The following is a 57,671-nucleotide window of genomic DNA, read 5'->3' on the forward strand; positions in this document are numbered from 1 at the left end:
AATCAAAGCCCGCTGGATTTCCAGCGGGCTTTTTCTATTTCTCCTTCACTTTCCTCAGCCACCCGGATACGGACAAACGGCCATTGCCTGAGCGGGCGCGTTATCGTAGCGTTGTCGGAACTTTCGAATTTCGGCGTTTCGCCGCGTTGCCTGCCATGTTCGCACCGAACGACATCCCGTCGCGTTTCCAGCTACGTCACGCCACCATGGCCGATTTCGAGTTCGCCGAGTCGCTGACGCGCCGGAACATGGGGGGCTATTACCAGCGGCATCATCTGATCTGGCGCGGTGACCTCTTTCTCGCCAGCTATCGCGAATCGGAGAATTTCATTCTCGAGCTCGATGGTGAGGCCATCGGCGTGCTGCGCGTGACGCAGGAGGGCGATTCGCTGCACATCCGCGACGTGCAGATCGCCGAGGGCTATCGCGGCAACGGCGCGGGGACCTTCCTGCTCGACATGTCGCATCGCTGGGCGCGCGAGCGTGGCCTGCGCGAGCTGCAGCTGCGCGTGTTCGTCGACAACCCCGCGGCGCGGCTCTATTTGCGCATGGGCTATCGGGTAGCGGGGCCGCGCCTCGCGCGGCTTGGCTCGATCCGGCATATGACGCGGCTGGTCTGACGCACTCGCACGGTTCATCGGCCCTGAGGGCTGCCGTAGCGCTCAGCGAGCGTATCTGGTGCCTCCTCAGGCGTCGCGGCGCGCGGTCCCGGATCCAGTCGGCGTTGCGGCATTCGGCGCGTCGGTTGCTCCTTCGGTCGCGGCGCCTTCCTCATGCGGATCGGATTCGCGCTCGCCCGTTCCCCGCGCAATGAACGCGCGCGGGCTCTCACCAAACGCGCGCCGGAACATGGCTGAAAACGCGCTCTGGCTCTGATAGCCGAGCTCTTGCGCCACGATGGCCATGGGCTTGCCCTGGTTCAACAGCGGAATCGCCCGCGCGAGGATCGCCTGCTGGCGCCACTGCGAAAAACTCACACCGAGCTCCTGCCGGAACAACCGCGCGATCGTGCGCGTGCTCGCGCCTACGTGCTCGGCCCAGTATTCGAGCGAACCCGGAGCAGCGGGATCGGCGAGCAGCGCCTCGCACAGCGAGCGCAAGCGCTTTTCCTCGGGCATCGGCACGGAGAGCGGCAGCGGCGCCGAGCGCGTGATCTCGTCGAGCGCGATGGCGCCCAGCAGGCGCTCGCGCGCCGGGCCGATAGCGCGTTCGTCGAACGCGGCGATCGCCTCGCGCAGCAGGCCTGACACTTCCACCACGCGGCAGGCGTCGAGCCCGGGCGGGATGACCGATGCGTCGACATAGAGCGTGCGCAGAAACGCATCCTCGACGATCGCCACCTCATGCGTGATGAACGGCGGCACCCAGATCGCCCGCGAAGGCGGAACCATCCACGTCGTGCCCGGCGTCGCCATGCGCAAGACCCCACGCGACGCATAGGCGAGCTGTGCCCACGCGTGCGTATGCAGCGCGATGCGCACGCCGGCAGCCATGGGCCGGGAGCGCACGAGGATGGGGTGCGCAGGCGTCGGCGCGAATTCGGGCGGAATGTCGGCGAGCTCGGCAGGAAGCGTGGTGGCGAGCGAGGAGAAAGGCATGGCGGGTCCGGGCGTTTCTGTCCGCACCATTGTAGGCGTGTGTCGGTGCCTTCGTGAGCGTGTGCCCAGATGCATCGGCGGGGGCGCATAATGCTGCGGCAACAGGCAATCAGATCAGGAGCGAGGAACACAGGCAATGAAGTACGTATTCATCTACGGCACGCTGCGCGCGGGCGAGATCAACGACATCAATCTCGCCGCGGCGCGCAATGGGATCGGGCAGCCGCGCCTCGTCGGCCGCACGGCAGTGGCGGGCCACCTGTTCGACTTCGGAGCCTACCCGGGCATGATTGCCGATCCGCAGGCCGCGGCGGTGATCGGTGAAGTCTACGAGGTCGACGATGCGCTCGTAGCCGTGCTCGATGAAATCGAGCAGGTGTATCCCGGCGTCGACGGGATGTTCGCCGCGCAAAAGGTGAACGTGGAAGTGCAGGGTGAGCAGCTCGAGTGCCTGTTCTATCCGGTCGCGCGTCATGCGGTGAAGGGGCGTCCGCAGATTCACGGCGGCGACTGGGTGGCGCACCGTCTCGGGCGCTAGCCACCATCAGAGACACCACGCGCGCAAACGCGCTGCGCAGAAGCACGAAGGCCCGGCGGACTTGCATCCGCCGGGCCTTTTTCATCGACTAATCGTCAAGCAGCGCGAACGATCAGATTTCTTCGTAGAGCGGCAGCGTCAGGAAGTCGACGAAGTTCTCCGACGTCGACATCTCTTCGAAGATCTGCCCAGCGCGTTCGTACGGCTTCGTGTCGCCGCCGACCGAGGCCTTCACCTTGTCGAGCTCCTGCGGGATCAGTTCGCGCACGAGCTCGGCCGTGACCTTGCGGCCGTCGTCGAGCTTGCCCTTGGGCGAGCGGATCCACTGCCAGACCTGCGCACGCGAGATTTCCGCGGTCGCCGCGTCTTCCATCAGGTTGTGGATCGGCACGCAGCCATTGCCTGCGAGCCACGAGCCCAGGTAGTGAATGCCCACGTTGATGTTGTTGCGCAGGCCCGCTTCGGTGATCGGCGCTTCGGGACGGAAGTCGAGCAGGTCCTTGCTTGTCACATTGACGTCGGGGCGCTGCTTGCCGATCTGGTTCGGCTTGTCGCCGAGCACCTTCACGAACTCTTCCATCGCGATGGGCACGAGGCCCGGGTGGGCCACCCAGCCGCCGTCGTAGCCGTCGCCTGCGTCGCGTGCCTTGTCCGAACGCACGCCGCCCATGGCCTTGTCGTTCGCCGCGGGGTCGTTCTTGATCGGGATCAGCGCGCTCATGCCGCCGATGGCCGGTGCGTTGCGGCGATGGCAGGTCTTGAGCAGTTCGAGCGCGTAGGCGCGCATGAACGGCACCGTCATGGTGATCTGCGAGCGCTCCGCAAGGCAGAAGTCCTTGTCGTTCTTGAACTTCTTGATCGCCGAGAAGATGTAGTCCCAGCGGCCGGCGTTCAGGCCCGAGCTGTGCTCGCGCAGTTCATAGAGGATTTCGTCCATCTCGAACGTCGCGAGGATCGTCTCGATCAGCACCGTGGCGCGGATCGTGCCGCGCGGGATGCCCACGCTTTCCTGCGCCGCGATGAAGATGTCGTTCCACAGGCGCGCTTCGAGGTGGCTCTCCATCTTCGGCAGATAGAAGTAGGGGCCCGTGCCGCGCGCGAGCAGTTCCTTCGCGTTGTGGAACAGATAGAGCGCGAGGTCGAAAATGCCGCCCGAGACGCGCTGGCCGTCGACCGTGACATGCTTCTCGTCGAGGTGCCAGCCGCGCGGACGCACGATCAGCGTGGCGGTCTTCTCGTTGAGCTTGTAGGTCTTGCCGTTCTGCTCGAGCGAGATGGTGCGGCGCACGGCGTCCTTGAGGTTGATCTGACCGGTGATCTGGTTGTCCCAGCCCGGCGCGTTCGAGTCCTCGAAGTCGGTCATGTAGGAGTCCGCACCGGAATTCAGCGCGTTGATGATCATCTTGCGCTCGACCGGACCCGTGATTTCGACGCGACGGCATTCGAGATCCTTCGGCAGCGGGGCGATCTTCCAGTCGCCTTCGCGGATCGACTTCGTTTCGGCCAGGAAGTCGGGGCGCTCGCCGGCGTCGAGGCGCCTGGTGCGCTCGGCGCGCGCCTTGAGCCGTTCCTGCCGGCGCGGCTCGAATGCGCGGTGCAACTGCGCGACGAGCTCGAGCGCTTCGGGCGTGAGGATCGTTTCGAAGCCGGGCTTGATTTCGCCCGTGATCTGCATGCCTTGCGGCAGGTTCAACGTGTTCGCCATGATTGCTTGCTCCTTGGTCGGTCAGACTCTAATGCGGTGGTTGTAATGGCTGTGCGGGTCAGGACGGTTTCGTCGCGCGCCCGGGCTGGGGCGCGGGGCGGCTTCGCTCTGCGGGCACAGCGGTTTCGAGAAAGGCGGCGAGTTCTGCCATGCCGCCGCCGGTGCCATGCGGCGGCACGCCGAGTTCTTCGGCGGGCAGTCGCTGGCGGTTGATCCAGAAGGTGGTGTAGCCGAACCAGCCGGCGCCCGCAGCGTCCCAGCCGTTCGACGAGACGAACACGAGCTCGCGCGCCGCGGCGTCGAACGCGGCGGTGCCGAGCGCGTACGCTGCTGCGGCCGGCTTGTAGGCACGCACGGCATCGACCGAGAGAACGTGGTCGAACAGGCCGTTCATGCCGGCGCTCTTCACCGCGATGTCGAGCATCTGCGGATTGCCGTTCGAGAGGATGGCGAGGCCCATGCGCGTGCCGTCCTCGCGCGGCTCGCGCAGGCGGCGCAGCACGGGCAGCACGTCGGGGAAGGCCGAGAGGCAGGCGTATTCGTCCATCAGACGCTTCTCGCCCGCGCCGGAGAGCGACAGGTTCAGGCGGCGCGCGGCGTAGCGCAGCGCATCGAGCGTGACGTCCCAGAAGGGGCGGTAGCGCGCGCCAGCGGGGTCCGAGAGCGTGCGCAACTGCGTGTATTCGATCTGCTTCGCGCGCCAGAGCTGCGAGAGCGCATCGCCGTGGCCGGGGAACATCTGCTCGGCTGCGGCGACGACCGAGTGCACGTCGAAGAGCGTGCCGTACGCGTCGAAGATCACAGCCTTGGGGAATCGGGGTGTCGTTGTGGCCGACATAGCCTTGCACTCCATCATCAGAGGTCGGGATGAATTGTATTCATGAGCCCTGGCACTGAAAAAGACGGGAATGATCACTTGATCTTTTACTTTTACCCACCTAATCTGGTGGCCGGGCAGATCTTTGCCATCAAGCACGTTCTGTAATTCCGTTTTCTTCGTTTTCCGATGGATCGCTTCAAACAAATCGAGACCTTCGCCAACGTCGCCGCGAAGGGCAGTCTTTCCGCGGCCGCGCAGGCCGAGGGCGTCGCGCCCGCGATCATCGGCCGTCGTATCGACGCGCTCGAAGAGCGGCTGGGCGTGAAGCTCTTCGTGCGCACCACCCGGCGCATTACGCTGACGTTCGAGGGCTCGGCGTTCCTCGAAGACTGCCAGCGCATCATTCACGACATGCAGAACGCGGAGGCCAGCGTCTCCGCGGGCGGCGTGAAGGCGAGCGGGCACCTGCGCGTCTCGGCGCCGGCGGGCTTCGGCAGGCGCCACGTGGCGCCGCTCGTGCCCGATTTCACGTCGGCGCATCCCGACGTGACGACCACGCTCGACCTCTCGGACCGCCTCGTCGACCTCGTCAACGAGGGTTTCGACTGCGCGGTGCGGCTGGGCGAGCTGCCCGATTCGTCGCTCGTCTCGCTCAAGCTCGGCGAAAACCGGCGCGTCTGCGTGGCCTCGCCCGCGTACCTGTCGCGGCGCGGCGCACCCGAGACGCTGGCCGATCTCGCGCGCCACAACTGTCTCGCGCTCGGCGCGAGCAGCGCGAACCAGCAGCGCGGCTGGACCTTTCAGCAGGACGACAAGGTGGTGTCGATCCGCGTCTCCGGCACGATGGAATGCTCGGACGGCGCGGTGCTCCACGAATGGTGTCTCGAAGGCTATGGCCTCGCCTGGCGCTCGTGGTGGGAAGTCGGGGAGGACATCGCGGCGGGCCGGCTCGCGAGCGTGCTCGACGCGTACGCGGCGCCGCCCATCGGCATTCATGCCGTTTTTCCGCAGCGCCGGCACCTGCCGTTGCGCGTGCGCCTCTTTCTCGACTTTCTCAAGCATACCTACGGTCAGCCGGGTTACTGGGGCCAGGACTGAGTCCCTGGTGCAGGGTGTTCGCGCTTCTTCTTGCTGCTCCCGTGCGGGAAGATCCATCCGCGTTTCCGATATGGGGAGATGCCCGCATGTGCGCCGTGCACCGTTTATTCGCGCACTACAATCGATTTCAGGGCTTCCCGGCGCGGGGCTTCCCGGCGCGGGGCTTCCCGGCGCGCGTAGCACGAAGCCGTGGCGCGTGCCAGGCCGACCGGAGCCGCAGATGAACACGGAGGGCGCCATGTTCAAGCACATCCTCGTGCCGACCGACGGCACCGACCTGTCGAAGAAGGCGATCGACGGCGCGATCGACCTTGCGAGGACCGTGGGCGCCCGCGTGACGGCCTACGCGTGTCTGCCGCAATATCCGTACTCGCCTTACGCCGACGTCGTGATCGAGCTGCCCGGCGACTTCCAGTCCCGCAGCGAGCGCGAGGCGCGCATCCATCTACAGGAAGTGGAGGAGGCGGCGCACAGCGTGGGCGTCACCTGCGATACCTGCACCAGCGTGCATCCTTCGCCGTACCTCGGCATTATCGAAGCCGCCGAAAACTGCGGCTGCGACGTGATATTCATGGCTTCGCACGGGCGGCGCGGTCTGGGCAGCCTGTTGATCGGCAGCGAGACGCAGCGCGTGCTCACGCATACGAAGATTCCGGTGATCGTTTATCGATAGCGCGCGGCCGCTTGCCGGCTGCTTGCGATTTGCATCTGCGGCGCTCGTGCTCGTGCCTGCCGCAGTCGGCGCATGGACATGCACGGCCGATGTCCATGCGCCTTCCTTGGCTTGCTTCGTCGCGCCAGGTCGCGCTTGCGAGACCTGGTGCGCGACGACTGGCGCTCGTGCGGCGGTGGCGGCGTCCGGCACGCCCCCGCCAAGGACATGCGAGCCGGCCGCCGCGCCGTGCGTCCGGCGCCAGAAACGAGCGGGGGGCGTGCCCCCGTCATGGGGTCTTACGCCACTTTCTTGTCGAAGAACTGCTCGTCTTCCGTCGAGCCGTGCAGCGCCGTGGTCGACGCTTCGCGCTCGACCGTCTGCGTCACGGCGTCGAAGTAGCCCGTGCCCACCTCGCGCTGGTGCTTCACGGCCGTGAAGCCCTTTTCGGCGGCGGCGAACTCGGCCTGCTGCAGCTCGACGAACGCGCTCATGTTCTGGCGCGCATAGCCGTGCGCGAGGTTGAACATCGAATAGTTCAGCGAGTGGAAGCCCGCCAGCGTGATGAACTGGAACTTGTAGCCCATCGCGCCCAGCTCGCGCTGGAACTTCGCGATCGTCGCGTCGTCGAGGTTCTTCTTCCAGTTGAACGACGGCGAGCAGTTGTAGGCGAGCATCTTGCCGGGGTATTCCTTCTGGATCGCTTCCGCGAACTGCTTCGCGAACTCGAGATCCGGCTTGCCCGTTTCGCACCAGATCATGTCGGCGTACGGCGCGTAGGCGAGGCCGCGCGAGATCGACTGCTCGAGACCGTTGCGCGTGCGGAAGAAGCCTTCGACAGTGCGCTCGCCGGTGAGGAACGGCTTGTCGTTATCGTCGATGTCCGAGGTGACGAGGTCGGCGGCTTCGGCGTCGGTGCGCGCGAGCAGCACGGTCGGCACGCCGCAGACGTCGGCGGCCAGACGCGCGGCCGTCAGCTTGGCGATGTTCTCGCGCGTCGGCACGAGCACCTTGCCGCCCATGTGGCCGCACTTCTTCACCGAGGCGAGCTGGTCTTCGAAGTGCACGCCGGCGGCGCCCGCTTCGATCATCGCCTTCATCAACTCGAACGCGTTCAGCACGCCGCCGAAGCCCGCTTCAGCGTCGGCCACGATCGGCTGGAAGAAGTCGGTGTAGCCTTCGTCGCCCGGGTTCTTGCCTTCGGACCACTGGATCTGGTCGGCGCGCGTGAGCGTGTTGTTGATACGCTTGACTACCTGCGGCACCGAGTTGGCCGGGTAGAGCGACTGGTCGGGATACATTTCGCCCGCGAGATTGGCGTCGCCCGCGACTTGCCAGCCCGAGAGGTAGATGGCCTTCAGGCCCGCCTTCACCTGCTGCATGGCCTGGTTGCCCGTGAGCGCGCCGAGCGCGTTGATGAAGGGCTCCGTGTTCACGCCTTTCCAGAGCTTTTCGGCGCCGTTCTTCGCGAGCGTGTGCTCAGGCTGGATCGAACCGCGCAGGCGCACCACGTCTTCAGCCGTGTAGTTGCGCTTGACGCCCTTCCAGCGCGGATCCGTTTCCCATTGCTGTTGGAGTTGCTGTGCTTGCTCTTGACGAGTCGACATGATGTGCTCCTTCATTGACCTGATAAATGCGCTGATAGGTGAACTGCTGAAACGGAACTGCTGAGCCGCTGAGCTTCGCGAAGGGGACGCTTTGGGGACTGCGCCGGGGCGTTTCGATTCGTGAACTCTTATATAAGAGTCTAGGCAAATCGATCGCCCCGCAACAGGCAGGCAATGGGGAATTTTCAGGGTTTTTTAATCAATAAAATCAATTGCTTATGGAATTCATTTCGCGATAAGAAACGGAATTTTCCATCTTGCAATGAGGGTCATTGTGCCGCGCAGCACGATTTTTTACGAAGCAAAAAAATTTTTCACATCATGAAATATTGACTGCGGACAAAAAAAGACCGGTGACGAAGCACCGGTCTTTCATTTTGACGCTGGCGGCAAGTGGAAGCCGTGTTCCACCTGCGCCGCTGGAGCGCGCTTAGCTGTCGCGACGCGCGCCACGCGGGCCGTCGTTGCGGCGCGCGCTGTAGCCTTCACGCGAGCGGCCATAGCCGTCGCCGCGCGGCTGGCCGTAGCCGCCGCGGTTGTTGCCGTTGCCTTCGCCGCGCGAGGCGCCGTAGCCGCCTTCACGCTGGCCGTAGCCGCCACGCGAGCCTTCCGAGCGGTTGCCCCAGCTATTGCCGTTGCGCTCGCCGTTGGAACGGTCGCCAAAGCTGCGCTCGCCTTGCGGACGGTCGCCGTAGCTGCGCTCGCCGCCGTTGCCGCCGCGGTTGCCATAGCCACCGGGCTTGCCGTTACCGTTGCCGCCGAAGCGGCGGCCGCCGCCATTGCCGCCGCCCGGACGGCCGCGGCCGCCAAAGCCGCGGTTCGAGGGCGGCGCCTTGCGCGGCTCGAAGCCTTCGATCACGTTGACCGGCAGCGGTGCGCGCACGAAGCGCTCGATGCGCTTGAGCGCGCCTTGCTCGGCGTGATGCACGAGGCTCACCGCGACGCCCGAACGGCCCGCGCGGCCCGTACGGCCGATACGGTGCACGTAGTCTTCCGCGAACTTCGGCAGGTCGTAGTTGAAGACGTGCGTGATGCCCGGGATGTCGATGCCGCGCGCCGCGACGTCGGTCGCGACGAGCACGCGCACGCGGCGCTCGCGCAGCGCACGGATCGTGCGGTTACGCGCGCCTTGCGGCAGGTCGCCGTGCAGCGCGGCGGATTCGAAGCCGGCGTCGGCGAGCTTGCCTGCGAGCTGGTCGGCGTCCATCTTGGTCGCCGTAAACACGACGGCCTGATCGAGGCTCTCATCGCGCAGCAGGTGGTCGAGCAGGCGATCCTTGTGGTCGCGGTCGTCGACGTAGTGCACGGTCTGAGCGATGTTCGAGTTCGCCTCGACCTTGCGCACGATCTCGATGCGCTCGGGATCCTTCAGCAGGCGGCCCGTGATCGACGCGATCTTGCCGTCGAGCGTGGCCGAGAACAGCATCGTCTGACGCGACTCGGGCGTGGCGGCCACGATCGTGTCGATATCGTCGATGAAGCCCATGTCGAGCATGCGGTCGGCTTCGTCGAGCACGAGCATCTTCAGCTCGGACAGGTCGATACGGCCGCGCTCGAGGTGATCGAGCAGACGGCCCGGCGTCGCCACGAGAATCTCGGGGTTCTTCGCGAGCAGCATGAGCTGCTGGCCGTAGGCCACGCCGCCGAGAATGCTGACCGTGCGCAGACGGCGCAGATGCTGGCCGTACGTCGACGCGGCGGTGGTCACCTGCATGGCGAGCTCGCGCGTGGGCGTGAGCACGAGCAGGCCGGGGCGCGCGACCGGTTGCGGACGGCGCTGGCGGCGGTCGGCCTGGCCTTGCTGGCCTTGCGGGCGCGGTTCGCGCGGTTGAGCGGCTTGCGCCTTTTGCATCTGCGCGAAACGTTCGATCGCGGGCAGCATGAAGGCAGCGGTCTTGCCCGAACCGGTCGGGCTGGAGACCAGCAGGTCGCGGCCGGCGATGGCGGCAGGAATGGCGCGTTCCTGCACGGGCGTCGGGGCCTTGTAACCCGCCGCGGTCAGCGCGGAGACGATCTCCGGCGACAGACCGAGCGATGCGAACGTCGGACCCGTGGGGGTCTCGTCGGCTTGCACGGCGGCTTCAGGGGAAGCGGCGGCGGCGTCGAGACCGAGGGCGTCGTTGGCAATCGCGTCGAGGGGGCTTTGGGTATTGCTCGAAGTCATGAAAATCCTTGGTACACAGGAAATAGAACGTCGGCGCCAATCGGCATACCCAAGTCGTCGGATTTTGCAATCAAATCGAAAAACGGGGGCAATCCGCACACTGGGGCGGATTTTCGTTAGAAGCTGTTTTGGGTGCGGCTTAGCCGGGATTGGCCAACCGCCAGCCTGATACTTGACGGCCCGAAAACAGGGCCACGGCAGGAGGGGACAGGTTCTAAACTGGATTGGAGCTTAACGCTACGTGGCGTTTTGCTGATCGCAGAGGCGACCGGAGCGCAACGCAGCGCGTATTGTATCTCGTTTTGTTGCAGCGCGCCAGCGATTGTGACAACCATACGTAAAGATGTGGCCGGGCGGATCGAAAGGCGCGATGAGAAAAGGGCGCGATCGCTAAATATTCAGGGCGCAATCAGCGCGAAGCCGGTGCGCAGCGAGGATGCAGTGGGCCCGGCCCAGCCCGGCCCAGCCCGGCCCAGCGCGGCGTGGCCCTGTCCCGCCCGGCGTATTGCGAGCGCACGGGCGCGGCAGGGTGGCGCTCGGCGGTTTTAGCTCGCGTCGCCGCTCTTGAGCGATTCGACGAGCTCGACGTATTGCGTCTTCGCGGTGTCCTGCGCGGTGCCTTGCAGCGCGGCCCACGCCTCGTACTTGTACTTGCCGACGATGTCGGTGAAGCCCGGCTTGTCGCCGTGCACATCGCCTTCGGTGGCCTGCTTGAAGAGCGCGTACAGGCGCAGCAGCGTCAGGTTGCCCGGGCGCTCCGGCAACGCTTGCACGTCTTGCTGGGCCTGGTCGAATCGGGCGTTCACATCGCTCATTGTTTTTTCCTCCACTGGATGATCGGGACAGCCCGGCGATGGTAGCAGCGCCATTCGATACGGGGCTGGAACCATTGCTCCATTCTAGTGGGGCCGATGGAGCCGGTGCATGGGGCATGCCTGGCCGGCGACTGCGTGAAGGCGGCGCATTACAATAGCGGTCATGACTGAAACTGTGCTGCTTGCCCTCGATACCTCGACCGAATACTGCTCGGTCGCCTTGCTTCGCGCCGCCGCGCCTGTCAGCGGCGCGGCCGGTTCCGCCGGCGGCGCCGGCGCCGGGCGCGAGGCGCCGCCCGAGTTGAGCGTCTGGATGCGCCACGAAGCGACCGGCGCCGTCTCGAGCACCCGGCTCTTGCCCGCCATCGGCGAGTTGCTGGCCGAGGCGGGGCTCACGCTCGCCGAGTGCGACGCGATCGCCTTTGGATCGGGCCCGGGCTCCTTCACCGGCCTGCGCACCGCCACGGGAGTCGCCCAGGGTCTCGCGTTTGGCCTCGACATTCCGGTGGTCCCTGTGAGCACGCTGCTCGTCTGTGCCGAGGCCGCGCGCATGCGCGATCCGGCGGCGACGCGCGTGCTCGCGGCGCTCGACGCGCGCATGGATGAAGCGTACTGGGCCGACTACGCCTGGGATGCGGCCGCGCACGACTGGCGCACGCTGCGGCCGGCATCGCTCGACGCGCCCGAGGCCATCGTCGCGCCCGACGAGCCGTTCACGCTCGCGGGCAACGCCGCGGCGGCGTTCGGCGCGCGCCTCGTCGCCTCGACGATGGCCCGCAGCATCGACGCCGAGGCCCTGCCGCACGCGCTGCCGCTCGCCCACGCCGCGCTGCGCGCGTTCCGGGCGGGCCGCACGCTGCGCGCCGACGAGGCCGCGCCCGAATACGTGCGCAACAAGGTCGCGCAGACCACGGCCGAGCGCATGGCCGCAAAGGCGGCGCAGGGCGCGGCACCGGACACGAGCCGCGAGGGCGGACGATGAGCGGCGTGTTGATGACGGACCGCTACCTCTCGCAGATGACCGAGAGCGACCTCGACGAGGTCGTGATCATCGAAAGATCCGCCTACGAATTCCCGTGGTCGCGCGGCAACTTCGAGGACTCGCTGCGCAACGGCTACTTTGGCCTGTGCATGCGTCATGTGACGGGGACGCTGATCGGCTATTGCGTGCTGATGCCGGTCGTCGACGAGATGCATCTGCTGAACCTGTGCGTCGCGCCGCAGGCGCAGGGCGCCGGCGCGGGCCTGGCGCTGCTGCGCGAAGGCGTGCGCATCGCGCGTGCACAGCAGCTCGAAGGGCTGTTGCTCGAGGTGCGGCCGTCAAATCACCGGGCGATCCGGCTCTACGAGCAGTTCGGCTTCGTCACCATCGGGCGGCGCAAGAACTACTATCCGGCTCGCCATCACACGCGTGAAGACGCGATCGTGATGCGTTTCACTTTTGCACTGGAGGGCGCGGATGCCGCTCGATGAGATCGCGCTGGAAGAACTCGGCCTCGCGCCGCGCTGGGTGCGCAAGGGCATGCCGGCGGCACAATCCGCCGCGCCGAACGCTGAGCGCGCCGCGGATGCGGCGCCCGAGGCGGCTGCCGCGGTGGCAGCAGTGGCAGCGGTGCCGCGACCAGCGGCTCAATCCGTGAGCGCGGCCAGCGATAGCTTTTCCGATCGCGCTGTCGCGCAAGCGCAGCAGCGGACAGATGCGCCGCTACAGCCCGTCGCGCCGCGCGTCGCGGCGCAAGCACCCGAACCGGACGCCTTCGCGCAAGCGGCCGAGCCGCAGGCGCCGTCCGGGCGTGCAGCCTCCGAGCCCATGCAGGCCGGGCCGGAGGAACCCCCGCCGCTGACCGAAGACGATTTCGCCTGGTTCGATGCCGTGCCCGAGCCGTCGCTGCCGCATGAACCGGTGCCTGTGCGCGCGCCGCGCGACGACGTCGCGACGCTCGACTGGGATGCGCTCGCCGAGCGCGTCGCATCCTGCACGCGTTGCCGCCTGTGCGAAAAGCGCACCAACACCGTGTTCGGCGTGGGCGATCGCTCGGCGGAATGGATGCTGATCGGCGAGGCGCCGGGCGAGAACGAAGACCGTCTCGGCGAGCCCTTTGTCGGCCAGGCGGGCAAGCTGCTCGACAACATGCTGCGCTCGCTGTCGCTCGCACGCGGCGAGAACGTCTATATCGCGAACGTCATCAAATGCCGTCCGCCCGGCAACCGCAATCCGGAGCCGGACGAGGTCGCGCGCTGCGAGCCTTATCTGCAGCGCCAGGTGGCGCTCGTGAAGCCGAAGATCATCGTCGCCCTCGGGCGCTTTGCCGCGCAAAGCCTGCTCAAGACCGAGGGCAGCATCGCCTCGCTGCGCGGGCGCGTGCACGAGTACGAAGGCGTGCCCGTGATCGTCTCGTATCACCCGGCGTATTTGCTGCGCAGCCTGCACGACAAGTCGAAGGCCTGGGCCGACCTGTGCCTCGCCCGCGACACCTGGCGCGCGGCCGGAGGCGGCGAGCGATGAGGGCGAGGCGGCCTGCGGACGCCCCGGGCGGCCAGTCCGCCGCAGGCTGCGGCCGGCCGCCATTCGACGCGCTCTACGAGCGGTTCGGCGATCCAGCCGTGCGCGATCTCGCATGGCTGCTGTTTAGTGCCGATTTGTTGCGCGCGCAACCCGAGGCGCCGCTTGCCGACCCGTGGGCTGGCGATGAGGAGGCCTGTGCCGCAGCCGCCTGGCTCACGCAACTCGACCGCGATCCCGCACCTTTGCACGCCGCGCTGGACGCGACGCGCGTCACGCGCCTCGGCCGTTACGCCGAAACACTGCTCGGCTGGTATCTCGCCCATGGGCCGGCGCCCCGGCTCGTTGCGGCGAACGTCGCGCTGCGCCGTGCGGGTCTCACGCTTGGCGAGTGCGATTTCCTCGTGCAGACGAGCGATGCGCAACGTCTGCATTGGGAGCTGGCGGTGAAGTGCTACTTGCACGCCGGCCTGGAGGAGGGCGCGGCGCCAAGGCTCGCCGATTTCGTCGGGCCGAACCTGCGCGACCGCTTTGATCTGAAGCTTGCGCATCTGGTCGATCACCAACTGCGCTTGAGCGCGCGCGACGAGTTTGCGTGGCTGGGCTATGAGGGACCGTGGCTCGCGCAGATGTTCGTGAAGGGATGGCTTTTCTATCGCGCGGGGAAGGGCGCGGGTGCGACGCCGGGCGATCCGCCGGAACTTGCCGCAAGGCATGGGCGCGGCTGGTGGGTCACGCACGCCGACTGGGCCGATTTTGCGGAGCGCGAGGGCGTGGACGGCTGGAGCGCACTGCCGCGGCTCGCCTGGCTTGCGCCACGGCGCATCCGGTCTGAGCCACCGCGCGCGGAGGGGTTTGACGAGCGCGCTGCGTTTGCAACTAACAGCCAAGTCGGCGATCCGCAAGGGAACGGCCGCAATGCGGGCAGTCACGCGCCCGGGGAGCGCCGCGGCGCGGAAGAAGACACCCTCGCAGCCCGTACAGCCGTGGCCGCGCCCGTGCCGGCCGCGACGTTATGCGCCAGCCTCACGCGACCCCACGAGCCGGCGATGGTCGCCGCCTTTAACGCCGATGGCGCAGGTGGCTACGTCGAGCGCTCGCGCGGTTTCATCGTCCCCGACGACTGGCCGGCGCGCGCACGGGCGTTCGCGCGTCCGTGACGCCACAAAGGTCTCACCACCAGCGCCAGAAGTGATGCACCGGGCCAACGCCGTGGCCCACGTCGAGCCGCTCGCTCGCTTCGAGCGCACCCGTCAGATACACCTTCGCCTGGGTGACCGCATCCGCGAGCGTCGCCTGTTGTGGCCACAGCGCGGCGATCGCCGAGGAGAGCGTGCAGCCCGTGCCATGCGTGTTCGTCACAGGAATGCGCGCGCCGCCCAGACGCAGCGTGCCAGCGGCTTCGATCAGCCAGTCGGGGCTGTCGGCGCCGCCCAGGTGGCCGCCCTTCATCAGCACGGCTTGCGCGCCGAGCGCGCGCAGCGCTTCGCCTTGCTCGACCATCGCGGCTTCGTCGGCTGCCGGCGCCACGCCGAGCAGGGCGGCGGCCTCGGGCAAGTTCGGCGTGACGACGCCGGCGAGCGGCAGTAATTCCTCACGCAGCGCCGCCACGGCCTCGGGCGCGAGCAGCGCGTGATTGCTCTTCGAAATCATGACCGTGTCGAGCACGATGCGCGGCGGCTGGTGGTGGCGCAGCGCATCGGCGACGGCGCGCACGATCGACGCGTTGGCGAGCATGCCGATCTTCACGGCATCGATGCGGATGTCCTCGAACACGGCGTCGAGCTGCGCTGTGACGAAGCCCGCGTCGGGCGCGTGGATCGCGCTCACGCCGCGGGTGTTCTGCGCCGTGAGCGCGGTGATGACGCTCGCGCCATAGGCGCCGAGCGCGGAGAAGGCCTTGAGGTCGGCCTGGATGCCTGCGCCGCCGCCCGAATCGGAGCCGGCGATCGTGAGGACGTTGGAAATCGGTGAGGTCATGGCAGCGTCGCAAATGCGCCGCGCTGCGGGCCGGCAGGCCACGGCCGCGCAGGCGCTGGAAAGAGTCGATTACGGGGGAGAGCCGCTGCGGCCGGAGCCTTCGGGCCGCGCGCCTGGCGGACACATCCACGAGGCCTGGCCGGGCCGCCGCGATTCACCATCCGCCATTCATTGACGATGATTTTCGCCGATCAGCGCGACCGAGTCGAACGAGCGCTGATTGGCCTGGTGGCGGCGCATCACGAGCCACATCATCAGGCAGACGAAGGTGCCGAACAGCACGATCACGATGGTCACCGGCACGTCGAGCCAGACGAGCACGGCGTAGAGGCACAGCATCACGAGCACCGAGAGGTTCTCGTTGAAGTTCTGCACGGCGATCGAATGGCCGGCGGAGAGCAGCACGTGGCCGCGATGCTGGAGCAGCGCATTCATCGGCACGACGAAGAAGCCCGAGAGCCCGCCGACCACCATCAGGAAGATATAGGCGAACACGAGATACCCGGGAATGCGCATGTGGCCGATATGCAGCCCCCAGTGCGGCGGAAACAGATTGCGCGTGTAAAACGCCATCAGCATGACGGCGATGCCCATCATGATGCCCACCGGCAGCACCGAGAGCGACTTCTTCAGCGGGATGCGGGCGGCCGCGATCATCGCGCCGGCGGCGACGCCCACGGCCACCACGGCCTGCAGCACCGCGCCTTCCGAGAGCGACATGCCGAGCGACACTTCGGCCCACTTGAGGACGATGAATTGCAGCGTGGCGCCCGCGCCCCAGAACAGCGTGGTGACCGCGAGCGAGATCTGGCCGAGCTTGTCGCGCCAGAGCGTGTTGAAGCAGTCGGCGAAGTCGGTGATCAGTTTGATCGGCCCATGCTGCTGGCGCGGGTAGCGCGCGCCGGTGTCGGGGATGCGCAGATTGAAGAGCGCGGCGATCACGTAGATGACCATGATCACGAGCATTGCGGCTTCGGCGGGGGTGTTGATCGAGGCGGGCGTGTGGCGGATCACGTGGGCGGCGATATGCGGGCTGATGAGCGCGCCGCCGAGCACCGTGCCGAGGATGATCGAGCCGACCGTGGTGCCCTCGATCCAGCCATTGGCGGCGACGAGGCGCTCAGGCGGCAGCAGTTCCGTCAAAATCCCGTATTTGGCCGGCGAATAGGCCGCCGCGCCGAAACCCACCACCCCATAGGCGAACAGCGGATGCGTGCCGGCCAGCATGATGGCGCAGCCTACCACCTTGATCGAGTTCGTAATGAACATGACCTGGCCTTTGGGGCGCGAATCCGCGAAGGCACCGACGAATGCGGCAAGAACGACATAGGACAGGACGAAGAACAGCTTGAGCAGCGGCGTCATCCAGTTTGGGGCGTGGAGGTCTTTCAGCAGTGCAATTGCAGCGATCAGGAGCGCATTGTCGGCCAACGACGAAAAAAACTGCGCGGCCATGATGGTGTAAAAGCCTTTTTTCATCTGATGCGATGCTTTCCTCGCTGCGGTCCGTCCGCCCCGGACGGGTGGGAGGCATCCGGGCTTATTACGTTCGAAATGGGTTGTGCGCAGGGCTTTATATCACGAAAATAGCTGGATTCGGACTAGCACATTCCTTGACCGCCCATCCGGCGGACCTGCCGGGCGCTGAAAACACCCTGTAAGCTCCTGATTCGAAAGCGTCTTTGCGAAAAAATCTCATGCCTCGCCCCCTTTCTGCCACGATCCACACCGCCGCACTCGCCAATAATCTCGCCGTCGTCCGCAAATACGCGCCGCAGTCGAAAATCTGGGCTGTCGTCAAAGCCAATGCCTACGGGCACGGGCTTGCGCGCGCCTTTCCCGGCTTGCGCGCAACGGACGGCTTCGGCCTGCTCGACCTCGAGGAGGCCGTAAAATTGCGCGAACTCGGCTGGGCCGGGCCGATCCTGCTGCTCGAGGGCTTCTTCCGGCCGACCGACATCGACGTCATCGACCGCTACAGCCTCACCACCGTCGTCCATTGCGACGAGCAGTTGCGCATGCTCGAAATGGCGCGCCTTTCGAAGCCGGTCAATATCCAGCTCAAGATGAACAGCGGTATGAACCGGCTCGGCTACACGCCGGAGAAGTACCGCGCGGCGTGGGAGCGCACGCGCGCCTGTGCAGGCATTGGCCAGATCACGTTGATGACGCACTTTTCGGACGCCGACACGCCGCGCGGGATCGGCGAGCAGATGGCCGTGTTCGAGCGCGGCGCGCAGGGCATCGCGGGCGCGCGCAGTCTCGCCAATTCGGCGGCCACGCTCTGGCATCCCGAATCGCACTTCGACTGGGTGCGCCCCGGCATCATTCTGTATGGCGCCTCGCCTTCGGGCGTGGCCTCTGCGCTCGACGGCACCGGCCTGCAGCCGGCCATGACGCTCGCCTCCGAGCTGATCGGCACGCAGACGATCGCCGAAGGCCAGAGCGTCGGCTACGGCTCGATCTTCACGGCGCGCCAGCCGATGCGCATCGGCGTGGTGGCTTGCGGCTACGCGGACGGCTATCCACGCGTGGCGCCCGAGGGCACGCCCGTGATCGTCGATGGCGTGCGCACGCGCGTAGTGGGGCGCGTCTCCATGGACATGCTCACCGTCGACCTCACGCCGGTGCCGGGCTCGGGCGTGGGCACGCGCGTCGAGCTGTGGGGCGCGAACCTGCCGATCGACGAGGTCGCGCAGGCGTGCGGCACGATCGGCTACGAGCTGATGTGCGCCGTCGCGCCGCGCGTGCCGGTGCGGGCGGAATAAGCAGGCGTAAGCGGGCATAACTAGAAACAGGCACCATGGCAAAAAGCATGGCGAAAGCAAAGACGCTCTATATCTGTAGCGAATGCGGCGGACAGGCGCCGAAGTGGCAAGGGCAGTGCCCCGCATGCGGGGCGTGGAACACGCTGGTGGAAAGCGTCGCGGAACCGGCGGGCAATCACCGCTTTCAGGCGCTCGCGAAGAGTGCGCCGGTGCGGCGTCTGGCCGACATCGAGGCGTCCGACGTGCCGCGCTTCACCACGGGCGTCGGCGAGTTCGACCGCGTGCTGGGCGGCGGGCTGGTCGCGGGTGGCGTCGTGCTGATCGGCGGCGATCCCGGTATCGGCAAGTCCACGCTGCTGTTGCAATCGCTCGCGCAGATCGCGGCCGAGCGGCGCGCGCTTTACGTGAGCGGCGAAGAGTCGGCGGCGCAGATTGCGTTGCGTGCGCAGCGGCTTGCGCTGCTCGATCCGGATTCGAAGGCGAGCGAGCTGCAACTGCTCGCCGAAATCCAGCTCGAAAAGATCCAGGCGACCATCGAGGCCGAAAAACCCGACGTCGCCGTGATCGACTCCATCCAGACGATCTATTCCGAGGCGCTCACGTCCGCGCCCGGTTCCGTCGCGCAGGTGCGCGAGTGCGCCGCGCAACTCACGCGCATCGCCAAGCAGTCGGGGACGGCCATCATCATGGTCGGTCACGTGACGAAAGAGGGCAACCTCGCGGGCCCGCGCGTGCTCGAGCACATCGTCGATACAGTGCTGTACTTCGAGGGCGACACGCATTCGTCGTTCCGGCTCGTGCGCGCGTTCAAGAACCGCTTCGGCGCGGTCAACGAGCTGGGCGTGTTCGCGATGACCGAGCGCGGACTGCGCGGCGTGGCGAATCCGTCGGCGCTGTTTCTCTCGCAGCACGAGCAAAGCGTGCCAGGCTCCTGTGTGCTGGTGACGCAAGAAGGCTCCCGGCCGTTGCTCGTGGAGGTGCAGGCGCTCGTCGATACGGCCCAGGTGCCCAACCCTCGGCGCCTCGCGGTCGGGCTGGAGCAGAACCGCCTCGCGCTGCTGCTGGCGGTGCTGCATCGTCACGCCGGCATCGGCTGCTTCGATCAGGACGTGTTTCTGAATGCCGTGGGCGGCGTGAAGATCACCGAGCCGGCCGCCGACCTCGCCGTGCTGCTCGCCATCCATTCATCGATGCGTAACAAGGCGTTGCCTAAGGGTCTGATCGTTTTCGGCGAAGTGGGGCTCGCCGGCGAGATCCGACCCTCGCCGCGCGGCCAGGATCGTCTGAAGGAAGCGGCCAAGCTCGGTTTTACCTGCGCGCTGATTCCCCGCGCCAATGCGCCGAAGCAGCCGATCGAAGGATTGAACGTGCTCGCCGTGGAGCGGATCGAGGAGGCCATCGACCGCGTGCGCGAGCTGGAGTAGGCCGGGCGCGACGGCGCGGTCTGTCGCGTAATGATTAGTAACAACCCTGGTACGTACTGTAACCTTTTCGTTTCGCGATTTCCCTATCCTTGCGCGGATGTTCAACTCCGTATCCAGCGGAAAGGATAGCGACTTGAAACAGATTGAATCGTCCATCGGCGGCAACCCGGTCGTCGTGCGCGGCTGCCGCGTCTCCGAGCCGCTCTTGCAGCCTTGGGGCAGCAGCTGCCGCATCGTCGAGTGGATCGACAGCGACGGCCGCATCTCGCGTCAGGTGGTGGCCGGCAACGTCACGGCGGCGCAGGTGCGCAGCACCATTGCGCATCATGTGGAAGGCCGCAAGCACGTGCTCTACGACGACGAACGCGCACCGCGTCAGACGCTGCCGCGCCGCTAGGCCGGCGTCCTCACCTCATCCCGCCATCGAGAAAATGGGCGCTTGAAGCTCCGTTTCGGAGTGCCATCAGGCGCCCATTTTCGTCTTCCCGCAGTTCGCTCAACCCCAGGGACCATAGTTGAACGGCTTCTTGCCGGGCGGCTGGCCGGCCTGTGCCGGGTTGCTCCCGGGCGCGCCGGCGGGCGCAGTGGCGGGGAAAGCGGCGCCCTGACCGGCTGCGCGGCGCGCCGCGGCTTCGCGCTGGGCGGCGGCCTCGTCCAGCAGCGCCTGCAGGACTTCGGGGTTGAAAAGCGGGTGGTTGGCGGCCTCGCCGGGCGTGAGGACGGGCGAAACGCAGCAGTCGATCACTTCGAGCCGGTCTATCCACGTCTGCAGCGTTTCGCTGGCGATGAGCGCGGCGAGTTCGCGCGTGAGCGCTACCGCGTCCGACCCGCCTGGCGCCTGGCCGAGACTCCAGTGCCGCTGGGCCCAATCCTCGCGGCCGATGGCCGTGCACAACGCCTGCCAGAACTTGAGTTCGAGCGCGCCGACGGCGAGCCAGCGCTCGTCCTGGGTGCGGTACAGGTTGTAGCAGGGCACGCCGCCGTTGAGCAGGCCACCGCCGGGCTGGAGCGCCGCTGCGTCGTCGTTGGCGAGCGCGACTTGGGCCATCACGTTGTGCGCATGTGCCTGGTGTGCCATGGAGATGTCGATGAAACGGCCCTCGCCGCCGCGCGCCACGTGCCAGAGCGCGGCGAGGATCTGTGTGAGCGCCGCCTGCGCGCCGCCGAGCAGATCGGCGATCTGGAAGTTCGGCAGCACGGGTTCGCCCTCGCGCGTGGCGATCTGGTCGAGCACGCCCGCGTAAGCGATGTAGTTCAGGTCGTGGCCCGCCCGGTCGGAGAACGGCCCCTTCGTGCCATAGCCCGTGATCGCGCAGTAGACGAGCTTGGGGTTGTTCGCGCGCAATGTTTCGTAGCCGAGGCCGAGCCGCTCCATCACGCCGGGGCGAAAGCTTTCCACCAGCACGTCGGCGTCGCGCGCGAGCGCGAGCAGCACGGCGCGGCCGCCTTCGGACTTGAGGTCGAGGCGCGTCTCGCGCTTGCCGCGGTTGACGAGCCGGTAGAACGCGCCTGGGCGGCCTGCGACTTCGTCTTCGGCGCTTTGCATCATGTTGCGCGCCGCGTCGCCGGTGCCCGGCGGTTCGATCTTCAGCACGTCGGCGCCCATTTCCGCGAGGCGCAGCGTGGCCACGGGCCCGGGCAGGAGCCGGGTCAGATCGAGAACGCGCAGGCCCTGCAGTGCGGGGGGTATCGACACTCGTTTGGCTCCTGAAAATGACGCTGGCCGGGGCGCCGTGCCCGCCAGCAGGGCGTCAGCCGATCTGTTCGAGCTCCTCGTGGGCTTCGAGCCATGCGGCTTCGAGCGTTTCGAGGCGCCCCTGGACTTCGGCCTGACGGCGGATGGCTTCGGTCAGCCGCGTTTTTTGCGCCGGCTCGTAGCTGGCGGGGTCGGCGACGAAGGTGTCCAGCGTGCCTTTTTCGGCATTGAGCGCATCCATTTCCTTTTCGATCTTGCCGATCTTCGCCTGCAGCGGCTTTTTCAGGTGCGCGAGCCGCTGACGCGTCTCGGCTTCCTGGCGACGCTGCTCCTTGCGGTTCACGCCGGCGTCGCCATCGAGCGCATTTGCCGTGCCGGGCGCCGCGCTCTTGAGCGCCGCGCGCTGCTCGGCGGCGTGCTGGAGCAGCCAGTCGCGGTAATCGTCGAGATCGCCGTCGAACGGCTGCAGGCGGTGCTTCGCCACCAGCATGAACTGGTCGGTCGTGGCGCGCAGCAGATGCCGGTCGTGCGAGACGAGGATCAGCGTGCCTTCGAACTGCGCGAGCGCCATGGTGAGCGCGTGACGCGTTTCGAGGTCGAGGTGGTTGGTCGGCTCGTCGAGCAGCAGCAGGTTCGGCTTCTGCCAGATGATGAGCGCGAGCGCGAGGCGCGCCTTCTCGCCGCCCGAGAAGGGGGCGATGGGCGCCGTGGCCATCTCGCCTGGAAAGTTGAAGCCGCCCAGGAAGTCGCGCAACTCCTGCTCGCGCGTATCGGGCGCGAGGCGCGCGAGATGCTGCAGCGGGGTGTCGTCGGGGCGCAGCGTTTCCAACTGGTGCTGCGCGAAATAGCCGATCTGCAGACCCTTGCCGGTGCGCAACTCGCCCGAGAGCGGCTCGAGCGTCGCCGCGAGCGTCTTGATGAGCGTGGACTTGCCCTGGCCGTTCGCGCCGAGCAGGCCGATGCGCTGTCCGTTCTGAATCGACAGTGAGACTCCCTCGACGATGGGCGTCTCGACACCGTCGTCGGCGCGGTAGCCGCAGCGCACGCCGTCCATCACGAGCATGGGGTTGGGCGCGGAGTCGGGCGCGCGAAACTCGAACGTGAACGGCGAGCTGGCATGCGCGGGCGCGATCAGCTCCATCTTCTCGAGCGCCTTGACGCGGCTTTGCGCCTGGCGCGCCTTGGTGGCCTTTGCCTTGAAGCGGTCGATGAAGCTCTGCAGATGCGCGACGGTTCGCTGCTGCTTTTCGTAGGCGCTTTGCTGGAGCGCGAGTTGTTGCGCGCGCAGGATCTCGAACTGCGAGTAGTTGCCGCCATAGCGCTTGATCTGCTGGTTCTCCAGATGGAGCGTGACGTTGCAGACCGAATCGAGAAACTCGCGGTCGTGCGAGATCACGATGAGCGTGCCGGGATAGCGGTGCAGCCAGTCTTCGAGCCAGACGATCGCGTCGAGGTCCAGGTGGTTCGTGGGTTCGTCGAGCAGCAGCAGGTCCGAACGGCACATCAGCGCCTGGGCGAGGTTCAGGCGCATGCGCCAGCCGCCCGAAAAGCTCGCCACGGGCTGCTGCGTTTGCTCCATGGTGAAGCCGAGGCCGAGCAGCAGCGCCTCGGCGCGCGCGGGCGCGGTGTAGCCGTCGGCGTCGGCGAAGGCCGCGTGCGCCTCGGCCTCGGCCGCGCCGTCGTGGGCCGCCGAGGCCGAGGTGATGCGCGCCTCGATTTCGCGCAGCGCGGCGTCGCCGTCGAGCGCGTATTCGAGTGCGGTCCGCTCCACAGCCGGCGTTTCCTGGGCGACGTGGGCGATCCGCCACGAGGGCGGCATCGAAAAGTCGCCGGCATCCGCATGCAGCTCGCCGCGCAGCACGGCGAACAGTGTGGACTTGCCCGCGCCGTTGGCGCCGATGAGGCCGACCTTCTCACCGGGATTCAGGGTGAACGAGGTCTGGTCGAAAAGCGGCTTGGTGCCACGGGCAAGGCTGAATTGATTGAAGCGGATCACGAGAGCGCCAGCAGGGATAAAACGTAAAGCGCTATTTTAGACTGCCCGGAGGCTGCGCCGGCATCGGCCGAACGGCTAACGCGCGTAATCAGGCATCCGGCCATTCGGCCAGGCTGTGGCGGGCCGGTTTTCTCACGTAGACTGGCGCTTTCGTTGGGAGAGCCAGATGTCGACGGTTTATTCGTTTTCGGCCGAGCCGCTCGGCGGCGGCACGCCGGTGAGCTTCGAGCAATATGCGGGCAAGATCATCCTGATCGTCAATACGGCGAGCGAATGCGGGTTCACGCCGCAGTACGCAGGCTTGCAGCAGTTGCATCAGCAGTACGCCGCGCGCGGCCTCGCGGTGCTCGGTTTCCCGTGCAATCAGTTCGGCAAGCAGGAGCCGGGCGACGCCGTGCAGATCGGCGCGTTTTGCGAGAAGAATTTCGGCGTCACGTTTCCGATGTTCGAGAAGATCGACGTGAACGGGGCAAACGCGCATCCGCTCTACAAGTGGCTCAAGGGCGAGGCGCCGGGGGTGCTCGGCATCGGCCGGATCAAATGGAACTTCACGAAGTTCCTCGTGGACCGCAATGGCAACGTCGTCAAGCGCTATGCGCCGGCCACGAAGCCCGATGCCATTGCTGCGGACATCGAAGCCCTGCTCTAAAGGCCGCTTGAAGGCGCGCTACAGAATCGGCGCGAAGAGGCGCGCGACATGCATCGCGATCTTGCGCCACGCGCGCGCGTTGCGGTATTCGCTGCGGTCGATCTCGAAGGTGTCCTCGAAATCGCGCAGCAGCATCGCCTCCACGTCCGACGCAAAGCCGCGGTGCACGGTCAGCACCATGATCTCGAAGTTCAGGCGGAACGACCGGTTGTCCAGGTTCGCGCTGCCGATGGCGGCGGCGGTGTCGTCGATCAGCACGACCTTCTGGTGCAGGAAGCCCGGCTTGTAGCGGAAGATGCGGATGCCCGCGCGCACCGCGTCGAAGGCGTAGAGCGTCGAAGCCGCGAACACCACCAGGTGATCGCGCCGGCTCGGGATCATGATGCGCACGTCCACGCCGCGCAGGGCCGCGAGGCGCAGCGCCGAGAACACGGCCTCGTCGGGCACGAGATAGGGCGTCGTGATCCAGATGCGCTTTTTCGCGGCGTTGATCGCCTCGACGAAGAAGAGCGAGCACGTCTCCTGCCGATCGGCGGGGCCGGTGGGCATCACGAGGCAGTGCATGTCGTCGCCGTCGCGCGGCTTGAGCGCCGGTGGCGCGCAGCCCGGCAACTCCTGGGTGACCCAGTACCAGTCTTCGGTGAAGGCGAACTGGATGTTCGCCACCACGGGACCGCGCACTTCGATGTGGGTGTCGCGCCACGGCGAGAGAGGCGGCTTCGCGCCCAGATATTCGACGCCCACGTTGTGGCCGCCCACGAAAGCGCGCTCGCCATCCACCACCACGATCTTGCGGTGGTTGCGGAAGTTGAGCTGGAAACGGTTGACGAAGCGGCGTTTCGTCGAGAACGGATGCACTTCGATGCCGCCCGCGCGCAGCTCGTTCACGTAGCTCGCGGGCAGGTCGAAGCTGCCGATGCTGTCGTAGAGGAACAGCACGCGCACGCCGCGCGCCGCGCAGGCGAGCAGGATCTCCTTGAGCATGTCGCCGAGCGCGTCGGCGCGCACGATGAAGAACTGCACGATCACGTAATGGCGCGCCTCTTCGATGGCGTCGAAGATCGCGGCAAAGGTGGCCTCGCCGTTGACGAGCGTGCGCACTGTGTTGCCCGGCACGAGCGGCATGCCGCCCAGATGCGAGAACGTGCGGATCACGCGCGTGCTCAATTCGTCGGCTGGCCAGTCGCCCGTATTGGTGAGTCCGTCGGCCGCGGCGCCGGACTGGCTCCAGTCGGGCACATGTGCGCGTGTGCGCAGTGTTTCGTTGCGCAGGCGACGCGCGTCGGCGTAACCCTCGAACTTGCTGCGGCCGAGGAACAGATACGGGATCAGTGTGAGGTAGGGCATCGTCGCGAGCGAGACGGCCCAGGCGATCGCGCCTTGCGAGGTGCGTGTGTTGAGGATGGCGTGGCCCGCCGCGATCACGCCGAGCAGATGGATGATCGCGAGCAGGGTGCCGAGGGTTGACCAGTCGAATCGCATAAAGCCGCGGGACGCTCCTGAAGGCGTACGGCGCGCGGCGAGCGCGCGGATCTTGCGAGCCGCCAGACGTCCATGCCGCGTGAGCCGGGAAACGCTCATCTTACCGAAGCCTGTCGGGTGGCGGCGGTTGGGCTGGCACGCCCGCTTTGCGCCAGGCATGGGCGCGTGCCCGGGTGAACGCCGCCACGCAGCGCCCCCGGGGCGCCGCTGGCGGCTACGGCCCTCGATCGGGCCGGTGTCGGGCTTAGACCGGCAGGTCCGCGGCCTGGATCAGGAACACCTGGTCGTCGCCCGCGCTCGTCGAGAGCCAGACGAGTTCGAGACCGCCGAACGCGGCTTCCACGTGCGCACGCTCGTTGCCGATCTCGACCACGAGCACGCCGTCGTCGGTCAGCCAGTTGCGCGCTTCGCCGATGATGCGGCGCACGATGTCCATGCCGTCCACGCCGCCCGCGAGCGCCATCTCCGGTTCGTGGCGGTACTCGGGCGGCAGCGATTTCATCGATTCGGCGTTCACGTACGGCGGATTCGTGATGATCACGTCGTAGCGGCGCTCGGGCAGCGGCGCGTACAGGTCGCCTTCGAAGAGCGAGATGCGCTCGTCGAGGCCGTGCTCGTGGACATTGCGCGCCGCGACTTCGAGCGCGGGCGCCGAGAGGTCGACGGCGTCGATGTCGGCGTTCGGGAACGCGTGCGCCGCGAGGATCGCGAGACTCGCCGAGCCCGTGCACAGCTCGAGCACGCCACTGACTTGCTCGGGGTCTTCGACATAAGGCTGCAGACCGTCCTCGAGCAGCTCGCCGATGAACGAGCGCGGCACGATCACGCGCTCGTCGACGTAAAAGCGCAGGCCGTGCATCCACGCTTCCTGCGTGATGTAGGCGGCGGGCACACGCTCGTTCGCGCGGCGCTCGATCACGCCGAGCACCTTGTCGATTTCCTCGGGTGCGAGGCGCGCGTCCAGAAACGGATCGAGCAGGTCGAGCGGCAGATGCAGCGTGTGCAGGATCAGGTACGCGGCTTCGTCGTAGGCGTTGGACGAGCCGTGGCCGAACGCGAGCTGCGCAGCCGTAAAGCGCGAGACGCCGTAGCGCAGCAAATCGCGAACGGTAGAGAAGGTCGTGGCTAGCGGATGGGTCATGTTTTGTACTCCAGCGGTATTCCAGCAGGCTCGGGCGCCACTCAGGCAATCAATTGTTCCAGCACGCGGCGGTACACGTTCTTGAGCGGGTCGATGAATTTCACTTCGATGTGCTCATCGATCTTGTGGATGCTGCCGTTGGGCGGTCCGAACTCGACGACCTGCGGGCACATGCGCGCGATGAAACGGCCATCGGACGTGCCGCCCGTGGTCGACAGCTCGGTGCTCACGCCGGTCTCGTCGAGGATCGCCTTCTCGAGCGCGTTCGAAAGCGCGCCGCGCGGGGTGAGGAAGGGCAGGCCGCTCACGCTCCACTGCAGATCGTATTCGAGGCCGTGCTTGTCGAGGATTTCGTGCACGCGCTTTTGCAGGCCTTCCACCGTGCTGGCCGTCGAGAAGCGGAAGTTGAACATCACGTCGGCGTGGCCGGGGATCACATTGGATGCGCCGGTGCCGCTATGGAGGTTGGAAACCTGCCAGGTGGTGGGCGGGAAGTATTCGTTGCCGTCGTCCCACTTTTCGGCGACGAGTTCGGCCAGTGCCGGCGCGAGCAGATGCACGGGATTCTTCGCGAGATGCGGATACGCGATGTGGCCCTGTACGCCCTTCACGACGAGCTTGCCCGACATCGAGCCGCGCCGGCCGTTCTTCACGCAGTCGCCGAGCGTGTGCGTGGAAGTGGGTTCGCCCACGATGCAGTAATCCATCTTTTCGCCGCGCGCCTGCAGTGCCTCGACCACCTTGACGGTGCCGTCGGTGGCGGGGCCTTCTTCGTCGCTCGTGATGAGAAAGGCGATCGCGCCGCGATGCTGCGGGTGCGCTGCCACGAACTCTTCGCTGGCCACGACGAAGGCGGCGAGCGAGGTCTTCATGTCGGCGGCGCCGCGGCCCCAGAGCTTGCCGTCACGGTGCGCGGGCTCGAACGGCGGCGAGCTCCATTGCTCGAGCGGGCCCGTGGGCACGACGTCGGTGTGGCCCGCGAAGGCGAGCAGCGGGCCCGCGGCGCCCGCCGTGCCGCGCTTGACGGCCCAGAGATTGGTCACGCCGTTGGATTCGATCGTTTCGCACGCGAAGCCGAGCGCGGCAAGGCGTTCGGTCATGATGCGCTGGCAGTGCTGGTCGTCGGGCGTCACGGACGCACGTGCGATCAGGGCTTCGGTAAGGGCGAGGGTGGCGGACATGAATGGACCACTTTCAATAAAAATGCCGGCGCCGCTGATCGAACAGGGGCCGGCAACAGCAAGGGATAACAGTGTGCGCCCGATTTGGCAAAGCCGTGGCAAACCTGTGCCGTTAGCGTGCTGAAGCTTGCCGGCCGCGTTCATCGGGCGCACGCGGCGCTCAACCTGGGCGCGCCGCGTTCAGGCGAACAGCGTCTCGTACTGATCGGCGGAAAAACCCAGCGTCTTCACGCGGCCGTTCACGGCGAGCACCGGCCGCTTGATGATCGACGGCTTGTGGATCATCAGCGCGATCGCGCCGGCGGTCGTGTCGGCTTCGGCCTTGTGCACGTCGGAGAGCCCGCGCCAGGTTGTGCCGCGCTTGTTGATGAGCTGGTCCAGCGACACATCCTTGAGCCAGTCCTGAACCAGCGCATTCGAGACGCCCGCCTTCTTGAAGTCGTGAAACTCGAACTCGACGCCGTGCTCTTCGAGCCACACGCGGGCCTTCTTCACGGTGTCGCAGTTCGGAATGCCGTAGACGACGACGGTCTTTGCGGCCTTCGCCATCAGTCGCCTCGCAGCAGCTCGTTCAGGCCGACCTTGGCGCGCGTCTTGGCGTCCACCTTCTTGACGATCACGGCGCAGTAGAGGCTGTGCGAGCCGTCCTTCGAGGGCAGGTTGCCGGCCACGACGACCGAGCCCGCCGGGATGCGGCCGTACGAAACCTCGCCGGTTTCGCGGTCATAGATCTTGGTCGACTGGCCGAGGTAGACGCCCATCGAGATGACCGAGTTTTCCTCGACGATCACGCCTTCCACGACTTCCGAGCGCGCGCCGATGAAGCAGTTGTCTTCGATGATGACGGGGTTGGCCTGCAGCGGCTCCAGCACGCCGCCGATGCCCACGCCGCCCGAGAGGTGCACGTTCTTGCCGATCTGCGCGCAGGAGCCGACTGTTGCCCACGTGTCGACCATCGTGCCTTCATCCACATAGGCGCCGATGTTGGTGTACGACGGCATCAGCACGACGTTCTTCGCGATGAACGAGCCGCGGCGCGCGATGGCCGGCGGCACGACACGGAAGCCACCCGCGGCGAAGTCTTCAGCCGTGTAGTTGGCGAACTTCGAGGGCACCTTGTCGTAGAACTGCGAGTAGCCGCCGGCGGCCATCGGCACATTGTCTTCCAGGCGGAACGACAGCAGCACGGCCTTCTTCACCCACTGGTTGACGACCCAGTCGCCGTCCTTCTTCTCGGCGCAGCGCAGCGCGCCACGGTCGAGTTCCGCGATCACATGGGCGACGGCTTCGCGCACGTCGTTCGGCGCGGACTTGGGCGAGAAGTCGGCGCGGTTTTCCCAGGCGGTGTCGATGATCTGCTGAAGTTGTTGCGACATGGTGGTGGTTTCGTGTGAGTTCAAATGCGGTGGCTCGCGCACCCGGGAGCGGGCGCGCGGACGGAAGTGGCTTTACTGCTTGAGCGAGCGGCAGAAGTCGACGATGCGCTGCGCGCCCTCGATGCACTCCTCGACGTCGGCGACGAGCGCCATGCGGACGAAGTCTTTGCCGGGATTCGCGCCATGCGCTTCGCGCGCGAGATACGAGCCCGGCAGAACCGTAACATTATAGTCGGCGTAGAGGCGCTGGGCGAACGCGGTATCCGTAAGGCCAGTATTCGCGACATTGGCCCAGAGATAGAACGCGGCGTCGGGCAGCTTCACGTCGAGCACGTCGGCGAGCATCGGCGTTACCGTCGAAAACTTCTGCACGTACTTCGCGCGGTTCTCGCGCACATGCGCTTCGTCGCCCCAGGCGGCGATGCTGGCGCTCTGCCAGACCGGGGACAGGGCCGAACCGTGGTAGGTGCGATAGAGCAGGAACTGTTTGAGCAGCGCCGCATCGCCGGCGACGAAGCCCGAGCGCATGCCGGGTGCGTTCGAGCGCTTCGAGAGGCTCGAGAGCATGATCAGGCGCTCGAAGCCGCGGCCGAGCTGGTGCGCGGCTTCCAGGCCACCGAGCGGGGGCCTGGTTTCGTCGAAGTAGATCTCCGAGTAGCACTCGTCCGAGGCGATCACGAAGCCGTAGCGATCGGACAGCGCGAACAGCTCGCGCCAGTCGTCGAGCGTGAGCACGGCGCCGGTGGGGTTGCCCGGCGAGCACACATAGAGCAGCTGCGTGCGCGCCCAGACGTCTTCAGGCACCTGCGAGTAGTCGCAGGCGAAGTTGCGCTTCGGATCGCTATTCACGAAGTACGGCTCGGCGCCCGCGAGCAGCGCGGCGCCTTCGTAGATCTGGTAGAACGGATTCGGACAGAGTACGATCGGCCGCTTTGCCGGGTCTTTGGCGCCCGCCGTGGGGTCCACGACCGCCTGGGCGAGCGCGAAGAGCGCTTCGCGCGAGCCGCACACGGGCAGCACTTGCGTGGCCGCATCGACGGCGGGCAGGCTGTAGCGCTCGGTCACCCATTTCGCGATCGCCTCGCGCAGCGCGGGGCTGCCGGCCGTGGCCGGGTAGGCCGAAAGGCCGTCGAGCGAGGCGACGATGGCGTCGCGGATCAGCGCGGGCGTCGGATGTTTCGGCTCGCCGATCCCGAAGCTGATATGGCGCAGGCCGGCATTCGGCGCGACGTCCTTGAAGAGCGCACGCAGCTTTTCGAAGGGATAGGGCTGGAGAGTGTCGAGTAGCGGATTCACTGGCTTGGCGGGCGAAAAGCGAAGACGGGTAGACGGATGGACAGCGCGCGGCGCGATGGCCGGCATCGGCGCTTCGGTTCCGGCGGCGACGTGGCCATGTTAGGGCCGGTGTGTGCTGCTGCCCGCCGGTGCGATCCGGCATGGGTGGCGTGGATCGCGGCGGCGCAGCGGCTGTCGTGCGTCGGGTGTGGCTGCTGCGGCTGGAAAAGCGTGAATTATAACTTGGCGTTGCGCCGCCTGCGGGCGCTTGCGTATGCGCGCAGGCGAGGCAAGTGGCGGTGGGCGCGGATCCGCCGGGCCGGCTGGAGGGGCCGAGTGGCTCAAGCGCTGCATGGCGCACGAGATGGCGCAACAGGCGGGAAATCGGGAACGGGAAAAAAGGACAGGTATGCAGTCTGGAAAACGGCCGATGCGCGCGGCTCGCGCATCGGCGCGGTGCAGGAGGACAGGGCGATGAGCACGGGCCTGAAGACCGGGTGGCCGACGCTCGCCATCATGATCGGCGCCTCGGTGTGGGGCGTGGTCTGGTATCCGTTGCGCACGCTGGCGGGCCTGGGCCTGACCGGCACGGCCGCCGGAGCCGCGACCAGCGCCGCGGGGTGCCTGTTCGTGCTGCTGCTGCGCCGCCGTTCGATCGCCACGGTGCGCTGGCACTGGGTGCTGCCGATGCTCGGCCTGGCGGCGGGCGTGACCAACATCGGCTTCGTGTGGGGCGCGATCCACGGCGAAGTGATGCGCGTGCTCCTGCTTTTCTACCTCACCCCGGCGTGGACGGCGATCTTCGCGCATTTCATCCTGCGCGAGCGCCTCACGTGGTCGGGCGCCGCGCTTTCCGCGCTGTCGCTCGCGGGCGCGGTGCTGATGCTGTGGTCGCCGAAACTGGGCCTGCCGCTGCCGGCCAGTTTGGCCGAATGGGCGGGGCTCGCGGGCGGCATCGGTTTCGCGATGAGCAACGTGCTCGTGGTGAAGACGAGCCGCGTGCTGCCGCAGATGAAGCCGGAGATGCGCACGGCCGTGATTTTCGGCGGGGCGGCGATCTTCGGCGCGCTGGCGTCGCACTTCGAGCCGATGCCGGTGCTGCATGCCGGCGAGCCGCTCGCACGCATCGTGCTGCTCGTCCTCGTGCTCGGCCTGCTGCTCAGCTCGAACAACATGCTCGTGCAGTACGGTCTCGCGCGCGTCCCGGCGAACCGGGCGTCGATCATCATGCTGTTCGAGCTCGTCGTGACCGCGCTCTCGTCGTGGCTGCTCGCGGGCGAGACGCCAGGGCCGCGCGAATGGGCGGGCGGCGCATGCATCGTGCTGGCCTCGGTGCTGTCGAGCTGGGTGCACCGCGCGCAGGACGCGGGCAAGCGCGCGGAGCATGAAATGCAGGAGCAGCACGAAAGGCACGCGAGCGCCGACGCCAGCGCGATTGCCCACGCACAAGCATGCCCCATCGACGAAAGCGGGAATGGCGACGGCGGCGCCAATGACAGCGGCGGCCCCCGCGCTTCGGCGCGTAGCGGGCAAAATGGCGCGCGCACGATGGTATGATGGCCGCTGATCCTCGCCGGCCGGGCGCGCGCATGCCGCCTGGCGCGGTGAGCCGTGGCGGCTGCCCGACTAGCCCAGGATGCCCGAAGCGCGTGCGCCATGTGGCGCGTCGCTGCGCCGTGCGACCCGCGATGAGGTCGACGGCACGTGGCCTGCGGCGCGGGCGGTCCCGTTCACTCTTCCTATTCAAACAGCGATATCGCCGTGCGTCTGACTTCGATTAAACTCGCTGGCTTCAAATCCTTCGTCGATCCCACGCATTTCCAGGTCCCGGGCCAACTCGTCGGCGTGGTCGGGCCCAATGGCTGTGGCAAATCGAACATCATCGACGCCGTGCGCTGGGTGCTCGGCGAATCCCGCGCGTCGGAGCTGCGCGGCGAGTCGATGCAGGACGTCATCTTCAACGGCTCCACCGCACGCAAGCCGGGCAGCCGCGCGAGCGTCGAACTCGTGTTCGACAACGCCGACGGGCGGGCCGCGGGCCAGTGGGGCCAGTATGCCGAGATCGCCGTCAAGCGCGTGCTCACGCGCGACGGCACCTCGAGCTACTACATCAACAATCTGCCGGCACGCCGGCGCGACATCCAGGACATCTTCCTCGGCACCGGCCTCGGGCCCCGCGCGTACGCGATCATCGGGCAGGGCATGATCGCGCGCATCATCGAGGCGAAGCCCGAAGAGCTGCGCGTGTTCCTCGAAGAGGCCGCGGGCGTCTCGAAGTACAAGGAGCGCCGCCGCGAGACGGAAAACCGCTTGCACGACACGCGCGAGAACCTCACGCGCGTGGAGGACATCGTGCGCGAGCTCTCGACGAACCTCGAGAAGCTCGAAGGCCAGGCCGTGGTCGCGACGAAGTTCCGCGAGCTGCAGGCCGAAGGCGAGGAAAAGCAGCGCCTCCTGTGGCTCTTGCGCAAGAACGAAGCGGCCAGCGAGCAGCAGCGCCAGCAACGCGCGATCGAGCAGGCGCAGATCGACCTCGAGCGGCACACCGCGCAACTGCGCGAAGTCGAGGCACAGCTCGAAACGCTGCGCGTCGCGAACTATGCGGCGAGCGATGCGATGCAGGGCGCGCAAGGCGCGCTCTATGAGGCGAATGCCGAGGTGAGCCGCCTCGAGGCGGAGATCAAGTTCATCGTCGAGTCGCGCAATCGCGTGCAGGCGCAGATCGCGGCGCTCACGGCGCAGCGCGAGCAATGGCAGGTGCAGGCGCAGAAGGCCCAGGACGACATCGCGGACGCCGAAGAGCAGCTCGCGATGGGCGAGGAAAAGGCGGCTATCGCGGAAGAGCAGGCGGCGGCGAAGCAGGAAGCGCTGCCCGCGCTCGAAAACCGCTGGCGCGACGCGCAAGCTCAGCTGAACGACGAGCGCGCGGGCATTTCGCGCACCGAACAGGCGATCAAGCTCGAGGCCGCGCATCAGCGCAACGCCGACCAGATGCTCCAGCAGCTTCAGCAGCGTCACGAGCGCCTGAAGGCGGAGGAAGGCGGCCTCGACGCGCCCGACGAAGCGCAGCTCGAAGAGTTGCGCATGCAACTGGCCGAGCAGGAAGAGATTCTGCGCGAAGCGCAGGAACGTCTTGCCGACGCGCAGGACACGGTGCCGCGCCTCGACGCGGAGCGCCGCGCCGCGCACGAGCGCGTGCAGGCCGAAGGCGCGCAGATCCATCAGCTCGAAGCGCGCCTCGCGGCGCTCAAGCAGCTGCAGGAGAACGTGCAGACCGAAGGCAAGATCCAGCCGTGGCTCGAGCGCCATGAACTGGGCGCGCTGCCGCGACTGTGGAAAAAGCTGCACGTCGAAGCCGGCTGGGAAACCGCACTCGAAGCCGTGCTGCGCGAGCGCCTGGCCGCGCTCGAAGTGTCGAACCTCGACTGGGTGAAGGCCTTCGCGACCGACGCGCCGCCGGCCAAGCTCGCGTTCTACGCGCCGCCGCCGGCCGGACAGGCGCCGGCCGGGCCCGCGGGGCTCACGCCGCTGCTCTCGCTCGTGCGCATCGACGATGCGGGCCTGCGCGCGGTGCTCAACGAATGGCTCGGCACGGCGTTCGTCGCCGCCGATCTGGCCGAAGCGCTTGCGAAGCGCGCGCAGTTGCCGGAAGGCGGTGCGTTCGTGGTGAAGGCCGGCCACACGGTCACGCGCGTAGGCGTGCAGCTCTACGCCGCCGATTCGGAGCAGGCGGGCATGCTCGCGCGCCAGCAGGAAATCGAGAATCTCACGCGCCAGGTGCGCGCCCAGGCGTTGCTCGCCGACGACGCGCGCACCGCAGCCGTGCGCGCGGAGGCGGCGCACACCCAGGCGGCCCAGGCGCTCACTGAAGTGCGCCAGCAAGCCGAGCGTGCGACGCAGCGCGTGCACGCGCTGCAGATGGAGGTGCTCAAGCTCACCCAGGCGCACGAGCGCTATACGGCGCGCAGCACGCAGATTCGCGAGGAGCTCGAAGAGATCCGCGCGCAGATCGAAGAGCAGCGTGCGCTGCGCGCGGAATCGGAGGCGAACTTCGAGCGCCACGACGTCGAACTCGCGGAATTGCAGGCTCGCTTCGAAGACAATCAACTGGCGTTCGAGGCACTCGACGAGGAGTTGGGCGCCGCACGCAACGAAGCGCGCGATCTCGAGCGCGCGGCCGGCGATGCGCGTTTCGCGGCACGCAACATGGCCAACCGCATCGAGGAGCTCAAGCGCAATATCCAGGTCGCGCACGACCAGAGCGAGCGCGTGGCCGTCTCGCTCGAAGACGCGCGCGCGGAACTGGAAACGATCAACGAGCAGACCGCGCACACGGGCTTGCAGGATGCGCTCGAGATTCGCGCGGTGAAGGAAGAGGCGCTGCGCGCCGCGCGCGCCGAACTCGACGACCTCAGCGCGAAGCTGCGCGCGGCCGACGAGACGCGCCTTACCGCGGAGCGCGCGCTGCAGCCGCTGCGCGATCGCATCACCGAATTGCAGTTGAAGGAGCAGGCCGCGCGCCTGAACGGCGAGCAGTTCGTCGAGCAATTGCAGGCCGCGGGCGTGGACGAAGCCGCGCTGCAGGAGAAGCTCACGCCCGAGCTCAAGCCCCCGTATCTGCAGGGCGAAGTCACGCGCATCAACAACGCGATCGCGGCGCTGGGGCCGGTCAACATGGCCGCGCTCGACGAACTGGCCGCCGCGAAGGAGCGCAAGACCTTCCTCGACGCGCAGTCCGCCGACCTCACGAGCGCGATCGAAACGCTCGAAGACGCGATCCGCAAGATCGACCAGGAAACGCGCACGCTGCTGCAAGGCACCTTCGACGAGGTGAACCGGCATTTCGGCGACCTGTTCCCGCGCCTGTTCGGCGGTGGCCAGGCGAAGCTCATCATGACCGGGGACGAGATTCTGGACGCCGGCGTGCAGGTGATGGCGCAGCCGCCCGGCAAGAAGAACTCGACGATTCACCTGCTGTCGGGCGGCGAGAAGGCGCTGACCGCCACGGCGCTCGTGTTCGCGATGTTCCAGTTGAACCCGGCGCCGTTCTGTCTGCTCGACGAAGTGGACGCGCCGCTCGACGACGCGAACACGGAGCGCTTCGCCAATCTGGTGCGCGCGATGTCGGACAAGACACAGTTCCTGTTCATCTCGCACAACAAGATCGCGATGGAGATGGCGCAGCAGTTGATTGGCGTGACGATGCAGGAGCAGGGCGTTTCGCGCATCGTTGCGGTCGACATGGAAACGGCCGCTGGTTTCGCACAGAATACGGCCTGATGGGCTGAACAACGGGTCTGAACTGCGGGCCCGAACAGCGGGTCTGAATCACGGCGCGCGGCGCGCGACCGGCAACGCCTGCGTTTTGCGCGAAGGGCGGCTGTCGCGAATGCCGCTGTCGCCACGCACGCGGTGCACGCGTCCTCGAAGGACGAGGTGCGCCGCCGGAAAAGAATTGCAGATGGAGCATGCATGGATCAGTTGACTCTCGGGTTGATCGGCGCGGGTGCCGTGGTCGTCGGGGGCGTGGTGGTGTACAACGCATGGCAGAGCGCCAGGGTGCGCCGGCGCATGCCGCGCCCGATGCCCGAGGAAGCGGCCGAGGCGCCGCTGCGCGATGACCTGAACGAGCAGAGCCCGTTCATCGAACCGGCCCGCGCGCCGTCCAGGCGCGAGCCGTCGCTCGCGGGCGCCGGCGCCGCCGAGGAGCGTGTGGAGCCGGGCTTCGGCACGGCCGCGCCGGCCGACACGCCGGTGGATATTCAGGCCGAGAACACCTCGCCGAACGGTTTCCCGGAAGCGGAGACTGAGGAGGCCGAGGGCAACGAGCTGCCCGCGTCTGCCACGGAGCACGGCGAGCAGCGCGAAGAGAAGCGCGATGAGAAGCGTGAAGACAAGCGCGACATAGACGAGCACGAGCGCGTCGAGCCGGTGCTGCCTGCCGCCACGACGATCTCTTCCGCGCCGCCGGCCATCGTCGATCGACGCATCGACTGCATCGTGCCGATCCGGCTTGGCGGGCCGCAGCCCGGCGAGCGCGTGATTCCGCTCGCGCAGCGTCTGCGCCGCGCCGGCAGCAAGCCGGTGCACATCGAAGGCAAGCCCGAAGGCGGCGATGGCTGGGAGCTGCTGCAAAACGGCGTGCGCTATGAGGAATTGCGCGCGGCCGCGCAACTGGCGAACCGCAACGGGCCGCTGAACGAGCTCGAGTTTTCCGAGTTCGTCGCGGGGGTGCAGCAGTTCGCGGATGCGCTCGACGGCCTGCCCGAATTCCCCGATATGACGGAAACGGTCGCGATGGCCCGCGAGCTCGACGGCTTTGCGGCGCAGTGCGATGCCCAGCTGTCGATCAACGTGCTCTCGGATGGCGCGCCGTGGTCGGCGAACTACGTGCAGGCGGTGGCGGCCCAGGACGGCTTGCTGCTCTCGCGCGACGGCACGCGTTTCGTGAAGCTCGACGCGAAGCAGAGCCCGGTGTTCATGCTGCAGTTCGGCGACACCAACTTCCTGCGCGACGACCTCACCTACAAGGGCGGCCAGATGATCACGCTGATCCTCGACGTGCCCGTGGCCGACGAAGACATCCTGCCGTTCCGCCTGATGTGCGACTACGCGCGCTCGCTCGCGGAGCGCATCGGCGGGCGCGTGGTGGACGACCAGCGCCGGCCGTTGCCGGAATCGGTGCTGCAGTCCATCGACAAGCAGCTCATGACGCTCTACGCGAAGCTCGAGCAGGCCGGCATTCCGGCAGGCTCGGCGGCGACGCGACGGCTCTTCAGCCAGTAAGGGCAATAGCGTAGCCAACGCACGAGGCGCGGCGCCAACAGGGCGCCGCGCTTTTTTTATACGTGATGCAAACGCGAACGGATCGGGCAGTGCGGGCATGGGCGCCGGGCGCCGTTCGATGCGGCGGATATGTTGCGGTGCGATCAAGTTCGCATTGGGCAGGCACGGCGTCAATACGATCGGGCTGACGTTGGCCGTTCGGCCAGGATGTCCGCGGGGGCCGTTCGGCGCCGCACGAAGCTGGCCGTTCGGCCGATGCCACGCAGGTGGCTTCCTGAGATAATCTGACAATCTCATCCACTCAGAAGAAGCCGCCCCCAGCATGGTCCGTTCTCCCGCCCGTCCTCCCGAAGAATCCACTGCGGCGCAGCGCGCGGCGTGGTTGCGCGCCGAACTCGAGCGCGCCAATCACGCGTACTACGTGCTCGACCAGCCGGAGCTGCCCGACGCGGAATACGACAAGCTGTTCCGCGAGCTGCAAGGCATCGAGGCCGAGAACCCGGAGCTCGTCTCGCCCGATTCGCCCACGCAGCGCGTGGGCGGCGAGGCGGCGGGCGGCTTCGAGCCGGTGTTGCACGACGTGCCGATGCTGTCGCTCAACAACGGCTTCGCGGACGAAGACATCGTCGCGTTCGACAAGCGCGTGGCCGACGCGCTCGACAAGCCCGAAGGCGACCCGGTCGAGTACGCCTGCGAGCTCAAGTTCGATGGCCTGGCCATCTCGCTGCGCTATGTGGACGGCGTGTTCGTGCAGGCCTCCACACGCGGCGACGGCACGACCGGCGAGAACGTCACGGAAAACGTGCGCACCATCCGCTCGCTGCCGCTGCGCCTGAAAGGTGAGCACGTCCCGAAGGTACTCGACGTGCGTGGCGAAGTGCTCATGTTCCGCCGCGACTTCGACCGCATGAACGAGCGTCAGCGCGAAGCGGGCCACAAGGAGTTTGCGAACCCGCGCAATGCGGCGGCGGGCAGCCTGCGCCAGCTCGATCCGAAGATCACGGCGCAGCGGCCCTTGTCGTTCTTCGCGTACGGGATCGGCGTACTCGAAGGCGAGCCCATGCCCGCCACGCACAGCGAGCTGCTCGACTGGTACGCGCAAATGGGCTTGCCCGTGAACAGCGAGCGCGCAGTCGTGAAGGGCGCGCAGGGGCTGCTGGACTTCTTCCGCGCCGTGGGCGAGAAGCGCGATGCGCTGCCCTACGACATCGACGGCGTGGTCTACAAGGTCAACCGCCGCACGGAACAGGACGCGCTCGGCTTCGTCTCGCGCGCGCCGCGCTTTGCGCTCGCCCATAAATTTCCGGCGCAGGAGGCGCTCACGAAGGTCGTCGCCATCGACGTGCAGGTGGGCCGCACCGGCGCCATCACGCCAGTCGCGCGGCTCGAGCCCGTGTTCGTGGGCGGCGCGACCGTCACGAACGCGACGCTGCACAACGAAGACGAAGTGCGCCGCAAGGACATCCGCATCGGCGACACGGTCGTGGTGCGCCGCGCCGGCGACGTGATTCCCGAGGTCGTGAGCGCGCTCCTCGAGCGCCGCCCTGTGGATGCCCGCGAGTTCGTGATGCCCACCGAGTGCCCGGTGTGCGGCTCGAGCATCGAGCGCCTGCCCGACGAAGCGATTGCCCGCTGCACGGGCGGGCTCTTCTGCCCGGCGCAGCGCAAGCAGGCGCTGTGGCACTTTGCGCAGCGCCGCGCGCTCGACATCGACGGTCTGGGCGAAAAGATCATCGACCAGCTCGTCGACCAGAATCTCGTGCGCACGCCGGCCGACCTGTTCAATCTCGGATTCTCCACGCTGGCCGAGCTCGACCGCATGGCGGACAAGTCGGCACAGAATCTGCTCGATTCGCTCGAAAAGGCCAAATCCACCACGCTGGCGCGTTTCATCTACGCGCTCGGTATCCGCCACGTGGGCGAATCCACGGCGAAGGATCTGGCGAAGCATTTCGGCTCGCTCGACCCCATCATGGACGCGTCCATCGAGCAACTGCTCGAAGTCAACGATGTCGGCCCGATCGTGGCCGAGTCGATTCATCAGTTCTTTGCGGAAGAACATAACCGCACCGTTATCGAGCAACTGCGCGCGCCGGGCAAGGTCAGATGGGCGGACGGTCCGCCCGCGCCGAAGGCGCCAGTGGGCGTGCTGGCGGGCAAGACGGTGGTGCTCACCGGCACACTGCCCACGCTCAAGCGCGAAGAGGCGAAGGAGATGCTGGAAGCGGCTGGCGCGAAGGTGGCCGGCTCGGTGTCGAAGAAGACCGACTACGTGGTGGCGGGCGCCGACGCGGGCAGCAAGCTCGCGAAAGCCGAGGAACTCGGCGTGCCGGTGCTCGACGAAGAAGGGTTGCAGAAGCTCCTGGAGGGGCACACGACATGATTCGCGAAATTCTCAGGATGGGCGATCCGCGCCTGCTCGGCATCGCCAGACCGGTCGACCATTTCGATACACCCGAGCTGCACGAACTGATCGCCGACATGTTCGACACGATGCACGCAGCGAATGGGGCGGGGCTCGCCGCTCCGCAGATCGGCGTCGACCTGCAGGTCGTGATCTTCGGCTTCGAAGACAACGAGCGCTATCCCGAAGCGCCGTCGGTGCCGCGCACGGTGTTGATCAATCCGGTCATTCATCCGCTCTCGCACGACATGGAAGAGGGCTGGGAAGGCTGCCTCTCGGTGCCGGGCATGCGCGGCGCGGTGAGCCGCTATTCGATGATCCGCTACGACGGCTTCGACCAGTTCGGCAACCCCATCGAACGCGTGGCGGAAGGCTTTCACGCGCGCGTGGTCCAGCACGAATGCGACCATCTGATCGGCAAGCTGTACCCCATGCGGATTACCGACTTCTCGAAGTTCGGCTTCACCGACATCCTGTTCCCCGATCTCGACCCGAAGCGCGACGATTGAGGACGCTCGCGCACGAAAGGCGGCGCGCATGAAAAACGGGAGCCACGCGGCTCCCGTTTTTTGTTCCATCCGCCCGCACGCGATGCACGAGCTTCAGCGGCTTCAGAACGCTTCGTCCGCCGACAGATAGCGCCATTGCCCTTGCGGCAGCGCGCCCAGCAGCACGCGGCCCATGCGCACGCGCTTCAGACCCACCACCTTCAGCCCGACCAGTTCGCACATGCGGCGGATCTGGCGCTTCTTGCCTTCGCGCAGCACGAAACGCAGTTGCTCGCCGTTCTGCCAGCTCACCATCGCGGGCTTGAGCGGGACGTCGTCGAGCGAGAGGCCGTGACGCAGCTTCGCCAGCAACTCAGGCGGGAAGTGCTGGTCGACTTCGGTCTCGATATCGTCGTAGGTGACACGCACGAGGTATTCCTTGTCGATATCGGAGCTCTCGCCAATCAACTGCTTCGCCACGCGGCCGTCCTGGGTCAGGACGAGCAGACCTGTCGAGTCGATGTCGAGGCGGCCCGCCGGCGCGAGCGTACGCAGGTGTTGCGCCGAAAAGCGGATGCCCGAGTGGTCGCCGTCCCAGTGATTGCCGGCGGTAATGAGCGTGGCTGCCGGCTCATAGCCGTCTTCGGCTTGACCCGAGACATAGCCCACCGGCTTGTGCAGCAGGATGGTCACCTGGCGCGCCTGCGCGGCGAGCGCGGCGGGGTCGACTTCGATGCGCTGCTCCGGCGTGACTTTAGCGCCGAGCGTGTCGACGACTTCGCCGTCCACATAGACCCAGCCTTTCTCGATCCATTCGTCGGCCTCGCGGCGCGAGCATAGGCCCAGCTCCGACATGCGCTTGGACAGTCGCAGTGCGTTGTCGCTGTCGACTTCCGCGCGCGCTGCGCGCTGGGGCGCCTGGTCGGCGCTCTTGGCGAAGGATTTCGGTGCGGGCTTGCGTGCACGCGTGTCTTCCGCGCCGCGCCGCTCGCCTGCGTTGTCCCAGGAGGATTTCACCGGGCGCGCGAAGCCGCGGTCGTTGCGCGGGCGCCGGTCGTCGGAGCCTTCGTCGCGGCGAAATGCCGGGCGATCGCCACGCGGTGCGGCTCCCGGTGCTCGGCGCTCGGCCGGGAACGCGCGGCGTTCCTGGTTTTCCCCGCGTGGGCGGCCGGGGCGCCGGTCGTCGTTGTCGTCGCGGCGGGCGGGGCGGCGTTCGCCACTTTCATCGCGCGAGCGGAAGGGGCGACGGCCTTCGTCATCGCCTCGGGGCGCGAAGCGGCGCTCGCCGCCTTCGTCGCGCGAGCGGAACGGACGCTGGCCTGCGTCGTCGCTGCGGCGCGCGGGGCGGCGTTCGCCACCTTCGTCGCGTGCACGGAAGGGGCGTCGTTCTTCGCCCTCGCCGCGGGGCGTGAAGCGGCGTTCGCCGCCTTCATCGCGCGAGCGGAACGGACGCTGGCCTGCGTCGTCGCTGCGCCGCGCGGGGCGGCGTTCGCCACCTTCGTCGCGAGAGCGGAAGGGGCGTCGTTCTTCGCCCTCGCCGCGGGGCGTGAAGCGGCGTTCGCCGCCTTCGTCGCGTGAGCGGAACGGACGCTGGCCTGCGTCGTCGCTGCGACGCGCGGGGCGACGCTCGCCGCCTTCATCGCGCGCACGGAACGGACGTTGGCCCTCGTTATCGCCGCGGGGCGTGAAGCGTCGTTCGCCACCTTCGTCGCGTGCACGGAACGGGCGTCGTTCTTCACCCTCGGCGCGGCCGCCAGGACCACGTCGCCGGTCGTCGCCTTCGGGGCGGCGTGCGAAGCGGCGCTCATCGCCTTCGCCGCGGCCACGCGCAAAGCCGCGCTCATCGCCTTCGGCGCGGCGTGCCGGCCGCGCGTCGCGGTCCCACGATTTGCCGGTGCGCGGCGCGTCGCCCCTGGCGCCCGAATCGCGGCTGCGACGCTCGTCGCCATAGCCGCCGCCTTCGCGCGGCGCGCGAGGGGGACGGCCCGACGTGTCGCGCTCGCGCGCCGTTGCCGGTTTCCCGGCGGTGGGTTTCCCACCCGGTTTCGCCGTGGACGGGCGCGCCTGTGCGGGCCGCCCTTCAGCCGGCCGCGCCTCAGCCGGCCGCACTGGCTTGCGGGCGGTCGTGCTGCCGCGGCGGACGGGGGCGCGTTCGGGCGTGGTCGGGCGCGGATGTTTGGCTGTCAGTTTGGCTCGCATGGTTCTACGTCTTTCGCTGTTGCATTCACACTGCTATCGCGCGCAGCAGTTCGGTTTCGACACGGATCTGTTGGCGGTTGTCGGACAAACCCGAGCCGTCGAGCAGAAACACGTCCTCCACGCGCTCGCCGAGCGTATTGATCCGCGCCGCCTGGACGCCGATGCGGTGCTCGGCCAGCACGCGCGCGATGGAATAAAGAAGGCCCGGCCGATCGTTCGCCGACACGGACAGGATGTAGTATTGGCCGCGCTCGTCGGCCCGCAGGTCGACCCGTGGCGTGACCGGGAAGGTGCGCGACAGGCGCGAGAGCCGCCCTTTGGACGGCTCCGGCAGCGGATTGCCGGACGCACTGAGGCGCTGGGCGAGCTCCTGCTCGACCAGGTTCGCGATATCGCGGTAATGCACGTCGCCCTCGGTGTGAGCGACGATGAAGTTGTCGAGCGCGTAGCCGTGACGTGTCGTACTCACGCGCGCATCGAGCACGGACAGGCCGCTGCGGTCGAAATAGGCGCACATGGTGGCGAACAGGTCCGGCCGGTCCTTCGCGTAGACGAGCACTTGCAGCGCCTCGCCAACCGGCGAGGGCCGCGCGCGCACGACGGGCGAGGGCGTCTCCACGTGGCGGTAGAGCACGCGCGTCTGCCATGCGATGTCGGCGGCGTCGTGGCGCAGGAAATAGCCGACGTCGAGCTTGTCCCACAACGCGCGGTGCGCATGCTCCGGCACCGTTTCGAGGCGCAGCAGCGCAAGCGCCAGCTCCTGGCGCGTCTTGAGCTCGGAATGCGCGTCGGGCTCGGCGCCGCCGAGCACAGCGAGCGTCGAGCGGTAGAGGTCCTCGAGCAGCTTGCCTTTCCAGTTGTTCCAGACCTTGGGGCTCGTGCCGCGAATATCGGCGACGGTCAGCAGATAGAGCGCCGAAAGCCGCCGCTCCGCGCCCACCAGGTCGGCAAAGCGCTTCACCACTTCGGGGTCGCTCGTGTCCTGCTTCTGGGCGACCTGGCTCATGGTCAGGTGCTGCTGCACGAGCCACACGATCAGGTCGGCGTCTTCGCCCGTGATGTCATGCTCGCGGCAAAACCGCCGCGCGTCGGCCATGCCGAGCTGCGAGTGGTCGCCGCCGCGCCCCTTGGCGATATCGTGAAAGAGCGCCGCCACATAGAGCACCCAGGGCCGCTCGAAATTGGCGATGATCTGGCTGCAGAACGGGTACTCATGCGCGTGCTCGGCCACGGCGAAGCGGCGGATGTTGCGCAGCACCATCAGGATGTGCTGATCGACCGTGTAGACGTGATAGAGGTCGTGCTGCATCTGCCCGACGATGCGCCGGAAGTTCAGCAGATAGCGGCCCAGCACGCTGGTCTGGTTCATGAGCCGCATGGCATGCGTGATGCCCGCGGGCTCCTTGATGATCGCCATGAATAGGCGCCGGTTCTCCGGGTCGCGCCGCCAGTGCTGGTCCATCTTCTCGCGCGCGTTATACAGCGCGCGCATGGTGCGCGCCGAGAGGCCCTTCACGCCGGGCACTTGCTCGTAAAGCAGAAAGGCTTCGAGGATCGCGTGCGGTTCGCGCTCGAACACGTCGTCGGTCACGATCTCGATCATGCCCTGTTTTTCGACGAAGTGATCCGAGAGGGTGCGCGTAATGCCGCTCGTGCTCGGGAAGAGCTGCGCCTCGATGTTCTGGATCAGGATGGTCGAAAGCTGCGTGACGGCCTTGGCGGCCCAGTAGTAGCGGCGCATGAGCTGCTCGCTCGCGCGCCGCGCCGCGCTTGCCGAGTAGCCGAAGCTTTCGGCCACGCTCGTCTGCAGGTCGAATACGAGGATGTCCTGGCGGCGGCCGGCGAGCACGTGCAGGCGCGCGCGCAGCGTTTTCAGGAACGCCTCATTGCGGCGCAGCTCACGCGCTTCGCGCTCGGTGATCAGTCCACGCTGATCGAGCTCTTTCCAACTGCTGCCAAATGACGCAGCCTCCGTGATCCAGAGGATCAATTGAAGATCGCGCAAGCCGCCGGGGCTTTCCTTGACGTTGGGCTCCAGCGCATAAGGCGTGTCCTGGAAGCGCGCATGGCGCTGGCGCATTTCCAGCACTTTCGCCTGGAAGAACGCGCGCGGGTCCATGGCGTCGCGGTAGCGTTGCGCGAAGTCGCCGAACAGCGTCGGGCTGCCCGTCAGACGGCGCGCTTCGAGAAGCGATGTGCGCACGGTCACGTCGTTCGCGGCCTCTTCGAGGCATTGCGAGACGCTGCGCACGCTGCTGCCGATTTCGAGTCCGAGGTCCCACGCAAGGCCGATGAAGCGCTCGATGCGCGATTCGAGTGGCGCAAGTGCCTGGTCGTCGGGGAGCAGCACGAGAATATCGACGTCGGAGTACGGCGCGAGCTCGCCGCGCCCGAAGCCGCCCACGGCCACGAGCGCGAGCGAGGCCGGCAGCTCGCACAGGCTCCAGGCGCGGCGCAGGGTGTCATCGGTAGTGCGGGCCAGCGCCCGCATCAGCGAATCGACGTTGGACGCGCTCTTGAAGCGTTCGAGCAACAGGGCCTTGGCGGCCTTGTAGTCGGACTTCAGCGACGACGTATCGGGTGCGGCGACGGCGGGAACGCTCATGGGCTTCGATGCTGTTGGCGCGGTTGGGGGGAGGCCCGGCCGCGCGCGCGGACTGCCGGGCGGCGGACCGTGCGCTCGCGCGATGATGCCGGTTTGTGCCTGGGTGGTACTAGAACTAGAGTGGTGCCTGGGTATTGCCTGCTCGCCGCCGGATTTGTGCCAGATCGCGGCGGCTCTGCCGCGCGAGCGCGTGACACAAGGCTGGCGCAGCGTGTCGCGGCGGGAAGCGCTGCGCCTTGCCAGATCAGGCCGCGGTGCCCGCCATCTGCGCGACGATCGCCGGCTTGGCCGGCGTGCCGGCCGAAACCGTCAGCACTTCATAGCCCGTCTCGGTCACGAGCACGGTGTGCTCCCATTGCGCCGAGAGGCTGCGGTCCTTGGTCTTGACCGTCCACTGATCGGGCATGGTGCGGATCTCGCGGCGGCCGGCGTTGATCATCGGCTCGACGGTGAAGATCATGCCGGGCAGCAGCTCGACGCCCGTGCCGGGGCGGCCGTAGTGGAGCACCTGCGGCTCGTCGTGGAACACCGTGCCGATGCCGTGGCCGCAATATTCGCGCACGACGCTGTAGCCCTGCGATTCGGCGTAACGCTGGATCGCATGGCCGATATCGCCCAGATGGCCGCCCGGGCGGATCTGGTCGATGCCGAGCCACATGCATTCATACGTGGTCTGCGCGAGGCGCTTCGCGAGAATCGACCCTTCGCCGACGATGAACATGCGGCTCGTATCGCCGAAATAGCCTTCCTTGATGACGGTGATGTCGATATTGAGCGTGTCGCCGTTCTTCAGCGTCTTGTCGCCCGGAATACCGTGACAGATCACGTCGTTCACCGAGGTGCAGATGGCCTTCGGGTAGGGCGGGTAGCCGGGCGGCTGATAATTCAGCGGCGCGGGCACCGTGCCTTGCACGTTGGTCATGTATTCGTGACAAAGCCGGTCGAGCTCGCCCGTGGTCACGCCTGCTACGACGAACGGCGTAATGTAGTCGAGCACCTCGCTCGCCAGCCGGCAGGCGACGCGCATCTGCGCGATGTCGTGTTCGTTCTTGATCGAAATGGCCATGGTGTGCGCCCGAAAATGCAGTCGAATATCAAATTATCGCACCTTATCCACACGGTCGCAGGCTTTTGAATCGCGTGGCGGGCGCCGGGAGGCAGGCTGGTGCGCTACTGGCGCGCCCTTTCCGAGGGTAATAGCTGGCTTGAGTGCGGTCAGTTTTACGTGCTATAATCTTCGGCTAAGTCGCTCGCTGTATCTTTCGAAAGAAGGGTGTGGGAGTCGATTATGCCTGCTGTCGCCGCGGGCAAAAAATACCGGCGTCAAGTTTGTAGAAATCGTTGAAATCGCAAGCCGGCGCATCCAGGGTGTCGGGCGCGCCAGTCCTGAAAGAGGGCGGCGCACCGATGCGGCAGCCGGCTTAAGACCCAACCCTAGCGGAGAATTGAAACATGGCAGTTACCATGCGCCAAATGCTGGAAGCCGGTGTCCACTTCGGTCACCAGACGCGCTTCTGGAACCCCAAGATGGCCCCGTTCATCTTCGGTCATCGCAACAAGATTCACATCATCAACCTCGAAAAGACGCTGCCGATGTACAACGACGCGCTGAAGTACGTGCGTCAACTGGCAGCGAACCGCGGCACGATCCTGTTCGTGGGCACGAAGCGTCAATCGCGTGACACGATCGCCGAAGAGGCAGCGCGCGCTGGCATGCCGTTCGTGAACGCACGCTGGCTCGGCGGCATGCTGACCAACTTCAAGACGCTGAAGGTTTCGATCAAGCGCCTGAAGGACATGGAAGCGGCCGTGGAGGCGGGCGAGCTCGAGAAGATGAGCAAGAAGGAAGCGCTCCTGTTCGAACGCGAAATCGCCAAGCTGCAAAAGTCGATCGGTGGCGTGAAGGACATGGGCGGCATTCCTGACGCAATCTTCGTGGTCGACGTCGGCTACCACAAGATCGCCGTGACGGAAGCCAACAAGCTGGGCATCCCCGTCATCGCCGTGGTCGACACGAACCACTCGCCGGAAGGCATCGACTACGTGATCCCGGGCAACGACGACGCCAGCAAGGCTGTCGCGCTGTACACGCAAGGCGTGGCTGATGCAATCCTCGAAGGCCGTGCAAACTCGGTGAACGAAGTGGTTGCAGCTGTGCGCGGCAACGACGGCGACGACGAGTTCGTCGAGGTCAGCCCGGAGGCGTAAGCTGCCCCCGTGTCCGGCAAGAAAAGGGGGCTTTCCATAGGCCCCTTTTTTTTAAGCCGTGGCGTTCGAAGCCGCGTCATATGGGCGGCACCGTAGTCCTGTAGAAGCAGCTGTAAAAAAGCGTTTCAGCACGGTATTTACGGAAACGAATTCCTGCCTGCCGCATCGAACCATGCGGCTGGCGTGTACCAGACAGATTCAAGGAGCGAATGATGGCGGCAATTACCGCAAGCATGGTGGCAGAACTGCGCGCGAAGACCGATGCGCCGATGATGGAATGCAAGAAGGCGCTGACGGAAGCCGACGGCGACCTGGCACGCGCTGAAGAACTCCTGCGCGTGAAGCTCGGCAACAAGGCGAGCAAGGCCGCATCGCGCGTCACGGCTGAAGGCGTGATCGCTTCGTTCATCGGCGGCAATGCTGGCGCCGTGGTCGAACTGAACTGCGAAACCGACTTCGTTGCGAAGAACGACGACTTCCTCGCGTTCGCCAACACGGTGGCCGAGCTGGTCGCCACGCAAAACCCGGCTGACGTCGCTGCTCTGTCGGCTCTGCCGCTGGAAGGCTCGACGGTCGACGCAGTGCGCCTCGCACTGGTCGGCAAGATCGGCGAAAACGTCTCGATCCGCCGTTTCGCGCGCTTCGAAACCGCCAACAAGCTGGCTGCGTACCTGCACGGCACGCGCATCGGCGTGCTGGTCGAGTACACGGGCGCTGAAGAGCAGGTCGGCAAGGACGTCGCGATGCACGTCGCCGCGATGAAGCCGGTCTCGCTGTCGTCGGACGACGTGCCGGCCGAGCTGATCGCCAAGGAGCGCAGCATCGCCGAGCAAAAGGCGGCCGAATCGGGCAAGCCGGCTGAGATCGTCGCGAAGATGGTCGACGGCTCGGTCCAGAAGTACCTGAAGGAAGTCTCGCTGCTGAACCAGCCGTTCGTGAAGAACGACAAGCAGACGATCGAGCAGATGCTCAAGGCAGCGAACAGCTCGGTGCAGAAGTTCGCGCTCTTCGTCGTCGGCGAAGGCATCGAGAAGCGTCAGGACGACTTCGCAGCCGAAGTGGCCGCACAAGTCGCTGCTGCAAAGCAGCAATAAAGGCCGCGCAAGCCTTTAAGCAAGCCGTACCGCAGTAAAAGCCTCACCGCAGTACCGTAGCAAGCCGCGGCGGAGTGATCCGCCGCGGTGGGCAGCATAGCGACGCCCGATGTAGCGGCGCCTTGCGCGGCGGACTCCCGCCGCGCCCCGTGGCGCAAATCTTCGCTATTCTGGCGGCGCTTGCCCCAAGCCGTATTTCACCCCTACAGTTTCAAGTTATTGCCCTTTGCGCGCGATCCTGGATACCTCCATGCCCACACCCGCCTATAAACGCGTCCTGCTCAAACTTTCCGGCGAAGCCCTGATGGGCGATGATGCCTTCGGCATCAACCGCGCCACGATCGAACGAATGGTGGCAGACGTGGCCGAGGTGGTGCGTCTGGGCACTCAGCTCGCAGTCGTGATCGGCGGCGGCAATATTTTCCGCGGCGTCGCGGGCGGCGCGGCCGGCATGGACCGTGCGACCGCCGACTACATGGGCATGCTCGCCACCATGATGAACGCGCTCGCGCTGCAGGACGCCATGCGTCACGCGGGTATCGAGGCGCGCGTGCAGTCGGCGCTGCGCATGGACCAGGTGGTCGAGCCGTACATCCGTCCGCGCGCGATTCGCCAGCTCGAAGAGGGCAAGGTCGTGATTTTCGCGGCAGGCACGGGCAACCCGTTCTTCACCACCGACACCGCCGCCGCGCTGCGTGGCGCGGAAGTGGGCGCGGAAGTCGTGCTCAAGGCCACCAAGGTCGACGGCGTCTACTCGGCAGACCCGAAGAAGGATGCTTCGGCCACGCGCTACTCGACGATCAGCTTCGACGAGGCCATCGGCCGCAATCTGCAGGTGATGGACGCAACGGCTTTCGCGCTGTGCCGCGACCAGAAGTTGCCCATCCGGGTTTTTTCGATCGTCAAGCCGGGCGCGCTCAAGCGCATCATTCAAGGCGAAGACGAAGGCACGCTCGTCCACGTGTAAACTCTCGTCTCACGCGAGACACGAACGCGGGCCGCGCCGCCCCTTGAGCGCGTTGGCGGGCCCGTACCGTAATGAAGGTTCGGAGGTATCAAAATGGCTGTGGCTGACATCAAGAAGGGCGCTGAGCAAAAAATGCAGCGTTCGATCGACGCATTCAAGAGCGACCTGGCGAAGATCCGTACGGGCCGCGCGCACACCGGTCTACTCGATCACATTCAGGTCGATTACTACGGCTCGCCTGTGCCCATCTCGCAGGTCGCGAACATGACGCTCGTCGACGCGCGCACGATCGGCGTTCAGGCGTGGGAAAAGAAGATGGTTCCGGTCATCGAAAAGGCGATCCGCGAGTCGGATCTCGGCCTGAACCCGGCAACGCACGGCGATCTGATCCGCGTGCCGATGCCCGCGCTGACCGAAGAGCGTCGCAAGGAGCTCACCAAGGTCGTCAAGAACGAAGGCGAGACGGCCAAGGTGGCTGTGCGCAACCTGCGTCGCGACGCCAACGAGCAGCTCAAGAAGCTCGTGAAGGACAAGGAAATCTCGGAAGACGACGAGCGCCGCGGTGGCGACGACGTCCAGAAGCTGACGGACCGCTTCGTGGCCGAGATCGACAAGCTCGTCCAGACGAAGGAAGCAGAGATCATGACGGTTTGAGGCCGTCAGGCTCTCAATTCCGCCAGGGTTTCTTTTCCCTATTGTCCGTATCTGCAGTCTTAGTCTGACGGCCATGACCTATACCAGCTCAACCGTTCGCGTGCCCGACGTGGCGGCCGTGCCGCGCCACATCGCGATCATCATGGACGGCAATGGCCGTTGGGCAACTCAACGCCGCTTGCCGCGCGTCGCAGGCCATACGCGCGGCGTGGACGCCGTGCGCTCGGTCGTCGAGGCCTGCGTCGAGCGCGGCGTCGAATACCTCACGCTGTTCGCCTTCAGTTCGGAGAACTGGCGACGTCCGACCGACGAAGTCTCGTTTCTCATGCGCCTGTTCGTCACGGCCCTCGAGCGCGAAGTGGCGCGCCTGCATGCGAACGGGATTCGTCTGCGCGTGGTCGGCGACCTGTCGATGTTCAACGAGCGCATCCAGGACCTGATCCGCCGCGCCGAGACCAAGACCGCGCGCAACACCCGCCTCACGCTGACGATCGCCGCGAACTACGGCGGCCGCTGGGACATCATGCAGGCCACCCGCAAGCTGGTCGAGGCGGCGGCCGCCGCCGGCGAGCCGGTGCCGGTCACCGAGGACACGATCGGCCAGTATCTGGCCATGAGCTACGCACCGGAGCCGGATCTCTTCATCCGCACGGGCGGCGAGCAGCGTGTGAGCAATTTCTTGCTCTGGCAGCTCGCGTACGCAGAATTCTATTTCACCGACACGTTCTGGCCGGACTTCAATGCCGATGCGCTCAACCGCGCCATCGGCTCCTACACCGAACGTGAGCGCCGCTTTGGCCGCACGAGCGCCCAGCTCGAAAACCAATCCCAGAACGCCGACTCGCTTTCATGCTAAAGACCCGTGTCATCACGGCGATCGTCCTGCTGGCCGTCTTCCTGCCGGTCACGCTGTTCGCGCCGGTGGCCGCCTTTGGCGCGCTGATCGGCCTCGTGGTGCTGTTCGCCGCATGGGAATGGGCGCGTTTGCTCAAGGCCGGCACGGCGGGCTCGATCGTCTATGCGGCGGTTGCGGCCGTGGCCGTCGCCGCGAGCACGCGGCTCGAGTCGACGCACTCCCTCTATCAGGCTGCCGGCATCTTCTGGCTCGTTGCCGGCCCCTACGTGCTCGTGCGCAAGCCCACGCTCGCAGCGGGTGTCTGGCGCGCATTCCTGCTTGCGGCCGGGCTCGTCATCTTCAGTGCCTGCTGGCACGCGCTCGTTGCGGCGCGCACGGTGGGCGTGGCGTTCGTGCTCTCGCTGCTGCTGCTCGTCTGGCTGGCCGATATCGGCGCATACTTTGCAGGTAAGGCATTCGGAAAGCATAAGCTCGCGCCCGCGATCAGCCCCGGCAAGACCTGGGAAGGCGCGGTGGGCGGCTGGGCGGCCGTGATGGTGGTGTCGGTCGCCGCGCTCGCGCTGCACGCGTTCGAGCCGACCCTGTATTCCGCGCTGGCGGCCCGTCTGGGTCTCGTCCGCGCGCTCTTCGTGCTTACCGTGCTGGTCGCGTTCAGCGTGATCGGCGATCTGTTCGAGTCGATGACCAAACGCCAGGCTGGCGTAAAAGATTCGAGCGGCCTTCTGCCAGGCCACGGTGGCGTGCTCGACCGCATCGACGCGCTACTGCCGGTGCTGCCGCTTGCCATGCTGCTGCTCGGTTAAGGGCGCTCGGCTTAGAGACAATGGAAATGCAAAAACGACTCACCTTGCTCGGATCCACGGGCTCGATCGGAGATAGCACGCTCGACGTGGTCGCGCGTCATCCGCAACGCTTCTCCGTCTACGCGCTCACCGCGCACCGCAACGGCGACAAGCTCGTCGAACAATGTCTGCGCTTCGCGCCCGAAGTGGCCGTGGTCGGCGACGCCGAGACGGCCGCAGCGGTCGAGCGCAAGCTGCGCGCGGCCGGCTCCAAGACCGTCGTGACGTATGGGCCGCAGGCGCTCGCCGAGGTCGCGAAGAGCGACGCGTGCGACACCGTGGTCGCGGCCATCGTCGGCGCGGCGGGCCTCGTGCCCACGCTGGCGGCGGCGCAGGCCGGCAAGCGCATCCTGCTCGCGAACAAGGAAGCGCTCGTGATGTCGGGCGACATCTTCATGGATGCCGCGCGCGAAAACGGCGCGGTGCTGCTGCCGGTGGACAGCGAGCACAACGCCGTGTTCCAGTGCCTGCCGTCCGAAGGCACGCAGCACGGGGGCGTGACGAAGATCATCCTGACCGCTTCGGGCGGCCCGTTCCGCACGCGCGAGCCGTCCACGCTCGTCGACGTGACGCCGGACGAGGCCTGCAAGCACCCGAACTGGTCGATGGGCCGCAAGATCTCGGTCGACTCGGCCACGATGATGAACAAGGGCCTCGAGGTCATCGAGGCGCATTACCTGTTCGGTCTGCCGGGCGAGCGCATCGACGTGCTGATCCACCCGCAGAGCGTGATCCATTCGATGGTCTCGTACGCGGACGGGTCGGTGCTCGCGCAACTGGGCAACCCGGACATGCGCACGCCGATCGCGCATGCGCTGGCGTTCCCGGACCGCGTGGATTCGGGCGTCGCGCAACTGGACCTCGCTCAGGTGGCGACGCTCAATTTCGAGAAGCCGGACTACACACGTTTCCCGTGTCTTGCGCTGGCAATGAAGGCGCTGGCCGAAGGCGGCGTGGCGAGCGCCACGCTCAACGCGGCCAACGAAATTGCGGTGGAGGCGTTTCTCAATCGCCGCATCGGTTTCATGGCGATCGCGCAGACGGTCGATGCCGTGCTCAATGCGCTGGACAATCGCAGCGCCGCGAGCCTCGACGTCGTGCTCGAAGCCGACGCAGCCGCGCGCCGCGCGGCGCTCAAGATCATCGACAGCCTGCCGGTGCCGGCTTGATGGCCCGCTCGGGCCGCGCCTGGACTGCGTTCAGGCCGCCCGAGCGGTCATGAGGGCTTGCTCGCAGGCCCGCCGGCCCGCCCAAGAGGCCGGCCCCGCACTGGCGCGCTGCTTCCAGCAGAGGAGGCGCATATGAATCTGCTCACCGAATTGGTGGCTTTTGTCGTGGCGATCGGCGTACTCGTCGTCGTGCACGAATATGGGCACTACAGCGTCGCGCGCTTGTGCGGCGTCAAGGTTCTGCGGTTTTCGATCGGCTTTGGCAGGCCGCTCGTGCAATGGGTCAACAAAAAGAGCGGCACCGAGTGGACGATCTCGGCGCTGCCGCTCGGCGGCTACGTCAAGATGCTCGACGAGCGCGAGTCGCCGGACAAAATTCCCACGGATGATTTGCCGCATGCCTTTAATCGGCAGTCGGTGGGCAAGCGTATTGCCATCGTCGCTGCCGGGCCGGTTGCCAACTTCATCCTTGCCATCGTGCTCTTTGCGGCGGTGTATGGAAGCGGCGTAACCGAGCCGAGCGCGATCGTGGCCGCGCCGCCGGCGCAAACGGCCGCCGCGCAGGCGGGTTTCCAGGGCGGCGAAACCATTGTCTCCGTGAGCAATGCCAGCGGCAGCGACACCGAGCGCGTGCGCTCGTGGGCGGATCTGCGCTGGAAGCTGATGTCGGCGGCTTTCGATCAACACCGCGTGGTGCTCGCCGCGCGTGACGGCGGCGGCACCTACGACTTTCCGCTCGATCTCTCGCACCTCAGTAGCAAGGATCTCGACGACGACTTCATGTCGAAGCTCGGCCTCGAGGCTGGCGGCAGCAAGCTGACGATCGCGGGCGTGGAGGCCGACAGCGCGGCGCAGCAAGCGGGGCTCGCAAAGGGCGATCGCCTGGTGGCGATCGATGGCCATCCCGTTGACAGCGCAAGCACTTTCATCGCGTACGTGAAGGCCCATGCGGGCAAGCCCGTGCATTTGCAGATCGTGCGCGACACCGGCGCGCAGAACGGCGCGCAAGGCGCGGCGCCTGGCCAGGCCGGCCAGCCGCAGACGATGACGCTCACGGTCACGCCGGCCACACAGCGCGACAGCGAAACGGGTGAGGAGGTGGGACGAATCGGCGCGGCGCTCGCGGCGCAGGCGCCCACGGTGGACGTGCGTTACGGGCCGATCGAGAGTGTGCAGCTGGGCGCGTTGCGCACGTGGGATATCGCGCTCTACTCGCTGCGTATGTTCGGCCGCATGGTCACGGGCGAAGCATCGCTGAAGAATCTGTCGGGTCCTGTGACGATTGCTGACTATGCGGGCAAGAGCGCAAGACTCGGACCGTCCGCGTTCCTGTCGTTCCTCGCCCTTGTCAGTATTAGCCTCGGGGTGCTCAACCTGCTCCCAATTCCGGTTTTGGACGGGGGGCATCTGTTATATTATGCGGTTGAAGCCGTAACGGGCAAAGCCGTCTCGGACCGCTGGCAGCTCGTGCTGCAGCGCGCGGGACTTGCCTGCATCGTCGCGCTGTCGGCGATCGCGTTGTTCAACGATCTGGCTCGGTTAATCCATTTTTAAAGATGTCTGGCGGCGTCCGAGGGCGGGCCGCCCGATCTGATGCAGCTATACACACTGGGGAAGCACGTTGTTTAGACCTCATCGCTTGGTTCCAAAAACGGTTGCGGCCGCGGCGATCGCCGCACACGGCCTCGTCGCCCATGCAGCGACAACGCCTTTCGTGGTTCAGGACATCCGCATCGAAGGCCTGCAACGCGTCGAGCCCGGCACGGTGTTCGCGTACCTGCCGATCAAGCAGGGCGATACGTTCACCGACGACAAGGCCTCCGAAGCCATTCGCGCATTGTATGCGACGGGCTTCTTCAACGACGTGCGCATCGCCACCGAAGGCGGCGTAGTCGTCGTGCAGGTGCAGGAGCGCCCGGCGATCGGCACGATCGACTTCGCGGGCATCCACGAGTTCGACAAGGACAACCTCACGAAGGCGCTGCGCGCAGTCGGCCTCTCGCAAGGCCGCTACTACGACAAGGCGCTCGTCGACAAGGCCGAGCAGGAGCTCAAGCGCCAGTACCTCACGCGCGGCTTCTACGCAGCCGAAGTCACGACCACGGTCACGCCGATCGACCGCAATCGCGTCGGCCTGCTGTTCTCGGTGGTCGAAGGCCCTAGCGCGAAGATCCGCCAGATCAACTTCATCGGCAACAAGACGTACAGCACGAGCACGCTCCTCGGCGAGATGCAGCTGTCCACGCCGAACTGGTTCTCGTGGTACACGAAGAACGACCTGTACTCGAAGGAAAAGCTCACGGGCGACCTCGAGAACGTGCGCTCGTACTACCTGAATCACGGCTACCTCGAGTTCAACATCGACTCGACGCAGGTCTCGATTTCGCCCGACAAGAAGGACATGTACCTGACGATCGGGATCCACGAGGGCGAGCCGTACAAGATCTCGGGCATTCATCTGGCCGGCAATCTGCTCGACCGCGAGGCCGAGCTCAACAAGCTGATCAAGATCAAACCGGGCGATCGCTTCTCGGCCGAGAAGCTGCAAGCCACGACCAAGGCCATCGTCGACAAGCTCGGCGAATACGGTTACGCGTTCGCGACCGTCAATGCGCTGCCGCAGATCAATCAGGCCGATCACACGGTCGATCTCACGCTGCAGGTCGACCCGAGCCGCCGTGTGTACGTGCGCCGCATCAACGTGATCGGCAACACGCGTACGCGCGACGAAGTCGTGCGCCGTGAAATGCGTCAGCTCGAAAGCTCGTGGTTCGATTCGAACCGCCTCGCGCTCTCGAAGGACCGCATCAACCGCCTGGGCTACTTTACCGACGTCGACGTGACGACGGTGCCCGTGGAAGGCACGCCCGACCAGGTGGACGTCAACGTCAAGGTCACCGAAAAGCCGACCGGCGCCATCACACTGGGCGCGGGCTTCTCGTCGACGGACAAGGTGGTGCTCTCGGCGGGCGTTTCGCAGGACAACGTATTCGGTTCGGGTACGAGCCTTTCGGTGAACGTCAACACCGCGAAGTCGTACCGCACGCTGGCCGTCACGCAGGTGGATCCGTACTTCACGGTGGACGGCATCAAGCGCATTACCGACGTCTACTACCGCACGTACCAGCCGCTGTACTACTCGACCGATTCGAGCTTCAAGATCATCACCGCGGGTGGCGACCTGAAGTTCGGCATTCCGTTCTCGGAAGTCGATACGGTCTATTTCGGCATCGGTTTCGAGCAGGACCGCCTCGACGTCGACCAGTACACGCCGCAGAGCTACATCGACTACGTGAACGAGTTCGGCCGCGTGTCGAACAACGTGCCGCTCACGGCTGCCTGGTCGCGCGATGCGCGTGACAGCGCGCTGATCCCGAGCCGTGGCTACTTCTTGCAGACGAACGCCGAGTGGGGCACGCCCATCGGCTCGACGCCGTACATCAAGACCGACGTCCAGGCTCAGTACTATTACTCGTTCGCGCGTGGTTTCGTGCTGGGCATGAACTTCCAGGCGGGCTACGGCAAGGGCCTCGACGGCAAGCCGTACCCGATCTTCAAGAACTACTACGCGGGCGGTATCGGCTCGGTGCGTGGCTATGAACCGAGTTCGCTCGGTCCGCGCGACGCCAAGACGAACGACCCGATCGGCGGTTCGAAGATGGTGGTGGGCAACATCGAGCTCACGTTCCCGCTGCCGGGCACCGGCTATGACCGTACACTGCGCGTCTTCACGTTCGTCGATGGTGGTAACGTCTGGGGCGACGAGGGCAACACCAGCACGGGCGCGAACGGCTTGCGCTACGCGTACGGTGTGGGTCTCGCGTGGATTTCGCCGATCGGTCCGCTCAAGCTGAGCCTGGGTTTCCCGATCGTGAAACATGAGGGCGACCAGTACCAGAAGTTCCAGTTCCAGATCGGTACGGCCTTCTGACGAGGCGTGCAGGAACAGGCATTTACAGAAACGAGAGGATAACTTTGCTAACGGGACTGTTTTCCAGACGGACGATCGGGGCCTTGACGCTATCGCTGGCGATGCTCGCTTTTGGCACGGGCGTGGCCCATGCGCAGGAAGCGAAGATCGCGGCGGTCAACTCCGACCGCATCCTGCGCGAATCCGCCCCCGCGAAGGCAGCGCAAACCAAGCTCGAAGCCGAGTTCGCCAAGCGCGACAAGGACCTGCAGGACATGGCGCAGCGCCTGAAGGCCATGTCGGATGCCCTCGACAAGAACGGCCCGAGCATGGCACCGAGCGACCGCGCGCAGAAGCAGCGCGACCTGTCGCAACTCGACAGTGACTTCCAGCGCAAGCAGCGCGAATTCCGCGAAGACCTGAACCAGCGCCGCAACGAAGAGCTCGCGGCGGTGCTGGACCGTGCGAACAAGGTGATCAAGCAGATCGCCGAGCAGCAGCACTATGATCTGATCGTGCAGGAGGCGGTGTACGTGAGCCCGCGCATCGACATCACCGACCAGGTCCTGAAGGCGCTCGCAGCGTCGAGCGGCACTGGCAGCAGCAATTAAGGCAGGAGCAGCACGCGCATGGCTTTTACGCTTGAGGACATCGCCGGGCGGTTCGGCGGCGAAGTGATCGGCGACCCGACGCAACGTGTCGGCTCGCTCGCACCGCTCGACCAGGCCGGCCCGCAACAGCTGGCGTTCCTCGCCAACCCGAAGTACCTGTCGCAGGTCGAGACGACGCGCGCAGGCGCGGTCCTCATCAGCCAGGACGATCTCGAAAAGCTGGCTTCCCGCGAAGGTCGCAATTTCATCGTCACACCCAATCCGTATGCTTATTTCGCGCGCGTCGCGCAGGCGTTCATCGACCTCGCCGCGCCGAAGGTGCAGCCGGGCGTGCACCCGAGCGCGCACGTCGACGCAACCGCGAAGGTCGCCGCGAGCGCGGTGATCGGGCCGAACGTCACGGTGGAGGC

General features: G+C 66.5%; 47 protein-coding genes (1 of these 47 running past the window's edge). 28 read left to right on the top strand and 19 right to left on the bottom strand.

All coding sequences use genetic code 11. The annotated features are described in order from the left end of the window. The first annotated feature begins 155 nt into the window (after nt 1–155). Nucleotides 156–620 carry a GNAT family N-acetyltransferase gene (locus BO1_RS22350; protein ID WP_028219457.1) on the top strand — a complete coding sequence of 155 codons (465 nt, stop codon included), beginning with the start codon at nt 156–158 and terminating at the stop codon, nt 618–620. A 66-nt stretch (nt 621–686) separates the two neighbouring features. Here BO1_RS22350 and BO1_RS22355 read toward each other — a convergent pair whose 3' ends face one another. Further along, a complete protein-coding gene (locus BO1_RS22355; protein ID WP_028219458.1) occupies nt 687–1,598 on the bottom strand; it encodes an AraC family transcriptional regulator in 912 nt (303 codons plus the stop codon). 136 nt (nt 1,599–1,734) lie between these two features. On the opposite strand from BO1_RS22355, the gene BO1_RS22360 reads away from it, so the two are divergent. Next, nucleotides 1,735–2,136, top strand: a complete 402-nt coding sequence (locus BO1_RS22360) for a gamma-glutamylcyclotransferase family protein (RefSeq protein ID WP_028219459.1) — start codon at nt 1,735–1,737, stop codon at nt 2,134–2,136. A gap of 112 nt (nt 2,137–2,248) precedes the next feature. On the opposite strand, the gene aceB is transcribed toward BO1_RS22360, so the two are convergent. Both aceB and BO1_RS22370 read right to left on the bottom strand, forming a co-directional pair. Beyond that, a complete protein-coding gene (gene aceB, locus BO1_RS22365) occupies nt 2,249–3,841 on the bottom strand; it encodes a malate synthase A (protein WP_028219460.1) in 1,593 nt (530 codons plus the stop codon). Nucleotides 3,842–3,899: 58 nt separating this feature from the next. Then, a complete protein-coding gene (locus BO1_RS22370) occupies nt 3,900–4,679 on the bottom strand; it encodes a haloacid dehalogenase type II (protein ID WP_084688112.1) in 780 nt (259 codons plus the stop codon). Between the two features lie 168 nt (nt 4,680–4,847). Between BO1_RS22370 and BO1_RS22375 the strand changes: the two genes are divergently transcribed. Both BO1_RS22375 and BO1_RS22380 read left to right on the top strand, forming a co-directional pair. Continuing rightward, on the top strand, nt 4,848–5,759 hold the full coding sequence (locus BO1_RS22375; protein ID WP_028219462.1) for a LysR family transcriptional regulator: 912 nt from the start codon (nt 4,848–4,850) through the stop codon (nt 5,757–5,759). A gap of 238 nt (nt 5,760–5,997) precedes the next feature. Beyond that, nucleotides 5,998–6,432, top strand: coding sequence for a universal stress protein (locus BO1_RS22380; RefSeq protein ID WP_028219463.1), 435 nt, complete (start codon nt 5,998–6,000; stop codon nt 6,430–6,432). 278 nt (nt 6,433–6,710) lie between these two features. On the opposite strand, the gene aceA is transcribed toward BO1_RS22380, so the two are convergent. The 3 genes from aceA to BO1_RS22395 all read right to left on the bottom strand — a co-directional run bounded on the left by aceA (nt 6,711) and on the right by BO1_RS22395 (nt 10,997). Beyond that, nucleotides 6,711–8,018 carry an isocitrate lyase gene (gene aceA / locus BO1_RS22385; protein ID WP_028219464.1) on the bottom strand — a complete coding sequence of 436 codons (1,308 nt, stop codon included), beginning with the start codon at nt 8,016–8,018 and terminating at the stop codon, nt 6,711–6,713. A 430-nt stretch (nt 8,019–8,448) separates the two neighbouring features. Continuing rightward, a complete protein-coding gene (locus tag BO1_RS22390; protein ID WP_028219465.1) occupies nt 8,449–10,182 on the bottom strand; it encodes a DEAD/DEAH box helicase in 1,734 nt (577 codons plus the stop codon). Nucleotides 10,183–10,727: 545 nt separating this feature from the next. Then, nucleotides 10,728–10,997: an acyl-CoA-binding protein gene (locus BO1_RS22395; protein WP_028219466.1), complete on the bottom strand. Its 270-nt coding sequence runs from the start codon at nt 10,995–10,997 to the stop codon at nt 10,728–10,730. 163 nt (nt 10,998–11,160) lie between these two features. Here BO1_RS22395 and tsaB point away from each other — a divergent pair, with 163 nt between their 5' ends. Genes tsaB through BO1_RS52220 form a run of 4 tightly spaced genes read left to right on the top strand, consistent with a single transcriptional unit; the run spans nt 11,161 to nt 14,660 of the window. Continuing rightward, on the top strand, nt 11,161–11,979 hold the full coding sequence (tsaB, locus tag BO1_RS22400; protein WP_028219467.1) for a tRNA (adenosine(37)-N6)-threonylcarbamoyltransferase complex dimerization subunit type 1 TsaB: 819 nt from the start codon (nt 11,161–11,163) through the stop codon (nt 11,977–11,979). After that, nucleotides 11,976–12,470: a ribosomal protein S18-alanine N-acetyltransferase gene (rimI, locus tag BO1_RS22405; protein WP_028219468.1), complete on the top strand. Its 495-nt coding sequence runs from the start codon at nt 11,976–11,978 to the stop codon at nt 12,468–12,470. Before tsaB ends, rimI begins: the two co-directional genes overlap by 4 nt. Next, nucleotides 12,457–13,503 carry a uracil-DNA glycosylase gene (locus BO1_RS22410; RefSeq protein ID WP_028219469.1) on the top strand — a complete coding sequence of 349 codons (1,047 nt, stop codon included), beginning with the start codon at nt 12,457–12,459 and terminating at the stop codon, nt 13,501–13,503. Before rimI ends, BO1_RS22410 begins: the two co-directional genes overlap by 14 nt. Then, entirely contained in the window at nt 13,500–14,660 is a 1,161-nt protein-coding gene (locus BO1_RS52220; RefSeq protein WP_063744699.1) for a DUF1853 family protein, read from the top strand. The genes BO1_RS22410 and BO1_RS52220 overlap by 4 nt, the downstream gene beginning before the upstream one ends. A gap of 13 nt (nt 14,661–14,673) precedes the next feature. Here the strand turns inward: BO1_RS52220 and thiD are convergent, their stop codons facing one another. Both thiD and lplT read right to left on the bottom strand, forming a co-directional pair. After that, nucleotides 14,674–15,480, bottom strand: coding sequence for a bifunctional hydroxymethylpyrimidine kinase/phosphomethylpyrimidine kinase (thiD, locus tag BO1_RS22420; RefSeq protein ID WP_028219470.1), 807 nt, complete (start codon nt 15,478–15,480; stop codon nt 14,674–14,676). Nucleotides 15,481–15,648: 168 nt separating this feature from the next. Next, on the bottom strand, nt 15,649–16,959 hold the full coding sequence (gene lplT, locus BO1_RS22430) for a lysophospholipid transporter LplT (protein ID WP_028219471.1): 1,311 nt from the start codon (nt 16,957–16,959) through the stop codon (nt 15,649–15,651). Nucleotides 16,960–17,177: 218 nt separating this feature from the next. Between lplT and alr the strand changes: the two genes are divergently transcribed. The 3 genes from alr (at nt 17,178) to BO1_RS22445 (ending at nt 20,069) form a co-directional block, all read left to right on the top strand. Further along, nucleotides 17,178–18,248 carry an alanine racemase gene (alr, locus tag BO1_RS22435; RefSeq protein ID WP_028219472.1) on the top strand — a complete coding sequence of 357 codons (1,071 nt, stop codon included), beginning with the start codon at nt 17,178–17,180 and terminating at the stop codon, nt 18,246–18,248. 47 nt (nt 18,249–18,295) lie between these two features. Further along, complete coding sequence (radA, locus tag BO1_RS22440; RefSeq protein ID WP_028219473.1) at nt 18,296–19,672, top strand: DNA repair protein RadA; 1,377 nt, start codon at nt 18,296–18,298, stop codon at nt 19,670–19,672. A gap of 133 nt (nt 19,673–19,805) precedes the next feature. Next, nucleotides 19,806–20,069: a DUF2866 domain-containing protein gene (locus BO1_RS22445; RefSeq protein ID WP_043285923.1), complete on the top strand. Its 264-nt coding sequence runs from the start codon at nt 19,806–19,808 to the stop codon at nt 20,067–20,069. Nucleotides 20,070–20,168: 99 nt separating this feature from the next. Here the strand turns inward: BO1_RS22445 and BO1_RS52225 are convergent, their stop codons facing one another. Further along, nucleotides 20,169–21,368: a CaiB/BaiF CoA transferase family protein gene (locus BO1_RS52225; RefSeq protein ID WP_245643879.1), complete on the bottom strand. Its 1,200-nt coding sequence runs from the start codon at nt 21,366–21,368 to the stop codon at nt 20,169–20,171. A 55-nt stretch (nt 21,369–21,423) separates the two neighbouring features. Then, the gene (locus BO1_RS22455; protein WP_028219475.1) at nt 21,424–23,364 is read right to left on the bottom strand and encodes an ATP-binding cassette domain-containing protein; all 1,941 of its coding nucleotides are present in this window, start codon (nt 23,362–23,364) and stop codon (nt 21,424–21,426) included. 166 nt (nt 23,365–23,530) lie between these two features. Between BO1_RS22455 and BO1_RS22460 the strand changes: the two genes are divergently transcribed. Next, nucleotides 23,531–24,013 (top strand): glutathione peroxidase, encoded by a 483-nt coding sequence (locus BO1_RS22460; RefSeq protein WP_028219476.1) that lies wholly within the window; start codon nt 23,531–23,533, stop codon nt 24,011–24,013. Nucleotides 24,014–24,031: 18 nt separating this feature from the next. Here the strand turns inward: BO1_RS22460 and cls are convergent, their stop codons facing one another. The 6 genes from cls to dapC all read right to left on the bottom strand — a co-directional run bounded on the left by cls (nt 24,032) and on the right by dapC (nt 30,489). Further along, nucleotides 24,032–25,495, bottom strand: coding sequence for a cardiolipin synthase (gene cls / locus BO1_RS22465; RefSeq protein ID WP_028219477.1), 1,464 nt, complete (start codon nt 25,493–25,495; stop codon nt 24,032–24,034). 244 nt (nt 25,496–25,739) lie between these two features. After that, nucleotides 25,740–26,636: a 50S ribosomal protein L3 N(5)-glutamine methyltransferase gene (gene prmB / locus BO1_RS22470; RefSeq protein WP_028219478.1), complete on the bottom strand. Its 897-nt coding sequence runs from the start codon at nt 26,634–26,636 to the stop codon at nt 25,740–25,742. A gap of 41 nt (nt 26,637–26,677) precedes the next feature. Then, complete coding sequence (gene dapE, locus BO1_RS22475; protein ID WP_028219479.1) at nt 26,678–27,817, bottom strand: succinyl-diaminopimelate desuccinylase; 1,140 nt, start codon at nt 27,815–27,817, stop codon at nt 26,678–26,680. Nucleotides 27,818–27,997: 180 nt separating this feature from the next. Then, on the bottom strand, nt 27,998–28,366 hold the full coding sequence (locus BO1_RS22480) for an ArsC family reductase (protein ID WP_028219480.1): 369 nt from the start codon (nt 28,364–28,366) through the stop codon (nt 27,998–28,000). After that, the gene (dapD, locus tag BO1_RS22485) at nt 28,366–29,193 is read right to left on the bottom strand and encodes a 2,3,4,5-tetrahydropyridine-2,6-dicarboxylate N-succinyltransferase (RefSeq protein ID WP_028219481.1); all 828 of its coding nucleotides are present in this window, start codon (nt 29,191–29,193) and stop codon (nt 28,366–28,368) included. The genes BO1_RS22480 and dapD overlap by 1 nt, the downstream gene beginning before the upstream one ends. Nucleotides 29,194–29,265: 72 nt before the next feature. Further along, complete coding sequence (gene dapC, locus BO1_RS22490) at nt 29,266–30,489, bottom strand: succinyldiaminopimelate transaminase (protein ID WP_028219482.1); 1,224 nt, start codon at nt 30,487–30,489, stop codon at nt 29,266–29,268. A gap of 453 nt (nt 30,490–30,942) precedes the next feature. Between dapC and BO1_RS52230 the strand changes: the two genes are divergently transcribed. From BO1_RS52230 to def, 5 genes are all read left to right on the top strand, one after another. Further along, a complete protein-coding gene (locus tag BO1_RS52230) occupies nt 30,943–32,025 on the top strand; it encodes a DMT family transporter (protein WP_043285928.1) in 1,083 nt (360 codons plus the stop codon). Between the two features lie 204 nt (nt 32,026–32,229). Continuing rightward, nucleotides 32,230–35,748, top strand: coding sequence for a chromosome segregation protein SMC (gene smc / locus BO1_RS22500; RefSeq protein ID WP_028219483.1), 3,519 nt, complete (start codon nt 32,230–32,232; stop codon nt 35,746–35,748). Nucleotides 35,749–35,940: 192 nt separating this feature from the next. After that, a complete protein-coding gene (locus BO1_RS22510; RefSeq protein WP_028219484.1) occupies nt 35,941–37,254 on the top strand; it encodes a cell division protein ZipA C-terminal FtsZ-binding domain-containing protein in 1,314 nt (437 codons plus the stop codon). 322 nt (nt 37,255–37,576) lie between these two features. Then, nucleotides 37,577–39,637 carry an NAD-dependent DNA ligase LigA gene (gene ligA, locus BO1_RS22515; RefSeq protein WP_028219485.1) on the top strand — a complete coding sequence of 687 codons (2,061 nt, stop codon included), beginning with the start codon at nt 37,577–37,579 and terminating at the stop codon, nt 39,635–39,637. Continuing rightward, nucleotides 39,634–40,167, top strand: a complete 534-nt coding sequence (def, locus tag BO1_RS22520; protein ID WP_028219486.1) for a peptide deformylase — start codon at nt 39,634–39,636, stop codon at nt 40,165–40,167. The genes ligA and def overlap by 4 nt, the downstream gene beginning before the upstream one ends. Before the next feature lie 102 nt (nt 40,168–40,269). Here def and BO1_RS22525 read toward each other — a convergent pair whose 3' ends face one another. From BO1_RS22525 to map, 3 genes are all read right to left on the bottom strand, one after another. Then, on the bottom strand, nt 40,270–42,345 hold the full coding sequence (locus BO1_RS22525; RefSeq protein ID WP_028219487.1) for a pseudouridine synthase: 2,076 nt from the start codon (nt 42,343–42,345) through the stop codon (nt 40,270–40,272). Nucleotides 42,346–42,370: 25 nt separating this feature from the next. Then, nucleotides 42,371–44,950 (bottom strand): [protein-PII] uridylyltransferase, encoded by a 2,580-nt coding sequence (locus tag BO1_RS22530; RefSeq protein ID WP_028219488.1) that lies wholly within the window; start codon nt 44,948–44,950, stop codon nt 42,371–42,373. 244 nt (nt 44,951–45,194) lie between these two features. Beyond that, nucleotides 45,195–46,016 carry a type I methionyl aminopeptidase gene (gene map, locus BO1_RS22535; protein WP_028219489.1) on the bottom strand — a complete coding sequence of 274 codons (822 nt, stop codon included), beginning with the start codon at nt 46,014–46,016 and terminating at the stop codon, nt 45,195–45,197. Nucleotides 46,017–46,402: 386 nt separating this feature from the next. Between map and rpsB the strand changes: the two genes are divergently transcribed. The 11 genes from rpsB to lpxD all read left to right on the top strand — a co-directional run. Further along, the gene (rpsB, locus tag BO1_RS22540) at nt 46,403–47,158 is read left to right on the top strand and encodes a 30S ribosomal protein S2 (protein WP_028219490.1); all 756 of its coding nucleotides are present in this window, start codon (nt 46,403–46,405) and stop codon (nt 47,156–47,158) included. Between the two features lie 212 nt (nt 47,159–47,370). Next, the gene (tsf, locus tag BO1_RS22545) at nt 47,371–48,252 is read left to right on the top strand and encodes a translation elongation factor Ts (protein ID WP_028219491.1); all 882 of its coding nucleotides are present in this window, start codon (nt 47,371–47,373) and stop codon (nt 48,250–48,252) included. 250 nt (nt 48,253–48,502) lie between these two features. Beyond that, nucleotides 48,503–49,219, top strand: coding sequence for a UMP kinase (gene pyrH, locus BO1_RS22550; protein WP_028219492.1), 717 nt, complete (start codon nt 48,503–48,505; stop codon nt 49,217–49,219). Nucleotides 49,220–49,312: 93 nt separating this feature from the next. After that, a complete protein-coding gene (gene frr, locus BO1_RS22555; RefSeq protein WP_028219493.1) occupies nt 49,313–49,873 on the top strand; it encodes a ribosome recycling factor in 561 nt (186 codons plus the stop codon). A 73-nt stretch (nt 49,874–49,946) separates the two neighbouring features. Continuing rightward, nucleotides 49,947–50,729 carry a polyprenyl diphosphate synthase gene (gene uppS, locus BO1_RS22560; RefSeq protein WP_028219494.1) on the top strand — a complete coding sequence of 261 codons (783 nt, stop codon included), beginning with the start codon at nt 49,947–49,949 and terminating at the stop codon, nt 50,727–50,729. Beyond that, complete coding sequence (locus BO1_RS22565) at nt 50,723–51,532, top strand: phosphatidate cytidylyltransferase (protein WP_028219495.1); 810 nt, start codon at nt 50,723–50,725, stop codon at nt 51,530–51,532. Before uppS ends, BO1_RS22565 begins: the two co-directional genes overlap by 7 nt. Before the next feature lie 26 nt (nt 51,533–51,558). Next, the gene (locus tag BO1_RS22570; RefSeq protein ID WP_028219496.1) at nt 51,559–52,740 is read left to right on the top strand and encodes a 1-deoxy-D-xylulose-5-phosphate reductoisomerase; all 1,182 of its coding nucleotides are present in this window, start codon (nt 51,559–51,561) and stop codon (nt 52,738–52,740) included. Between the two features lie 132 nt (nt 52,741–52,872). Next, entirely contained in the window at nt 52,873–54,294 is a 1,422-nt protein-coding gene (gene rseP, locus BO1_RS22575; protein ID WP_028219497.1) for an RIP metalloprotease RseP, read from the top strand. Nucleotides 54,295–54,361: 67 nt separating this feature from the next. After that, nucleotides 54,362–56,671, top strand: a complete 2,310-nt coding sequence (gene bamA / locus BO1_RS22580) for an outer membrane protein assembly factor BamA (protein ID WP_028219498.1) — start codon at nt 54,362–54,364, stop codon at nt 56,669–56,671. 44 nt (nt 56,672–56,715) lie between these two features. Further along, nucleotides 56,716–57,261: an OmpH family outer membrane protein gene (locus BO1_RS22585; RefSeq protein ID WP_084688114.1), complete on the top strand. Its 546-nt coding sequence runs from the start codon at nt 56,716–56,718 to the stop codon at nt 57,259–57,261. An 18-nt stretch (nt 57,262–57,279) separates the two neighbouring features. Next, on the top strand, nt 57,280–57,671 hold the 5' end (the start) of the coding sequence (lpxD, locus tag BO1_RS22590; RefSeq protein ID WP_028219500.1) for a UDP-3-O-(3-hydroxymyristoyl)glucosamine N-acyltransferase. 679 nt of this gene lie beyond the right edge of the window; only the first 392 of its 1,071 coding nucleotides appear in the window; it begins with the start codon at nt 57,280–57,282; the stop codon falls past the right edge of the window.

The sequence above is a fragment of the Paraburkholderia oxyphila NBRC 105797 genome (assembly GCF_000685075.1).
Classification (GTDB): Bacteria; Pseudomonadota; Gammaproteobacteria; order Burkholderiales; family Burkholderiaceae; genus Paraburkholderia; species Paraburkholderia oxyphila.

Coding starts and splice junctions, on each gene's coding strand:
- alr (WP_028219472.1), top strand. CDS start 17,178: ATGCCTCGCCCCCTTTCTGCCACGATCCACACCGCCGCACTCGCCAAT.
- BO1_RS22375 (WP_028219462.1), top strand. CDS start 4,848: ATGGATCGCTTCAAACAAATCGAGACCTTCGCCAACGTCGCCGCGAAG.
- BO1_RS22510 (WP_028219484.1), top strand. CDS start 35,941: ATGGATCAGTTGACTCTCGGGTTGATCGGCGCGGGTGCCGTGGTCGTC.
- BO1_RS22565 (WP_028219495.1), top strand. CDS start 50,723: ATGCTAAAGACCCGTGTCATCACGGCGATCGTCCTGCTGGCCGTCTTC.
- rpsB (WP_028219490.1), top strand. CDS start 46,403: ATGGCAGTTACCATGCGCCAAATGCTGGAAGCCGGTGTCCACTTCGGT.
- dapE (WP_028219479.1), bottom strand. CDS start 27,817: ATGTCCGCCACCCTCGCCCTTACCGAAGCCCTGATCGCACGTGCGTCC.
- radA (WP_028219473.1), top strand. CDS start 18,296: ATGGCGAAAGCAAAGACGCTCTATATCTGTAGCGAATGCGGCGGACAG.
- tsaB (WP_028219467.1), top strand. CDS start 11,161: ATGACTGAAACTGTGCTGCTTGCCCTCGATACCTCGACCGAATACTGC.
- BO1_RS22360 (WP_028219459.1), top strand. CDS start 1,735: ATGAAGTACGTATTCATCTACGGCACGCTGCGCGCGGGCGAGATCAAC.
- BO1_RS22525 (WP_028219487.1), bottom strand. CDS start 42,345: ATGCGAGCCAAACTGACAGCCAAACATCCGCGCCCGACCACGCCCGAA.
- BO1_RS22350 (WP_028219457.1), top strand. CDS start 156: ATGTTCGCACCGAACGACATCCCGTCGCGTTTCCAGCTACGTCACGCC.
- BO1_RS52220 (WP_063744699.1), top strand. CDS start 13,500: ATGAGGGCGAGGCGGCCTGCGGACGCCCCGGGCGGCCAGTCCGCCGCA.
- rimI (WP_028219468.1), top strand. CDS start 11,976: ATGAGCGGCGTGTTGATGACGGACCGCTACCTCTCGCAGATGACCGAG.
- aceA (WP_028219464.1), bottom strand. CDS start 8,018: ATGTCGACTCGTCAAGAGCAAGCACAGCAACTCCAACAGCAATGGGAA.
- BO1_RS22355 (WP_028219458.1), bottom strand. CDS start 1,598: ATGCCTTTCTCCTCGCTCGCCACCACGCTTCCTGCCGAGCTCGCCGAC.
- uppS (WP_028219494.1), top strand. CDS start 49,947: ATGACCTATACCAGCTCAACCGTTCGCGTGCCCGACGTGGCGGCCGTG.
- BO1_RS22480 (WP_028219480.1), bottom strand. CDS start 28,366: ATGGCGAAGGCCGCAAAGACCGTCGTCGTCTACGGCATTCCGAACTGC.
- lplT (WP_028219471.1), bottom strand. CDS start 16,959: ATGAAAAAAGGCTTTTACACCATCATGGCCGCGCAGTTTTTTTCGTCG.
- dapD (WP_028219481.1), bottom strand. CDS start 29,193: ATGTCGCAACAACTTCAGCAGATCATCGACACCGCCTGGGAAAACCGC.
- map (WP_028219489.1), bottom strand. CDS start 46,016: ATGGCCATTTCGATCAAGAACGAACACGACATCGCGCAGATGCGCGTC.
- prmB (WP_028219478.1), bottom strand. CDS start 26,636: ATGACCCATCCGCTAGCCACGACCTTCTCTACCGTTCGCGATTTGCTG.
- rseP (WP_028219497.1), top strand. CDS start 52,873: ATGAATCTGCTCACCGAATTGGTGGCTTTTGTCGTGGCGATCGGCGTA.
- BO1_RS22530 (WP_028219488.1), bottom strand. CDS start 44,950: ATGAGCGTTCCCGCCGTCGCCGCACCCGATACGTCGTCGCTGAAGTCC.
- BO1_RS22460 (WP_028219476.1), top strand. CDS start 23,531: ATGTCGACGGTTTATTCGTTTTCGGCCGAGCCGCTCGGCGGCGGCACG.
- BO1_RS52230 (WP_043285928.1), top strand. CDS start 30,943: ATGAGCACGGGCCTGAAGACCGGGTGGCCGACGCTCGCCATCATGATC.
- BO1_RS22395 (WP_028219466.1), bottom strand. CDS start 10,997: ATGAGCGATGTGAACGCCCGATTCGACCAGGCCCAGCAAGACGTGCAA.
- ligA (WP_028219485.1), top strand. CDS start 37,577: ATGGTCCGTTCTCCCGCCCGTCCTCCCGAAGAATCCACTGCGGCGCAG.
- def (WP_028219486.1), top strand. CDS start 39,634: ATGATTCGCGAAATTCTCAGGATGGGCGATCCGCGCCTGCTCGGCATC.
- aceB (WP_028219460.1), bottom strand. CDS start 3,841: ATGGCGAACACGTTGAACCTGCCGCAAGGCATGCAGATCACGGGCGAA.
- pyrH (WP_028219492.1), top strand. CDS start 48,503: ATGCCCACACCCGCCTATAAACGCGTCCTGCTCAAACTTTCCGGCGAA.
- frr (WP_028219493.1), top strand. CDS start 49,313: ATGGCTGTGGCTGACATCAAGAAGGGCGCTGAGCAAAAAATGCAGCGT.
- BO1_RS22390 (WP_028219465.1), bottom strand. CDS start 10,182: ATGACTTCGAGCAATACCCAAAGCCCCCTCGACGCGATTGCCAACGAC.
- BO1_RS22410 (WP_028219469.1), top strand. CDS start 12,457: ATGCCGCTCGATGAGATCGCGCTGGAAGAACTCGGCCTCGCGCCGCGC.
- thiD (WP_028219470.1), bottom strand. CDS start 15,480: ATGACCTCACCGATTTCCAACGTCCTCACGATCGCCGGCTCCGATTCG.
- BO1_RS22370 (WP_084688112.1), bottom strand. CDS start 4,679: ATGTCGGCCACAACGACACCCCGATTCCCCAAGGCTGTGATCTTCGAC.
- tsf (WP_028219491.1), top strand. CDS start 47,371: ATGGCGGCAATTACCGCAAGCATGGTGGCAGAACTGCGCGCGAAGACC.
- BO1_RS22380 (WP_028219463.1), top strand. CDS start 5,998: ATGTTCAAGCACATCCTCGTGCCGACCGACGGCACCGACCTGTCGAAG.
- BO1_RS22570 (WP_028219496.1), top strand. CDS start 51,559: ATGCAAAAACGACTCACCTTGCTCGGATCCACGGGCTCGATCGGAGAT.
- cls (WP_028219477.1), bottom strand. CDS start 25,495: ATGCGATTCGACTGGTCAACCCTCGGCACCCTGCTCGCGATCATCCAT.